This window comes from Comamonas sp. 14P8.1.4, assembly GCF_057799285.1.
Genome location: NZ_JBYOKN010000012.1, coordinates 1 through 56634, shown reverse-complemented (window position 1 = coordinate 56634; position 56634 = coordinate 1). Strand labels below are relative to the sequence as shown.

The 56634-nt window shown below is 59.2% G+C and carries 54 protein-coding genes and 2 tRNA genes (1 of these 56 only partly in view); 41 read left to right on the top strand and 15 right to left on the bottom strand.

Features of this window, described 5'->3' with window-relative positions:
• The 7 genes from rpmI to AC27VO_RS14490 form a co-directional block, all read left to right on the top strand.
• Positions 1-59 carry the 3' end of a 50S ribosomal protein L35 gene (gene rpmI / locus AC27VO_RS14520; protein WP_488667428.1) on the top strand. 145 nt of this gene lie to the left of the window's left edge, so 59 of the gene's 204 nt are visible here — the last part of the coding sequence; its start codon lies beyond the left edge, outside the window; its stop codon occupies positions 57-59.
• Positions 60-85: 26 nt separating this feature from the next.
• Positions 86-445, top strand: coding sequence for a 50S ribosomal protein L20 (gene rplT, locus AC27VO_RS14515; RefSeq protein WP_003053572.1), 360 nt, complete (start codon positions 86-88; stop codon positions 443-445).
• Positions 446-557: 112 nt separating this feature from the next.
• The gene (pheS, locus tag AC27VO_RS14510; protein WP_488667427.1) at positions 558-1610 is read left to right on the top strand and encodes a phenylalanine--tRNA ligase subunit alpha; all 1053 of its coding nucleotides are present in this window, start codon (positions 558-560) and stop codon (positions 1608-1610) included.
• 175 nt (positions 1611-1785) lie between these two features.
• Positions 1786-4242 carry a phenylalanine--tRNA ligase subunit beta gene (pheT, locus tag AC27VO_RS14505; RefSeq protein ID WP_488667426.1) on the top strand — a complete coding sequence of 819 codons (2457 nt, stop codon included), beginning with the start codon at positions 1786-1788 and terminating at the stop codon, positions 4240-4242.
• Positions 4243-4250: 8 nt separating this feature from the next.
• Complete coding sequence (locus tag AC27VO_RS14500) at positions 4251-4580, top strand: integration host factor subunit alpha (protein WP_488667425.1); 330 nt, start codon at positions 4251-4253, stop codon at positions 4578-4580.
• Positions 4581-4683: 103 nt separating this feature from the next.
• A tRNA-Pro gene (locus AC27VO_RS14495) sits at positions 4684-4760 on the top strand.
• A gap of 102 nt (positions 4761-4862) precedes the next feature.
• A tRNA-Pro gene (locus AC27VO_RS14490) sits at positions 4863-4939 on the top strand.
• A 598-nt stretch (positions 4940-5537) separates the two neighbouring features.
• Here the strand turns inward: AC27VO_RS14490 and AC27VO_RS14485 are convergent.
• The gene (locus AC27VO_RS14485; protein ID WP_488667424.1) at positions 5538-5843 is read right to left on the bottom strand and encodes an H-NS histone family protein; all 306 of its coding nucleotides are present in this window, start codon (positions 5841-5843) and stop codon (positions 5538-5540) included.
• A gap of 238 nt (positions 5844-6081) precedes the next feature.
• Here AC27VO_RS14485 and AC27VO_RS14480 point away from each other — a divergent pair, with 238 nt between their 5' ends.
• Complete coding sequence (locus tag AC27VO_RS14480; RefSeq protein WP_488667423.1) at positions 6082-7986, top strand: propionate--CoA ligase; 1905 nt, start codon at positions 6082-6084, stop codon at positions 7984-7986.
• 87 nt (positions 7987-8073) lie between these two features.
• On the opposite strand, the gene AC27VO_RS14475 is transcribed toward AC27VO_RS14480, so the two are convergent.
• From AC27VO_RS14475 to AC27VO_RS14465, 3 genes are read right to left on the bottom strand one after another with little or no spacing between them, the layout of a single operon-like run.
• Positions 8074-8943, bottom strand: coding sequence for a putative bifunctional diguanylate cyclase/phosphodiesterase (locus AC27VO_RS14475; protein WP_488667422.1), 870 nt, complete (start codon positions 8941-8943; stop codon positions 8074-8076).
• Between the two features lie 45 nt (positions 8944-8988).
• A complete protein-coding gene (locus AC27VO_RS14470) occupies positions 8989-10077 on the bottom strand; it encodes a diguanylate cyclase domain-containing protein (RefSeq protein ID WP_488667421.1) in 1089 nt (362 codons plus the stop codon).
• Positions 10032-10799: a PAS domain S-box protein gene (locus AC27VO_RS14465; RefSeq protein ID WP_488667420.1), complete on the bottom strand. Its 768-nt coding sequence runs from the start codon at positions 10797-10799 to the stop codon at positions 10032-10034. Before AC27VO_RS14465 ends, AC27VO_RS14470 begins: the two co-directional genes overlap by 46 nt.
• A 213-nt stretch (positions 10800-11012) precedes the next feature.
• On the opposite strand from AC27VO_RS14465, the gene AC27VO_RS14460 reads away from it, so the two are divergent.
• The 6 genes from AC27VO_RS14460 (at position 11013) to AC27VO_RS14435 (ending at position 20072) form a co-directional block, all read left to right on the top strand.
• The gene (locus AC27VO_RS14460; protein WP_488667419.1) at positions 11013-12401 is read left to right on the top strand and encodes a phosphomannomutase/phosphoglucomutase; all 1389 of its coding nucleotides are present in this window, start codon (positions 11013-11015) and stop codon (positions 12399-12401) included.
• 29 nt (positions 12402-12430) lie between these two features.
• Positions 12431-13735: a 3-deoxy-D-manno-octulosonic acid transferase gene (locus tag AC27VO_RS14455; RefSeq protein WP_488667418.1), complete on the top strand. Its 1305-nt coding sequence runs from the start codon at positions 12431-12433 to the stop codon at positions 13733-13735.
• A gap of 78 nt (positions 13736-13813) precedes the next feature.
• Positions 13814-14728, top strand: a complete 915-nt coding sequence (locus tag AC27VO_RS14450) for a pseudouridine synthase (protein WP_488667417.1) — start codon at positions 13814-13816, stop codon at positions 14726-14728.
• Positions 14729-14885: 157 nt separating this feature from the next.
• On the top strand, positions 14886-17510 hold the full coding sequence (gene alaS / locus AC27VO_RS14445; RefSeq protein WP_488667416.1) for an alanine--tRNA ligase: 2625 nt from the start codon (positions 14886-14888) through the stop codon (positions 17508-17510).
• A 144-nt stretch (positions 17511-17654) separates the two neighbouring features.
• Complete coding sequence (locus AC27VO_RS14440; RefSeq protein WP_488667415.1) at positions 17655-18806, top strand: ABC transporter substrate-binding protein; 1152 nt, start codon at positions 17655-17657, stop codon at positions 18804-18806.
• Between the two features lie 12 nt (positions 18807-18818).
• Positions 18819-20072: a GGDEF domain-containing protein gene (locus tag AC27VO_RS14435; RefSeq protein WP_488667414.1), complete on the top strand. Its 1254-nt coding sequence runs from the start codon at positions 18819-18821 to the stop codon at positions 20070-20072.
• 43 nt (positions 20073-20115) lie between these two features.
• Here the strand turns inward: AC27VO_RS14435 and AC27VO_RS14430 are convergent, their stop codons facing one another.
• From AC27VO_RS14430 to AC27VO_RS14415, 4 genes are read right to left on the bottom strand one after another with little or no spacing between them, the layout of a single operon-like run.
• The gene (locus tag AC27VO_RS14430; RefSeq protein WP_488667413.1) at positions 20116-21111 is read right to left on the bottom strand and encodes a GGDEF domain-containing protein; all 996 of its coding nucleotides are present in this window, start codon (positions 21109-21111) and stop codon (positions 20116-20118) included.
• A 33-nt stretch (positions 21112-21144) separates the two neighbouring features.
• Complete coding sequence (gene trmB, locus AC27VO_RS14425; RefSeq protein ID WP_488667449.1) at positions 21145-21873, bottom strand: tRNA (guanosine(46)-N7)-methyltransferase TrmB; 729 nt, start codon at positions 21871-21873, stop codon at positions 21145-21147.
• Between the two features lie 16 nt (positions 21874-21889).
• Positions 21890-22849, bottom strand: a complete 960-nt coding sequence (gene gluQRS, locus AC27VO_RS14420; RefSeq protein ID WP_488667412.1) for a tRNA glutamyl-Q(34) synthetase GluQRS — start codon at positions 22847-22849, stop codon at positions 21890-21892.
• A 9-nt stretch (positions 22850-22858) separates the two neighbouring features.
• Positions 22859-23815: a LysR family transcriptional regulator gene (locus AC27VO_RS14415; protein ID WP_488667411.1), complete on the bottom strand. Its 957-nt coding sequence runs from the start codon at positions 23813-23815 to the stop codon at positions 22859-22861.
• A gap of 124 nt (positions 23816-23939) precedes the next feature.
• Between AC27VO_RS14415 and AC27VO_RS14410 the strand changes: the two genes are divergently transcribed.
• Positions 23940-24653, top strand: coding sequence for a pirin family protein (locus AC27VO_RS14410; protein WP_488667410.1), 714 nt, complete (start codon positions 23940-23942; stop codon positions 24651-24653).
• 59 nt (positions 24654-24712) lie between these two features.
• Positions 24713-25138: a DoxX family protein gene (locus AC27VO_RS14405; protein ID WP_488667409.1), complete on the top strand. Its 426-nt coding sequence runs from the start codon at positions 24713-24715 to the stop codon at positions 25136-25138.
• 101 nt (positions 25139-25239) lie between these two features.
• Here the strand turns inward: AC27VO_RS14405 and AC27VO_RS14400 are convergent, their stop codons facing one another.
• From AC27VO_RS14400 to AC27VO_RS14390, 3 genes are all read right to left on the bottom strand, one after another.
• Complete coding sequence (locus AC27VO_RS14400) at positions 25240-26094, bottom strand: MinD/ParA family protein (protein ID WP_488667408.1); 855 nt, start codon at positions 26092-26094, stop codon at positions 25240-25242.
• A gap of 14 nt (positions 26095-26108) precedes the next feature.
• Positions 26109-26873 (bottom strand): GGDEF domain-containing protein, encoded by a 765-nt coding sequence (locus AC27VO_RS14395; RefSeq protein ID WP_488667448.1) that lies wholly within the window; start codon positions 26871-26873, stop codon positions 26109-26111.
• Positions 26874-26970: 97 nt separating this feature from the next.
• The gene (locus tag AC27VO_RS14390) at positions 26971-28638 is read right to left on the bottom strand and encodes a SulP family inorganic anion transporter (protein ID WP_488667407.1); all 1668 of its coding nucleotides are present in this window, start codon (positions 28636-28638) and stop codon (positions 26971-26973) included.
• Positions 28639-28816: 178 nt separating this feature from the next.
• On the opposite strand from AC27VO_RS14390, the gene AC27VO_RS14385 reads away from it, so the two are divergent.
• The 4 genes from AC27VO_RS14385 (at position 28817) to AC27VO_RS14370 (ending at position 31968) form a co-directional block, all read left to right on the top strand.
• A complete protein-coding gene (locus AC27VO_RS14385) occupies positions 28817-29272 on the top strand; it encodes a BON domain-containing protein (RefSeq protein ID WP_488667406.1) in 456 nt (151 codons plus the stop codon).
• 87 nt (positions 29273-29359) lie between these two features.
• A complete protein-coding gene (locus AC27VO_RS14380) occupies positions 29360-30601 on the top strand; it encodes a PLP-dependent transferase (RefSeq protein ID WP_488667405.1) in 1242 nt (413 codons plus the stop codon).
• A gap of 327 nt (positions 30602-30928) precedes the next feature.
• Positions 30929-31750, top strand: a complete 822-nt coding sequence (locus AC27VO_RS14375; protein ID WP_488667404.1) for a DUF2189 domain-containing protein — start codon at positions 30929-30931, stop codon at positions 31748-31750.
• A gap of 38 nt (positions 31751-31788) precedes the next feature.
• On the top strand, positions 31789-31968 hold the full coding sequence (locus AC27VO_RS14370; protein ID WP_488667403.1) for a hypothetical protein: 180 nt from the start codon (positions 31789-31791) through the stop codon (positions 31966-31968).
• Positions 31969-32004: 36 nt separating this feature from the next.
• On the opposite strand, the gene AC27VO_RS14365 is transcribed toward AC27VO_RS14370, so the two are convergent.
• The gene (locus tag AC27VO_RS14365) at positions 32005-32658 is read right to left on the bottom strand and encodes an arylesterase (protein WP_488667402.1); all 654 of its coding nucleotides are present in this window, start codon (positions 32656-32658) and stop codon (positions 32005-32007) included.
• 19 nt (positions 32659-32677) lie between these two features.
• Between AC27VO_RS14365 and AC27VO_RS14360 the strand changes: the two genes are divergently transcribed.
• The 4 genes from AC27VO_RS14360 (at position 32678) to AC27VO_RS14345 (ending at position 36209) form a co-directional block, all read left to right on the top strand.
• Positions 32678-33361, top strand: a complete 684-nt coding sequence (locus AC27VO_RS14360; protein WP_488667401.1) for an ABC transporter ATP-binding protein — start codon at positions 32678-32680, stop codon at positions 33359-33361.
• Positions 33362-33439: 78 nt separating this feature from the next.
• The gene (locus AC27VO_RS14355) at positions 33440-33691 is read left to right on the top strand and encodes a DUF3297 family protein (RefSeq protein ID WP_488667400.1); all 252 of its coding nucleotides are present in this window, start codon (positions 33440-33442) and stop codon (positions 33689-33691) included.
• 453 nt (positions 33692-34144) lie between these two features.
• Entirely contained in the window at positions 34145-35209 is a 1065-nt protein-coding gene (locus tag AC27VO_RS14350) for a porin (protein ID WP_488667399.1), read from the top strand.
• A gap of 37 nt (positions 35210-35246) precedes the next feature.
• Positions 35247-36209 carry a Bug family tripartite tricarboxylate transporter substrate binding protein gene (locus AC27VO_RS14345; RefSeq protein ID WP_488667398.1) on the top strand — a complete coding sequence of 321 codons (963 nt, stop codon included), beginning with the start codon at positions 35247-35249 and terminating at the stop codon, positions 36207-36209.
• Between the two features lie 84 nt (positions 36210-36293).
• Here AC27VO_RS14345 and AC27VO_RS14340 read toward each other — a convergent pair whose 3' ends face one another.
• The 3 genes from AC27VO_RS14340 to AC27VO_RS14330 are packed head-to-tail and all read right to left on the bottom strand — an operon-like array spanning position 36294 to position 39647.
• A complete protein-coding gene (locus AC27VO_RS14340) occupies positions 36294-37226 on the bottom strand; it encodes a LysR substrate-binding domain-containing protein (RefSeq protein WP_488667397.1) in 933 nt (310 codons plus the stop codon).
• A gap of 43 nt (positions 37227-37269) precedes the next feature.
• Positions 37270-38238: a Bug family tripartite tricarboxylate transporter substrate binding protein gene (locus AC27VO_RS14335; RefSeq protein WP_488667396.1), complete on the bottom strand. Its 969-nt coding sequence runs from the start codon at positions 38236-38238 to the stop codon at positions 37270-37272.
• A gap of 50 nt (positions 38239-38288) precedes the next feature.
• Complete coding sequence (locus AC27VO_RS14330; RefSeq protein ID WP_488667395.1) at positions 38289-39647, bottom strand: MmgE/PrpD family protein; 1359 nt, start codon at positions 39645-39647, stop codon at positions 38289-38291.
• 822 nt (positions 39648-40469) lie between these two features.
• Here AC27VO_RS14330 and AC27VO_RS14325 point away from each other — a divergent pair.
• The 17 genes from AC27VO_RS14325 to AC27VO_RS14245 form a co-directional block, all read left to right on the top strand.
• Entirely contained in the window at positions 40470-41717 is a 1248-nt protein-coding gene (locus AC27VO_RS14325) for a CaiB/BaiF CoA transferase family protein (protein WP_488667394.1), read from the top strand.
• 37 nt (positions 41718-41754) lie between these two features.
• The gene (locus AC27VO_RS14320; protein WP_488667393.1) at positions 41755-42960 is read left to right on the top strand and encodes an acyl-CoA dehydrogenase family protein; all 1206 of its coding nucleotides are present in this window, start codon (positions 41755-41757) and stop codon (positions 42958-42960) included.
• Positions 42961-42992: 32 nt separating this feature from the next.
• Positions 42993-43463, top strand: coding sequence for a MaoC/PaaZ C-terminal domain-containing protein (locus AC27VO_RS14315; RefSeq protein WP_488667392.1), 471 nt, complete (start codon positions 42993-42995; stop codon positions 43461-43463).
• 36 nt (positions 43464-43499) lie between these two features.
• The gene (locus AC27VO_RS14310) at positions 43500-43910 is read left to right on the top strand and encodes a Zn-ribbon domain-containing OB-fold protein (protein WP_488667391.1); all 411 of its coding nucleotides are present in this window, start codon (positions 43500-43502) and stop codon (positions 43908-43910) included.
• A 10-nt stretch (positions 43911-43920) separates the two neighbouring features.
• Positions 43921-45099: a thiolase C-terminal domain-containing protein gene (locus AC27VO_RS14305; RefSeq protein ID WP_488667390.1), complete on the top strand. Its 1179-nt coding sequence runs from the start codon at positions 43921-43923 to the stop codon at positions 45097-45099.
• Between the two features lie 82 nt (positions 45100-45181).
• The gene (locus AC27VO_RS14300) at positions 45182-45652 is read left to right on the top strand and encodes a MaoC/PaaZ C-terminal domain-containing protein (RefSeq protein ID WP_488667389.1); all 471 of its coding nucleotides are present in this window, start codon (positions 45182-45184) and stop codon (positions 45650-45652) included.
• Between the two features lie 181 nt (positions 45653-45833).
• Entirely contained in the window at positions 45834-47051 is a 1218-nt protein-coding gene (locus AC27VO_RS14295) for a CaiB/BaiF CoA transferase family protein (protein WP_488667388.1), read from the top strand.
• Between the two features lie 10 nt (positions 47052-47061).
• A complete protein-coding gene (locus AC27VO_RS14290) occupies positions 47062-47844 on the top strand; it encodes an enoyl-CoA hydratase-related protein (RefSeq protein ID WP_488667387.1) in 783 nt (260 codons plus the stop codon).
• Positions 47845-47878: 34 nt separating this feature from the next.
• Positions 47879-49561 (top strand): class I adenylate-forming enzyme family protein, encoded by a 1683-nt coding sequence (locus tag AC27VO_RS14285; protein ID WP_488667386.1) that lies wholly within the window; start codon positions 47879-47881, stop codon positions 49559-49561.
• The gene (locus AC27VO_RS14280; RefSeq protein ID WP_488667385.1) at positions 49558-50322 is read left to right on the top strand and encodes an enoyl-CoA hydratase/isomerase family protein; all 765 of its coding nucleotides are present in this window, start codon (positions 49558-49560) and stop codon (positions 50320-50322) included. Before AC27VO_RS14285 ends, AC27VO_RS14280 begins: the two co-directional genes overlap by 4 nt.
• Positions 50323-50345: 23 nt before the next feature.
• On the top strand, positions 50346-51092 hold the full coding sequence (locus AC27VO_RS14275) for an SDR family NAD(P)-dependent oxidoreductase (RefSeq protein WP_488667384.1): 747 nt from the start codon (positions 50346-50348) through the stop codon (positions 51090-51092).
• Positions 51093-51104: 12 nt separating this feature from the next.
• Positions 51105-52271 (top strand): acyl-CoA dehydrogenase family protein, encoded by a 1167-nt coding sequence (locus AC27VO_RS14270; protein ID WP_488667383.1) that lies wholly within the window; start codon positions 51105-51107, stop codon positions 52269-52271.
• Between the two features lie 25 nt (positions 52272-52296).
• Complete coding sequence (locus tag AC27VO_RS14265) at positions 52297-53172, top strand: 3-hydroxyacyl-CoA dehydrogenase family protein (RefSeq protein ID WP_488667382.1); 876 nt, start codon at positions 52297-52299, stop codon at positions 53170-53172.
• A 4-nt stretch (positions 53173-53176) separates the two neighbouring features.
• On the top strand, positions 53177-53857 hold the full coding sequence (locus tag AC27VO_RS14260) for a 3-hydroxyacyl-CoA dehydrogenase family protein (protein WP_488667381.1): 681 nt from the start codon (positions 53177-53179) through the stop codon (positions 53855-53857).
• Between the two features lie 90 nt (positions 53858-53947).
• Positions 53948-54697, top strand: coding sequence for an electron transfer flavoprotein subunit beta/FixA family protein (locus AC27VO_RS14255; protein WP_488667380.1), 750 nt, complete (start codon positions 53948-53950; stop codon positions 54695-54697).
• Positions 54698-54813: 116 nt separating this feature from the next.
• A complete protein-coding gene (locus tag AC27VO_RS14250; RefSeq protein WP_488667379.1) occupies positions 54814-55746 on the top strand; it encodes an electron transfer flavoprotein subunit alpha/FixB family protein in 933 nt (310 codons plus the stop codon).
• Positions 55747-55748: 2 nt separating this feature from the next.
• Positions 55749-56634, top strand: an 886-nt coding sequence (locus AC27VO_RS14245) for an enoyl-CoA hydratase-related protein (protein WP_488667378.1), incomplete at its 3' end; no start/stop codon positions are given.

Sequence of the window (56634 nt, the reverse complement as noted above, 5' to 3'; positions counted from 1 at the left end):
CCGTGCATGAAGGCGATATGGGCTCCATCGCAAAGATGTTGCCTGGCGCTGGTCTGTAATTCACTGACGAACAAGGAGAAAACACATGCCTCGCGTCAAACGTGGTGTAACGGCCCGTGCCCGTCACAAAAAAGTTCTGAATCTTGCTAAGGGTTTCCGCGGTCGCCGCGGTAACGTCTTCCGCGTCGCCAAGCAGGCGGTGATGAAGGCCGGTCAATACGCCTACCGTGACCGTCGTACCAAGAAGCGTGTATTCCGTCAGCTGTGGATCGCTCGTATCAACGCTGCTGCACGTGAACTGGGCCTGACATACAGCCAATTCGCCAACGGCCTGAAGAAGGCTGCCATCGAAATCGACCGCAAGATGCTGGCCGATATCGCTGTGCACGACAAGGCTGCATTTGCAGCTATCGTTGACCAAGTGAAGGCCAAGCTGGCTGCTTAAGTTAACGGTGTGTAGCTATTCATTGAGTAGCTGCTAGCGCACAAACTGCAAGGGCTAGAGCTTGAAAAGGCACTAGCCCTTGTTTATTTTTACAAGTCGATAAAGAGTCGGTATGAACGAGTTGGATTCTCTGGTCGAAAGCGCGCAACAGCTGTTTGCGCAGGCCCAAACTCCCGCAGATCTGGAAAATGCCAAGGCGCAGTTTCTGGGTAAGTCGGGCAAGATGACCGAGCTCATGAAGGGCATGGCGCAGCTTTCCATCGAAGAGAAAAAATCGCGCGGCGCAGCCATTAACGTGGCCAAGCAAGCGATTGAAGCAGCATTGACCGCACGTCGTACTGCCTTGGCCGATGCAGAGCTGCAGGCGCACCTGAAGGCCGAGGTGCTGGATGTGACCTTGCCTGGCCGTCGCCGTGGCACCGGTGGTTTGCACCCCGTGTCCATCACGCTGGAGCGCATTGAGGGCATTTTTGGCTCCATGGGCTTTGATGTGGCCGAAGGCCCCGAGATCGAATCCGACTGGTTCAACTTCACGGCGCTGAACACGCCCGAAGACCACCCCGCGCGTTCCATGCACGACACCTTCTATGTGGAAGGCGGCACCGAACACGCGCCCAACTTGCTGCGCACGCACACCAGCCCCATGCAGGTGCGCCACGCCGTGCAGCACGTGAAAAAATACCGCAATGCGATCGATGCCGGCCAAGGTATGCCTGAGATTCGCGTCATTGCCCCCGGCCGCACTTACCGTGTGGACTCGGACGCTACGCACTCGCCCATGTTCCACCAGTGCGAAGGCCTGTGGATTGGCGAGAATGTGAGCTTCAAGGACTTGAAGGTCGTGTTTACCGACTTCTGCAAGACCTTCTTCGAGCAGGATGACCTGGTGCTGCGTTTCCGCCCCAGCTTCTTCCCGTTCACCGAGCCTTCGGCCGAAATCGACATCCAGTTCCAAAGCGGCCCGCTGGCGGGCAAGTGGCTGGAAGTGGCGGGTTCCGGCCAAGTGCACCCCAACGTGGTGCGCAACATGGGTCTGGACCCCGAAAAATACATTGGCTTTGCCTTCGGCATGGGGCCTGACCGCCTGACCATGCTGCGTTATGGCGTGAATGACTTGCGCCTGTTCTTTGATGGCGACATTCGTTTCTTGTCGCAGTTTCAGTAAGCAATAAAGAGAGCGGCTAGCGCACGCGAATGAAGGTTTTCAGATGGTTTTGATGCTGAAATCAAGGATTTAAAAGCGCAAGCAGCTCATCTTTTGAAAGTACGAATGCCCAGTCAGCGACTGCCTCTGAAGGAAAAGTAGAGGGCGCTGGCAAGAACGCCAAAGAGTTTGAACCATGCAATTTCCTGAATCTTGGTTGCGCCAATATTGCAACCCCAATCTGACCACCCAGCAGCTGGCCGACACTTTGACCATGGCCGGCCTGGAAGTGGAAGAGCTGGACCCCGTCGCGCCTGCTTTCTCGGGCATCGTGGTTGGTGAAATCAAAGAAGCCGTGCAGCACCCTGATGCTGACCGCCTGCGCGTGTGCCAGGTGGACGTGGGTGGCCCTGAGCTGCTGAACATTGTTTGCGGCGCGCCGAACGCGCGCGTGGGCATCCGCATTCCTTGCGCCACCGTGGGCGCCGAGCTGCCCCCCGGTCCTGATGGCAAGCCTTTCAAGATCAAGATCGGCAAGCTGCGCGGCGTGCCCAGCTACGGCATGCTGTGCTCGGCCAAAGAACTGGGCATTGACGACGATGCCAGTGGCCTGCTGGAGTTGCCTCTGGATGCACCTTTGGGCCAGAACATCCGCGAATACCTGAATCTGGATGACACGCTGTTCACGCTGAAGCTCACGCCCAATTTGGCGCACTGCCTGAGCGTGTACGGCATTGCCCGTGAAGTGTCGGCCCTGACGGGTGCGCCTTTGCAAGCCATCGACTATCCGCAAGCCGCTGTCGCTTCGCAAGACAAGCTGGCGGTGAAGGTGGAAGACACCGATCTGTGCGGTCGTTTCACTGGCCGCATGGTGCGCAATGTGAATACGCAAGTGCAAACGCCCAAGTGGATGGTGGACCGCTTGGCACGCTGTGGCCAGCGCGCCGTGTCGCCGCTGGTGGACATCTCCAACTATGTGATGTTTGAGCTGGGTCGCCCCAGCCACATCTTTGATCTGGATAAGATTCACGGCGGCTTGAACGTGCGCTGGGGCAAAGAGGGCGAAACGCTCAAGCTGCTCAACGGCAACACCATCAAGATCGACGACTTCATCAAGGTCGGCGTGATTGCCGACGACAAGGAAGTCGAGTCCTTGGCCGGCATCATGGGTGGCGATGCGACGGCAGTGTCGGATGCCACGAAGAACATCTACATTGAAGCCGCCTTCTGGTTCCCCAAGGCGGTGGCTGGCCGCTCGCGCCACTTCAATTTCTCGACCGATGCGGGTCACCGCTTCGAGCGCGGCGTTGACCCCGAATTCACCGTCGAGCACATCGAGCGCATCACCCAGCTGGTGCTGGAGATCTGCGGCACGGCCGACACGCAAGTGTGTGCCATGGACGACCACCAGCCCAATATGCCTGCGCCCAAGCCCGTGCAATTGCGCGTGGCCCGTGCGGCCAAGGTGATTGGCATGCCCGTGACGCAGCAGCAATGCCTGGATGCACTCAATGGCCTGGGCTTGCCCGCTGTGGTGGCACAAGAGGGTGTGATCAGCGTGACTGCGCCCACCTTCCGCTTCGACATCAATTTGGAAGAAGACCTGATTGAAGAAGTGGCGCGCATGATTGGTTACGAGAACTTGCCCACCAGCAAGCCGCTCGCGCCCATCAGCCCCAAGTTGCGTGCAGAAAACAAGCGCAGTCCGTTTGCCGTGCGCCATGCGCTGGCCGCTCTGGGTTACCAGGAAACCATCAACTTCTCGTTCGTGGAAGAAAAGTGGGAAGCAGAGCTGGCGGGGAACACCAATCCCATCAAGCTGCTGAACCCGATTGCCAGCCAGTTGAGCGTGATGCGCTCCAGTCTGATTGGCTCGCTGATGCAAGTGCTCAAGTTCAACGTGGACCGCAAGGCCCAGCGCGTGCGCGTGTTTGAACTGGGCCGCGTGTTCTTCAAGGATGACTCCGTGGTCGAGTCCGACACCACCGTCAAGGGCTTCTACCAGCCCATGCGCGTGGCCGGTCTGGCCTATGGCGCCGCAGCCCAGCTGCAATGGGGTGAGGCCGACGCCAAGGTGGACTTCTACGACGTCAAGGGTGATGTGGAAGCCCTGCTGGCACCACTGCAACCAGTGTTTGAAGCTGCTGAGCACCCTGCCATGCACCCCGGCCGTTGTGCGCGTGTGCTGGTGAATGGCAAGGCCGTGGGTTTTGTGGGTGAGTTGCATCCCAAGTGGCGCCAAGGCTGGGATCTGGCACAAGCCCCTGTGCTGTTTGAGTTGGAGCTGGATGCGGTGCTGGCACGTGAAGTGCCCAAGTTCCAAACGGTCTCCAAGCACCAGGCGGTGGAACGCGATATTGCCGTGGTCGTTAAAGAAGCGGTAACACATGCCCAGGTCATGGCAGCCGTGGCTGCGGGTGTGCCAGGCGGTGTTTTGCGCGATGCCGTGCTGTTTGACGTGTTCCGTCCCAAGAAGCTCAAGGCGGGCGAAGAAGCTGCGCCCGGCAGCCTGGCTCAGGACGAAAAGAGCTTGGCAGTGCGCTTGACGCTGGGGCGTGACGATGCGGCACTGACCGATGTGGAAATCGACTCGGCCATGCAGGGCGCTATTGCGGTCTTGCAGGCCCAGGTTCAAGCCCGCTTGCGCGGTTAAGGAGCATCATGGAAGCGAGCAAAGTTTTGAATGCTGAGCTGGAGATGGACGCATCCGGCGCTTTGACCAAGGCGCAGCTGGCGGACCTGCTGTTTGACCAGCTGGGCGTCAGCAAGCGCGAAGCCAAGGACATGGTGGATGCCTACTTTGACCTGATTGCCGGCAGCCTGGTGCAGGGTGAGGAAGTGAAGCTCTCGGGCTTCGGTAACTTCCAGATTCGCACCAAGGCACCACGACCTGGGCGCAACCCCCGCACCGGTGAGCTGATCCCGATCGAAGCGCGCCGTGTGGTAACTTTCCACGCCAGCACCAAGCTCAAGGAGCAAATCCAGGGCTAAGGCGGATGCAGGTGCTTGATTTCAAAGCATCTGCACAAAATCTGGGTTTTGCGGCGTCTGATTTACGTCAGTTGCTACAAAAAATGGATTACAATCATGGCTTCGGCGTGTAGCGCAGCCTGGTAGCGCACTTGCATGGGGTGCAAGGGGTCGCGAGTTCGAATCCCGCCACGCCGACCAATTTATTGCCAAAGCGTCAGATGCAAGTCTGGCGCTTTTGTCTTTCAAGACTTCCTCAGAGTTTTGAAAGTGGTGTGAAAACCGCGATATAATCTGAGGCTTCGGCGTGTAGCGCAGCCTGGTAGCGCACTTGCATGGGGTGCAAGGGGTCGCGAGTTCGAATCCCGCCACGCCGACCAATTTGAAAAGCCACTTGATTGAGAAATCAAGTGGCTTTTTCTTTGCTGCATCTGCACGGTGCAAGGTGATCGCAAACTTCAGTTATTTGCGTGGTTGCTATGCAAGAGCTATGCACTGGTACAGACCAGGGCCTTGCAGCAGGGTTAAGCGCAATCTTGCTGGCATCTGGCCGTGCTGGAAACTGTTCCAGAAATGAGGTGGGGGCACGTTGTTCGCAAGCGATAGGGGCTCTGGCACCAAGCAGTGTGCAAGCTGCGGCATTTGATCTCCAATTCCAATGCGCAGATAGCACAACGCGTGGAAGGCATGCAGGGGGGGCTACATCCTGGGCGTGGCATATGTTAGCCACTGGGTGCGTGCATGAGTGATGCAGTGCGTAATCAGGTCTGCGGGATTGGTCGGAGTCGTGTGGCTCGAGGTGGTCTGGTCACGCGACGCTGGAGAAGGCGTGCAAAGGCGGTTTGGGATGAGCACTAACGCGCAGGACTTGGCAAGACGCGGAAAGTCTTTCGCATGCCGTGGTGCGCTTCGCTCATAAAAAAGCCCAAGGCAAATGGCCTTGGGCTTTTTGGTGCGCGTTACGCCAAAAGTGGGCGTTTAAGCAGCTTGACCGTCGATCAGGAAGTTCAGGCGATCCTTGCCAGCAATCCACAGTGGTGGCTTGCCGCGGCCAGTCCAGGTGGCGCCAGTTTCGGGGTCGCGGTACTTGGGGGCAACAGTCTTGTGGCCAGTGGAGGTGGTGCGTGCGGCTTTCTTGGAGAAGACGTCTTCTTCGGTCAGTTCATATTCGGCAACGATGGCACGAACTTGGGCAATGGCCGAAGCCAGCGCATCTTTGCGAGCGGCTTCAATTTGCTTTTCGAGTTCTGCGCGCTGCGCCAAGAGTTCTTTATAAGTAGTCATTGAAAAGTATTTCTGAGAAAAATGGGGCAATGCATGGATGCATTACCTGAATGCGTGGTTTATTTTATATCGATGTATTCAAGCAATGTGCATTTCATGGAAATGTTCGAATGATTTTTTCGGATTTTTGTGGTCATGGCGCTGCATTGGGTGCTGGCTTTGTCTGCATGCGTGTCAGCTTATCGAAAGTGCGCCATGAATAATTGCCTGCATATAGAACGATAAGGAGACAAGCGCCATGACCGGATTTTCAGAGTTTTATCAGCGCTCGATTGGGCCTACAACCCGCGATGCATTTTGGAAAGAGCAAGCGCAGGGGGTCGATTGGCACAAGCAACCCGAGCAGGTTTGTGATTACAGCGATCCCCCTTTTGCACGCTGGTTTGCGGATGGTGAGTTAAACCTGTGCCATAACGCCGTGGATCGGCATTTGCAGGATCGCCCAGAGCAAGCTGCATTAATTGCAGTTTCTACAGAGACCAATACCGAAAAAACCTATACCTACCGTGAGCTGCATGCCGAAGTGCAGCGCATGGCTGCGGTTTTGCAGATGTTTGGGGTGGGTAAAGGCGATCGGGTGCAGATTTACATGCCGATGATGGCGGAGGCCGCATTTGCCATGCTGGCTTGCGCGCGCCTGGGGGCCATTCACAGCGTGGTGTTCGGCGGGTTTGCCGCCGTGTCCCTGGCATCGCGTATCGATGATGCACAGCCCAAGGTCATCATCAGTGCAGATGCTGGCTCGCGCGGTGGGCGTGTGGTGGCTTACAAGCCCTTGCTGGATGAAGCGCTCAAGCTGAGCGTGCACAAGCCCCTGGCGGTGATTTTGGCCAATAGAGGGTTGGCTGCGATGGACTTGCGTGCGGGGCGCGATCACCTGTGGGCCGATTTGCGTGCCAAGTTTATGGATGCCAAAGTGCCATGTACGTGGCTTCAGTCAACAGATCCTAGCTACATTCTTTACACCAGTGGCACCACAGGAAAACCCAAGGGCGTGCAGCGCGATACCGGGGGCTATACCGTGGCGCTGGCGGCCAGCATGCCGCATATCTTCAATGCCAAAGCCGGGCAGACGTTCTTTTGCACCAGCGATATTGGCTGGGTGGTCGGGCACAGTTACATTATTTACGCTCCTTTGATTGCCGGTATGGCAACGATTTTGTACGAAGGGCTGCCGATTCGCCCGGATCCTGGGGTGTGGTGGAGTTTGGTGGAGAAATACCGCGTCACCCACATGTTTTCTGCGCCCACCGCCGTGCGTGTTTTGAAAAAGCACGATCCCGAATATCTGCGCCAATATGATCTGTCGAGCTTGCAGGCTTTATGGCTGGCTGGTGAGCCGCTGGATGAACCGACGGCTCGCTGGATCAGTGATGCCTTGAAGGTTCCGGTGATTGACAATTACTGGCAGACAGAAACAGGTTGGCCGATTTTGACGCTGTGCAATGGGGTGGAGCGACAGCCCAGCAAGTTGGGCAGCCCAGGCAAAGCCGTATATGGCTATGACGTCCAATTAATTGATGACAAAACGGGCGATGAGTTGCAGGCATCTGGCCAAAAAGGGGTGTTGGCCATTGAAGGCCCTTTGCCTCCTGGCTGCATGCAAACGGTTTGGGGCGATGATGCGCGCTTTGTGAAAACCTATTGGCAAAGTATTGAGGGCAAGCTGATCTACAGCACGTTTGACTGGGGCATTCGCGATGCAGACGGCTATTACTTCATTTTGGGCCGCACCGATGATGTGATTAACGTTGCCGGACATCGCTTGGGTACCCGTGAGATTGAAGAAAGTATTTCGGCGCATGCTGAGATTGCGGAGGTGGCCGTGGTCGGGGTGGCGGATTCGCTGAAAGGGCAGGTGGCTATGGCATTTGCGGTGGTGCGCGATGCGAACCAAGTGGCTGACAAGCTGCAGCGTGCTGCGCTGGAAGCCGACGTGATGAAGCTGGTAGATCAGCAGCTGGGGGCGGTGGCCCGGCCGGCCCGCGTGGTGTTTGTGACTGCATTGCCCAAAACCCGCAGTGGCAAGCTGCTGCGCCGTGCTTTGCAGGCTGTGGCGGAGCACAGAGACCCTGGCGACCTGACCACGATGGAAGACCCAGCCGCTTTGGCGCAAGTACAAGCGTTGCTGGCAGCGCCGTAGGTCTACGGGCACTGTGTGCCGGGCACTGCATGCAAAAGGGCGCTTGAGCGCCCTTTTTTATGGGCAGCCGAGATCGCGCTTGAGAGGTTAGGCGGCAGCTGCCTGCATGGGGGCACTGTTCCAGGCCTTGAGCCATTGCGGGAAATCAGCCGCAGGCATGGGTTGGGCGAAATGAAAGCCCTGCACCTGGTCGCAACCCATGCGCTCCAGGCTGGCACATTGCTCGCTGCTCTCCACGCCTTCGGCAATCACGTTGTAGCCAAACGAGCGCGCCAGGCTAACCACCCCGTGCACGATGGCGAAATCGGCTTGGTCGCTGAGCATGTCACGCACAAAGCTGCGGTCAATTTTCAGCGAATCCAGGGGCAGGCTGCGCAGGTATGTCAGCGATGAGTACCCTGTGCCAAAGTCATCCAGTGACACGCTCAGGCCCAGCGCCCGTAATTCGTTCAATACCTTGCCGACATGGTGAATGTCGTAGAGTGCCGCGTTTTCGGTGATCTCCAAATCCAGCAGTCGGGGCGGAATGTGGGGGTGCTCGGACAGCAGCTGGGTCATCCATTGCGAAAACTCGGGCTGCTGCAGGTGGCGCGCTGAAATGTTGACGGCGACCTGCATTTCGAGCCCTTGTTCCAGAAACTGGGCCACGGTATGCAAGGCGGTGTGAATGGCCCATTCACCAAAGGGCAGCTCCAGTGCCGTACCTTCGACGTGGGGCAAAAAATGCTGGGGGCTCAGCAGTCCTTTGCCAGGATGTAGCCAACGCGCCAAGGCTTCAACGCTGACCACACGGCGCTGTTTCATGTCGACTTTGGGCTGCACGTAGAGCGTGAACTCGTTGTTCTCCAGGCCTTCTTGGATGCGCAGACTCTTGACGTGGTTTTCTCGCTGGCTGCGCTCCAGTGTGGCATCAAAGGCCTGGATGCGATTGCGCCCTGCTTGCTTGGCTTGGTACATGGCCTGGTCGGCATGGCGTACCAGGGTATCGGCATCGCTGTCATCTTAGGGGTACAAGGTGTAGCCCATGCTGGCGGTGACTTGTACATACTCGCCATCCAGGGCATAGGGGCGAGAGATGCTGGCCATGATGCGTTGCAATAAAACGGCGCACTCTGCGCGTGAGTTCAGCTGGTTGAGCAACAGCACAAACTCATCACCCCCAAAACGGGCGACGCAGTCATGGCTTTTGAGGGCATGCTGCAAGCGCTTGGCTACCAGTACCAGCAGTCTGTCGCCGGCGTCGTGGCCCAGGCGATCGTTGATGGGTTTGAAACCATCCAGATCCAGATAGGCAACGCCCAGCAAGTGCACGGACTGGCGTGTCAGGCACAGTGCTTCGTTCAGACGGGCTGCCAGCTCCACGCGATTGGCCAGCCCTGTCAAAGCATCGAAGTGGGCCAACTGTTGCAAGTCATTTTTTTGCTCTTGCTGCGTGGTGACATCCAGGCACACACCCAGCATGCGCATGGCGCGCCCGTGCAGGTCAAAGCTCACGACTTTGCCAATGGAGCGTAACCAGCGTGAAGGGCCAATGGCGGGCTGATGACGCCAGGTGATGTCGAAAGGGCCATCGTCCGGGGAGGCCATATGGCGCATCAGTTCTGCGTTGCAGCGTGGTACGTCATGGCTGCCCATGATTTCCGTCCAGTGCCAGGTCTCTTGGGCATGTCCCAGGCTGGATGGTCCTTCAAACACTTGCAGGCTGTTGAGCGTGCACCAGAACAGATCGCCGGTGATGGTGCCGGTCTGCAGGTTCCAGTCCCAGCGGCCCAGTGCGGCGGCTTCCAGGGTGACGGACAGCAAGGCCTCTCGCTCGCGGATGGAAGCTTCTTGCTGCTTTTGTGCATCAATGTCCTGCATCACGCCGCGCATGGAGATGATCTTGCCATCATCGTCGGTGACGGCCTCGCCGCGTGAGCGCATCCAGATCTTGCGGCCATCGGCGCGAATGATTTGAATTTCCAGCTCCCAGTCCTTGCGTGCGCGCAAGCAATGCTGCAGTTGGGCACGCATGCGGTCTCTGTGCTCTGGGGCAACAAAAGTGTTCAGATAGTCTCTGGGCAAAGGGTTGTTGCGTGCCAGACCATGCATGTCATAGCAGACCTCGGACCAGACCAGTAAACCAAGCTTTCGCCACGGCGGTCTTCCCAGGCCCCCAGCTTGGCCAAGTGCCCGGCTTGCTGCAGCAAACGATTGAAGGCATGCAGCTCATAAACGGCTTTGTCATGCTCACGCATGTCGTGGAAGACGAACAGCATGCACGGCTCGCCTTTGACTTCGATCGTCACGGCGGAGATGGTGCCTGGTACCAGCTCTCCCTGAGCTTGGCACAGGATGCGCATGCGCTCCACCTGGCCGTTGACAGCCAGTTCGTCGAGCAGTTTGGTGCGCTCATTGGGGGTGGCGTACACCGCCAGTTCCGCATTGGTATGTCCAATGACATCGGCGTAGCTGAAACCCAGCAGATTGCAGAATGCGGGGTTGACATCAATAAAACGCCCATCTTTGAGTGATGTGATGCCTGCGGCATCGGGCAAGGTGCGGTATGCCGCGCTGTAGATGGCGTGTGTTTCGTGCTTGCTGTGTGCGATAGCTGCTTGGCGCAGCCAGGCAATGCTGGCCCAGCTCACCACGACAGCCACCCAGGGCAGGCTCAACCATTGCCACTGTGCGCCCCACCAGGGGGCCATGTCTTGGGGGAGCCCCAGCGCGCGCCAGGCGATGGGCAGCCCAATCGCGAGTGCAAACGCCAGGCACCAGGCAATGGCGTGGGATTGAAGTGCCTGAAGCACATATGTACGAATAGCGGCCATGCCTGTGTGATGCTTCGGAATAAAACACCTCCATGCTGCGTGTCTGCGGTGGGGGTGGCTACAAGGGAATTCCCTTGTAACAACTTGTTGAATGCGTGGGCGCTCATGCTTTGCATCTCACTTCAAAAGCAGACCAGCTTGGCACAACTAAAATACCCAGCGGCACGGCTTCGTGCCTGCTAAGTTGCGAGGAGAACTCGCGAAGGATTCACTGTGCAAATTGCGGCTTCTATCTTCAAGGCTTATGACATTCGTGGCGTGGTGCCCACAACGCTGACGGAAGCGGTGGCACGCAGCATTGGTCGCGCCTTCGGCGAAGCGGCCTTGGCGGAGGGTGAGCGCACCGTGGCCGTGGGTCGTGATGGCCGTCTGTCAGGCCCTGCGCTGAGCCAAGCCTTGATGGCCGGTCTTGTTGATGTGGGTATCGACGTCATGGATGTGGGCATGTGCACCACACCGATGCTGTACTTTGCGGCCAGTACCTTGTGCACCAGCGGCATCATGGTCACGGGCAGTCACAACCCCAAGGATTACAACGGCTTCAAGATGGTGCTGGCAGGCCGCGCCATCTATGGACCCGAGATTCAAGCGCTGTGCCAGACCATTGAGGCAGATCGCTGGCAGCTCAAGGACGGTGGCAGCGTTCGCCAGGCCGATGTGCTGGCCGCTTACAGCGCGCGTATTGTGGGCGATGTGAAGCTGTCGCGCCCGGTCAAGGTTGTGGTCGATTGCGGCAATGGCGTGGCTGGTGCCACGGCGCCCGGCATTTTCCGGGCGTTGGGGTGTGAGGTGCTGGAGCTGTTCTCCGATGTGGATGGCAATTTCCCCAACCACCACCCAGACCCCAGTAAGCCTGAAAACCTCCGTGATGTGGTGCGCGCCTTGCAGGAAACCGATGCCGAGCTGGGCCTGGCCTTTGATGGCGATGGTGACCGCCTGGGTATCGTGACCAAGGATGGCCAAACCATCTACCCCGATCGCCAAATGATGCTGTTTGCCCAGGATGTGCTCTCGCGCGTACCTGGCGGCACCATTTTGTTTGACGTGAAGTGCACCCAGCGCTTGGCGCCAGTCATTCGTGCTGCAGGTGGCGTGCCGGAGATGTACAAAACGGGCCACTCCTTGGTGAAGGCCCGTATGAAAGAGGTCGACTCTCCGCTGGGTGGCGAGATGAGTGGACACATCTTCTTCAAAGAACGTTGGTATGGCTTTGATGACGGCACTTACGCTGGCTGCCGCTTGCTGGAAATTCTGAGCAAAGAAGGGGATCCCAGTGCAGTGCTCAACGCCTTGCCAACCAGTTTTTCAACCCCAGAGTTGAACGTGGCGTGCGCAGAAGGCGAGCCCCATGCGCTCACGGCGCAGCTGCAGGCACTGGCCCCTGAAGTGTTTGCTGCACCAGCACAGATCAGCACGATTGATGGTTTGCGTGTGGACTGGGCTGATGGGTTTGGACTGATTCGCGCCAGCAACACCACGCCTGTATTGGTGCTGCGGTTTGAAGGTCATACAGAGGCCGCTTTGCACCGCATCGAAGCGCAGATGCTGGCCTTGCTTGAGCGTGTCAAGCCTGGCGCGCAAGTCGGCAGCGCGGCACACTGATTCATGACTTTCTTGCAAGAACGTACCGCATGAACTGGAGTCTGGCCGCTTATTCCGCCTTGGCATGGGCGGCACAACCCTTGTTGCGGCGCAAACTGCGCCGGCGTGCCCAGGCCGAGCCCGGCTACGGCCAAGCTGTGGCAGAGCGCTTTGGCCGCTACAGCCCTCGGGATCTGGGGCGTGAGGCTGCAGGGCAATGGGTGTGGGTGCATGCCGTCTCCCTGGGCGAGACGCGTGCTGCTGCGCTGCTGATCAAAGAGTTGCGTGCCGCCATCCCGGGGATGCGGTTGCTGCTGACCAACGGTACCGCCACAGGGCGTGCGGAAGGGCGCAAGCTGCTGCAGCCGGAGGATGTACAAGTGTGGCAGCCGTGGGACAGCCGCAAAGCGGTTCAACGCTTTTTGCGCCAGTTTCAGCCTGCTGTTGGCGTGCTGATGGAAACCGAGGTTTGGCCTAACTTGGTGCTGGGTTGTCAGCAGGCCGGTGTGCCGCTGGTGCTGGCCAACGCGCGACTCAATACCAAGTCTCAGGCGGGGGCTCAGCGCTGGCCGTCCTTGTTTGTGCCGGTCTATCGCGCCTTGCATGCCGTGTGGGCACAAACCGAAGAAGATGCGCAGCGCTTGCGCAGCCTGCAGGCGCCTGTGCGTGCTGTGTTGGGTAACCTGAAATTTGACGTGCAGCCCGATTCCGCGCTGATGGCGCAGGGCACGGCCTGGCGCGCAGCCAGCAGCAAGCCGGTGGTGATTGTGGCCAGCTCGCGCGAAGGGGAAGAGGCGCAGTGGATTGCCCAATGGGATGGCCGCAAATTCCATGGGGTGGCTGGCCAGTGCCAATGGCTGATCGTGCCCCGGCACCCGCAGCGCTTTGATGAGGTGTATGCCATGCTGTGCAGCGCCGGTTTGCGCGTGGCACGCCGCAGCCATTGGGGCGATGGTTTGCCACCGACGGACGTGGACGTGTGGCTGGGCGACAGTGTGGGCGAGATGCCGCTGTATTACGCCGCCGCGCACATTGGGTTGCTAGGCGGGAGTTTCGAGCCTCTGGGTGGGCAGAACCTGATTGAGGCGGCGGCCTGTGGTTGCCCCATGGTGCTGGGGCCTCACACGTTCAATTTTACGCAGGCCTCGCAGAACGCCTGTGAAGTGGGTGCGGCTTTCCGCGTGCTGGATATGGAGCAGGGCGTGCAGCTGGCTACCGCGCTGGCCCGCGATGCCGAGGGTCTGGATCGTGCGCGCCAGGCGGCTTTGCAGTTTGCGCAGTCACAGCGTGGCGCTGCCCGGGCCACAGCGCAGGCGATTGCCGAGGTCGTGCAGACGGCGCGCAAAAAAGTTTAATAGATGAGCTAAAAGCGCTTGGTACGCCTGGGTTTGAGGCTGATTTGGCTTTGAAAGGGCGCGCCAGAAAAATTGCCGATGCACAACACCCATGATCCCCAGGTTCTGCCCATCCGCGATGGGGTAAAGCCCAGCTGCGTGGTACTGCCCACTATGGGGCAGGGCAGCTGTTTGGATTATTTGCTGCAGCGCTTGCCCGCCGTGTCGCGCGAAGACTGGCTGGCCCGCATGGCGCGCGCAGAGGTGGTCGATGAGCGGGGTCACGCTGTAACGGAACACACACCGCTGTTGTGTGGGCTGCGCATTTACTACTACCGCCAGGTGCCGCAAGAGCCGCACATTCCTTTTGAGGCACAGGTGCTCTACCGCGATGACCATATCGTGGTCGCAGACAAACCCCACTTTTTGCCTGTGGTGCCTGGGGGGCACTATCTGCAAAACACCTTGTTGATCCGGCTGAAAAATCAGCTGGGGCTGCCAGATCTGTCACCGGTGCACCGGATCGACCGTGACACCGCGGGGCTGGTGCTGTTTTCGATCCACAAGCACGAGCGCGGTGCCTATCAGGCGTTGTTTCGTGAACGCACGGTGCACAAGGCCTATGAGGCGATTGCACCTTGGAATCCTGCCATTACCTTTCCCCGTGAACACGCCAGCCGCATGGCCGAGAGCAGCAACTTCATCCGCATGCAGGAGGTGGAGGGTGTGCCCAACAGCTTCACGCAGATGCAGCTGCTGGAGCACAACGAGCATTGGGCGCGCTACCTGCTGCAACCTGTCAGCGGCAAGCGCCACCAGCTGCGCGTGCACATGGCAGCGCTGGGGTTGGGGCTCAAGGGTGACGGCTTTTACCCCGTGGTGGACGATGCCCCGGACGGGGATTTTTCCCGGCCTCTGCTGCTGCTGGCGCAAAGTTTGGCGTTCCAAGACCCCATCACCGGCCAGCAGCGCCAGTTCACAACGCAGCGCAGCCTGGGTGATTTGCCCGCGTAAATGCAGGGGCGCGCTGCCTTTTGCGTGGCGTTTTGGCACAAGTCCACGCACCACACGCGGCGTGATTGCAGATGTCCGGCGGCAGGCAGTGCATGAAACCTATAATCAAAGGTTATTCCGTGCCGCAGCGTTTGCGCACCCAGACAACGATTCATCCATGAGCACTCCCAAATTCTCCGTTGCGGACATCCGCAAGACGTTCCTGGACTTTTTTGCATCCAAGGGCCACACCATTGTGGAATCGAGCCCTCTGGTGCCCGGGAACGACCCCACTTTGATGTTCACCAACTCGGGCATGGTCCAGTTCAAGGACGTGTTCCTGGGTACCGACAAGCGCCCCTACACCCGTGCTACCAGCGTGCAGACCTGCTTGCGCGCCGGCGGCAAGCACAACGACCTGGAAAACGTGGGCTACACCGCCCGCCACCACACTTTCTTTGAAATGCTGGGCAACTGGTCGTTTGGCGACTACTTCAAGCGCGAATCGCTGAAGTGGGCGTGGGAGCTGCTGACCGAGGTCTACAAGCTGCCCAAGGACAAGCTGCTGGCCACCGTGTACGCCGAAGACGACGAGGCGTATGACATCTGGACCAAGGAAATCGGTCTGCCGCCCGAGCGCGTGATCCGCATCGGCGACAACAAGGGCGGCCGCTACAAGTCCGACAACTTCTGGATGATGGCCGACACCGGCCCCTGCGGCCCTTGCTCGGAAATCTTCTACGACCACGGCGACCACATTGCCGGTGGCCCCCCCGGCTCGCCCGATGAAGACGGCGACCGTTTCATCGAAATCTGGAATAACGTGTTCATGCAGTTCGACATGGACGAGCAGGGCAACGTCAAGCCGCTGCCCGCACCCTGCGTGGACACCGGCATGGGCCTGGAGCGCCTGGCTGCCATCTTGCAGCATGTGCACAGCAACTACGAGATCGACCTGTTCCAGGCCCTGATCAAGGCTGCGGGCCGCGAGACGAACACCGCCGATCTGGAAACCCCGTCGCTGAAGGTGATTGCCGACCACATTCGCGCTACCGCCTTCCTGGTGGCCGATGGCGTGATTCCTTCGAACGAAGGCCGCGGCTATGTGCAGCGCCGCATCGTGCGCCGCGCCATCCGCCACGGCTACAAGCTGGGCCAGAAGACCCCGTTCTTCCACAAGCTGGTCAAGGACCTGGTCGCCACCATGGGCGATGCCTATCCCAAGATCCGCGAACAAGAAGCGCGCATCACCGAAGTGCTGAAGGTGGAAGAAGAGCGCTTCTTCGAGACGCTGGCCCACGGCATGGAAATTCTGGACAGCGCGCTGTCCGGTGATGTGAAGGTGCTGCCCGGCGACGTGGCTTTCAAGCTGCACGACACCTATGGTTTCCCGCTGGACCTGTCCAACGACGTGGCCCGCGAGCGCGGTCTGACCGTGGACGAGGCCGGCTTTGCCGCCGCCATGGAAGAGCAAAAGAGCAAGGCCCGTGCGGCCGGCAAGTTCAAGATGGACCGCGCGCTGGAATACACCGGCTCCGGCAACACCTTCACCGGCTACGACAAGCTGGCCGAATCTGCAAAAATCGTAGCGCTCTATGCCGATGGTTCTAGCGTGAACGAGCTGAAAGCCGGTCAATCTGGTGTGGTCGTTCTGGACACCACGCCGTTCTATGCAGAGTCCGGTGGCCAGGTGGGCGACCAGGGCGTGATCGCCGCAGGTGCAAACCGCTTTGCCGTGGAAGACACGCAAAAGATCAAGGCCGATGTGTTTGGTCACCACGGCGTGCTGGAATCCGGCAGGCTGAAGGTGGGCGACGCCGTGCAGGCCGAAGTGAACACCCAGCTGCGCGCTGCCACCATGCGCAACCACTCGGTGACCCACATCATGCACAAGGCCCTGCGCGAAGTGCTGGGCGCCCACGTGCAGCAAAAGGGCTCGCTGGTGAATGCCGAGCGCACCCGTTTTGACTTTGCGCACAACGCCCCGGTCACGGCCGAGCAAGTGCGTGACATTGAGCAGCGCGTGAACGCTGAAATTCTGGCCAACACCGCCACCGATGCCCGCGTGATGGACATCGAAAGCGCCCAGAAGACCGGCGCCATGATGCTGTTCGGCGAAAAATATGGTGAGACGGTGCGCGTGCTGGACATCGGCACCAGCCGCGAGCTGTGCGGCGGCACCCACGTGCATCGCACCGGTGACATCGGTTTGTTCAAGGTGGTGGGTGAATCTGGCGTGGCCGCAGGCGTGCGCCGTATCGAAGCCATCACCGGCGAGAACGCGCTGGCCTATCTGCAGTCGCTCGAATCCACCGTGGGTGAAGCCGCAGCCGCTTTCAAGGCGCCTACGGCCGAGCTGAACCACCGCATCGGTGGTGCGCTGGACCAGATCAAGGCGCTGGAAAAGGAAATCGCAGCCCTGAAGGGCAAGCTGGCTTCCAGCCAGGGCGACGAGCTGGCCACGACTGCGGTGGAAGTCAATGGAGTGAAGGTGCTGGCTGCCAAGCTGGACGGCGCCGATGCCAAGACCCTGCGTGACACCATGGACAAGCTCAAGGACAAGCTGGGCGCTGCCGTGATCGTGCTGGCGGCCGTGGACGGCGACAAGGTGCAGCTGGCAGCCGGCGTGACCAAGGCGGAAACCGCCAAGGTTAAGGCGGGTGAGCTGGTGAACTTTGTGGCCCAGCAAGTGGGCGGCAAGGGCGGCGGCAAGCCCGATATGGCGATGGCTGGCGGTACCGATGCAGCAGCGGTGCCAGCTGCGTTGACCTCGGTGCAAGCTTGGGTGGCTGAGCGCCTGTAAAGCGCAGGGCAGAGCCTTTTTCTCCCAAAAGCCAGAAGGCATGCCTTCTGGCTTTTTTTATGCCCTGTCGCGTAGGCTTAGCAATGTGTGGGAAAAAGACGCGACGTATTCGAGGCGCGCATTTTCTCGGTTACGCTCATACATATGGAAACATTCAAGCGGGCGACTGCAGCAGCACAGCCAGGGTCTTTGGTGCGCGCCGTACGCTGGTGCTTGGCTGCGGCATGGTGCATCACCAGCCCCTGGGTTGCCGCGCAATCGGTGGTGTTCATCAATCCCGGGAAGTCGGACGAAGCCTACTGGCTGGCTGCCGCAGATGCCATGCACCAGGCCGCCCGCAGCCTTGGCATGCAGCTGAATGTGATCTACGCCGAGCGCGACCGTTTGCAGCCCATAGAGATTGCCAAAAACATCGCGCAATTGCCTGTTGCGAAGCGGCCTGACTATCTCGTCTTTACCAACGATTACAGCGTAGCCCCCAGCATCTTGAGAGCGCTGGACGGCGCAGGCATTCAGGTTTTCATGGCGTTCAGCGGTATTCAAGAAGAGCTGCGCCCCCAAGTGGGGCAGCCCCGAGAGCGCTTTCCCTTCTGGCTGGGAAGCCTAGAGCCCAGGGCTGAAGACGCGGGCTACCTGACGGCCAAGGCCTTGATACAAGCGGCCACATCGCAAACGCAGTGGCGCAACGAACAAGGCAAGCTGCAGATGCTGGCGATTGCAGGGGATCGCTCTACCCCCACCTCGGTGGCACGCAATCGCGGCATGCGCAATGCGGTGCGCGAAGCGGGTGCGTCCGTCGAATTGATGCAAGAAGTCTACGGTGAGTGGCGCGAGGACAAGGCACAGCAGCAGGCCGAGGTGCTCTTCCAGCGCTATCCGCATGCCCGGCTGGTCTGGAGCGGTAGCGATTTGATGGCGTTTGGGGCCATGCTGGCCTGGCAAGCCCAAGGGGGGACGCCCGGTCGGGATGCCTTGTTCAGCGGTGTGAACACATCCAGCGCAGCATTCGAAAAACTGCGCAGCGGTCAACTGACCGCACTGGCTGGCGGGCATTTTCTGGCAGGGGCCTGGTCTTTGGTGATGCTCTATGACTACCACCATGGCGTGGATTTTGCGAGTGAGGGCCTGGAGCTGGAGCGCCCCATGTTCAAGCTGTTTGACAAGGCCAGCAGTGTGCAGTTTGAAAAACGCTTGGGGCCACACAATACGGCCAAGCTGGACTTTCGGCCATTTAGCAAGTACTTGCGCACGCAGGTGCAGCGCTATGATTTTGATCTTGAAAAACTGTTGCGATAAGAAGCTGCGTGTATGCGTCGCCTAGACATTCCATTTCGCTCAATTTCCACGCTGATGCTGCAGCGCATCGTCGCACTGTCTTTGGTGTGTTTGATCGGCATTGGGGGCGTACAGGTCTGGCTGGATCGGCAGCAGCAGGAAAAGCAGTTTTTCAACACCATGGCACTGATTGTGGAAGTCAGCAGCCGTGCCATTGCCCATGCGCTGTGGGACATTGACCGCGAAGTGCTGCAGCACCATGTGCAGCGCCTGACAGAAATGGACGCGGTGGGCTTTGTGCGCATCCATGTGGCGGCCACCGGTGAAGTAATCACAGCGGGGCGCAGTGGGATGGGCCAAGATGTGCCGTCATACCAGGCGATACTCTATGCGCCGGACTATAAAAATCAGTCGCTGGGCACGATTGAGGTGTGGGCCGATCGTGCCTACCACCGGAATTTGCTGTGGGCATCGCAGCTCCATGTGATTCCGGGTTATCTCATCTTTACGGTGCTGGTGTGCATGACCGTGGCTTGGGTAATCCGGCGTGACCTGGGTATGCCGCTGCGGCAGATCGCCGATTTTGCCCGCAACCTCAAGCCGGAATCTTTGAGTCAGCCACTGGACATTCAGCGCCCGGAGCGGGTGCGTGCTGATGAGATTGATATGGTCATACAGGGCTTTCACCACCTGCAAGAAGCTTTGGGGCGGCATATCCAGGACCTGGATGGCCTCGTCAAGGAGCGCACGCAAGAGCTGTCTTCTTTGGTGGATGAAGTCAAACGCATGTCCCAGCTGGATGTGCTGACCGGCGCCTACAACCGCCGTGCGATGGAGCTACGCCTGCCTCAGGAGCTGGAGCGCAGTGCACGCTACGCGCGGCCTTTTTCGGTGATTTTTGCTGATATTGACCATTTCAAGCGCATCAATGACCAGCACGGTCATGCCGTGGGTGACTGGGTGTTGCGCGATGTGGCCAAACGCTTGCAAGATGGTCTGCGCTTCAATGCAGACTGGCTGGTGCGCTTCGGTGCCGAGGAGTTTGTGATCTTTATGCCAGAGACGGATCTGGAGCACGCTACAGCCGTGGCCTACCGTCTGGCAGAGGTGATGCGCAGTGTGCCCTGGGAAAAGAATGGCCTGGTTCTGCCGCTGACCTGCAGCTTTGGCGTGACACAACTGCGCGATGGCGACACCGTGGGCAGCTTGCTGCAGCGCGCTGACAGCGTGCTGTACCAGGCCAAGGACGAAGGGCGTGACCGGGTGTGTGTGTCTGTGCAGGTTTAGCCTCTGCACACATTGTCAAGGCAAGTTCGGCCGGGATGGTTGGCTAAAACAGCTCGATATCGTCGTGCGAGATCTGTGTGTGCAGCAGGCCTTGGTCTTGCAGGCGCTCAAAGTGGCAGACTTGGTTGCGGCCATTTTCCTTGGCGTAATACAGCGCCTGGTCTGCCTGCCCCAGGATTTCCACCGCTGAGCACAGCTTGGCCCCGGCAAAGCCGACGCTGACGGTCACATTCCCCACCTGGGGGAACGCATGGCTGGCCACCATGCGGCGAAAGGCTTCCAGGGAAGCTTGCGCTGCCTCTTTGCTCGCTGGTGGCATCAGCACCACGAACTCTTCTCCGCCGAAGCGGAAAATACGGTGCTGCGCGCTGAACGCATTGCGCAGCAGGTTGGCCACCAGAATCAATACCTCATCACCGAACAAATGGCCAAAGCGGTCATTGACCAGCTTGAAATGGTCAATATCGATCACGGCCAGCCAGGGCAGGTCGTCCGTGTGGCTGTGGTGTGCCGCAGTGGCAAAGCGCAGCAGGTGTTCGTCAAAGGTCTTGCGGTTGAGCAGGCCAGTCAGCGCATCGCGCTCGCTGTAGTCCAGCAGACTTTGGTAGTTCTGGTAGACATGGAAGATGCCGGTGATGACATCCAGACTGTGTGGGGTAAAGGGCTCCGACTGGGTGACTTCCAGGCAGACGCGCACTTGGTCGTGCATCCACACAGGCAGCCAGATGACGTGCTGCTGCGGTGTGACGCTGTGCTGGGCCTGCAGGGCATGCTGGGTCACGCAGTGGTGCAGGTGTTCCAGCGTGTGCAAAGGCGCACGCTGTGCATCGTGTTGGAAATCCTGCGTGGCAGAGACCAGCTGCCCATCTTGCAGCCAGGTGCGGGGGCGCACCACGTAACTGCCATCCAGCTGCATCAGCTCCAACGCCCGCACATCGGTGATGGCTGGCAGCTGCATGAACGTCGATAGCACGGACAGCTCCAAGCGCAGGTGATCGCGCTGGCCGGTCATCTGAACCAAGTTTTGCAGAATGTGCATGTCGTTCGGTGTGTTGCAGCTGCGCAGCGCGCGCTAACGCTTGGTGAAGACCAGATCCCAGACGCCGTGGCCCAGTCGCAAGCCGCGGTTTTCAAACTTGGTCAAAGGGCGGTACTCAGGCTTGGTGGCGTAACCAGAGGCGGTGTTGGCCAGCTGAGGTTCGGCGGACAGCACTTCCAGCATCTGGACGGCGTAGGGCTCCCAGTCGGTGGCGCAGTGGAAATAGCCGCCGGTTTTGAGGCGGCTGACCAGCTTGGCAACCAGTGGGCTTTGAATCAGGCGGCGCTTGTTGTGCTTTTTCTTGTGCCAGGGGTCTGGGAAGAAAATGTGCACGCCGTCAATGCTGCCTTCGGCCAGCATGTTGTCGATCACTTCCACGGCATCGTGTTGCAGGATGCGGATGTTGTGAATGTCCTGCTCGCCAATGCGCTTGAGGAGCGCACCAACGCCGGGTTCGTGCACTTCGCAGCACAGAAAGTTGTCTTCGGGGCGCACACGGGCGATGTGGGCGGTGGCCTCTCCCATGCCAAAGCCTATTTCCAAAATCAGCTTGCCTTCGCGGCCAAATGCGGCCTGCGCATCCAGCGGCGCGCTGGTGTAGGGCAGCAGGTACTGTGGACCCACGTCTTCAAACGCTTTGGCCTGGCCGGTGGTGACGCGGCCAGTACGGCGCACGTAGCTGCGAATGGTCTTGGGGAAGGCAACATCGGCAGGGGCTTGGCCTGCGGTGGATGTCGTTGGGGCTGCGTCGGTGTCAGCCATGGGGTGGTTTTGTTGCTCAGTCACGTCGCACATTGTAAGTGGCCTGCCATTGTTTTACCCATTGAGCTAGCGCATCAGCCACCGCAGTTTCTGGGGGGAATGTGGGTAAATGCAAACTTTGGGCGGCAGTGTTGAGGGTGGACATGGGCTGGCTCACATTAAGTGCCGGTGCGCCATGTTGTTTGGAGAGCTTCTCGCCATCGGGCATGCGTACCAGCGGGGTGTGCAGGTAGGCAGGATGCGGCACACCCAGTGCATGCTGCAAGAGCAATTGGCGGGCTGTGTTGTCGGTCAAATCCTCGCCGCGCACGACGTGGGTGACGCCCTGGCAGGCGTCATCGACCACCACGGCCAGCTGGTAGGCATACAGGCCATCGGCACGCTGGAGCACAAAGTCCCCCGCCACCTGGGCGGGCATTTGCTGTTGCGGCCCCAGCCGCCGGTCGTGCCAGGTGAGCAGACCATGCTCTAAAGAAAAAGGAGCTGTATGCGTAGGCGCAGTAAGGGCTATAGTCCAATTTGATACATATTGCTCCAGGGCAAAGCGCCAGCTGCGGGCGGGCTTGCCGTGCAAACCACTGCGGCAGGTGCCGGGGTAGGGGCGCTCAATGTGGCGCTCATGGGGCAGGCCCATGTCTTGCAGGGCAGCTTCGATGTCCTTGCGGGTGCAGCCGCAAGGGTAGGCCAGTGCCCGGGTCAGCAATTGCTGCAACGCCTGGGCGTAATGGGCGTGGCGCTGGGATTGCCAGACCACGGGCGCATCTGCGTGCAAGCCGCATTGCGCCAGCTGCGTCAGGATCAGGGTGTCGGCCCCCGCTGGGCAGCGGGGCGGGTCGATATCTTCAATGCGCACCAGCCAGGTGCCGCCGTGGGCGCGGGCATCCAGCCAGCTGGCCAGGGCAGCCACGAGTGAGCCGGCGTGCAAAGGGCCGGTGGGTGAGGGGGCAAAGCGCCCGCAATAGGCAGAGGAAGTCATGGCCGGCAGTCAGCGCAGCTGTGGTGCGTGCGGTGGGCGGTGGTTTTCCAGCAAGGCTTGCTGGGTGACGGGGCTGGCCAGCTGGGTCAGCCACCAGTGCAGTGCCTTGCCCAGGTCGCCGTTGCTGGGCTTTTTCCAGGCGTAGCGCATGCGCAGCTGGCGTGTGGGGCGGGTGACGGCTTTGACCACCAGCAAGCCCGCTTGCACATAGGGGCGGGCCATGGCCTCGGGCAGAAAGCCGCAGCCCAGGCCACGGACCTGGGCATCAATCTTGGCCTGCACGCTGTCGACTGTGAAAATGTCCTGCCCATTGAGCAGGCCGATGGAGGTGCGCTCTCGCTGTGCAGAATCTGCCACCACCACCAGGCGGTGTTCCAGCAGGATGTCGTCGCTCAGTGGCTCGGTAATGGCTGCCAGCGGATGAAAGGGCGCCACGGTAAAGGCAAAGGTGATGTCACCCAGATCGTGCAGCTGCAAGCCCGCCGTGCTGGTGTTGTTGGCTGCGACGCCCAAGGCCAGGTCGGCGCGGCCCGTGGTCACGCATTCGATGGGGCCGCTGAGCGTGCCCATGCCAAGCTTGATTTTGGTGGGGGAGCCCAGGGCGTAGAACGCCTCCACCAGGTCAAACAAGGTGTCTTGGGCAATCACCCCGTCGGCCATGAGGGTCAACTCCGGCTCCCAGCCAGTAGCAACGCGGCGCACGCGGTGGGCCACGGCCTCCATGTCCTGCAGCAGGCGGGCACCTTCGGTGAGCAGGGCTTGTCCGGCTTCGGTGGGGTGTGCTTGGCGCGCGCTGCGGTCAAACAGCAGCACATCCAGGGCTTCTTCCATCTGGCGCACCCGGTAAGTCAGGGCGCTGGGGACCAGCCGCAACTGCCGTGCGGCGGCGGCAAAACTGCCGGTGTCGGCAATCACCTGCAGCATGGCAAGGCTGTCCGGGGTTAAAACGTCACGAGGGCTGGGCATGCATGGTCGCGTTCATTCAAAGAGTTTGAATGATGCCATCAAACCGGTGCGTACTCCGGCAAGGCACCGCGTTCTACAGTGCAAGCATTGCAGCCAAGGTGCTGCCGGAAACAAGGAGCCGATCATGATTGCTGTACGCCCATCCCACGAACGCGGCTTTGCCGACCATGGCTGGTTGAAGTCGTTCCACAGCTTTTCTTTCGCCGGGTATTACGACCCCAACCACATGGGCTGGGGCAATTTGCGCGTGATCAACGAAGACCGTATTGCATCGGGTACGGGGTTTGGCGCACACCCGCACCGGGACATGGAAATTGTCAGCTACGTCATGCAGGGCGAACTGTCCCACCAAGACAGCATGGGCAATGTGCAGACCATCCAGCCCGGGGAGGTGCAGCGCATGACGGCGGGCACGGGGGTGGTGCACAGCGAGCACAACCACGCGCACGGACAGACCACGCACTTTTTGCAAATTTGGTTGCTGCCCAGCCGCAACGGCCTGGAGCCCGGCTATGAACAAAAGCGCTTTGGCGATGCACAAAAGACCAATGTGTTGCGCCTGGTGGCGTCGCCCGATGGCGCGCAAGATTCAGTGCATTTGAATGCCGATGCACGCATCTATGCCAGCTTGCTGCGCCCCGCGCCCGGGGAGGTGGTCGAGCTGGAGCACACCATAGTGCCGGGCCGCAAAGCCTATGTCTTTGTGATTCAAGGCACAGTCGAGATAGCGGGCAAAAAGCTGACAAGCGGGGACGCGCTGCTTGCAGAAAATGAGCACAGCCTGCAATTGCACGGCGCACATGCGGCGGAATTGCTGGTATTTGATTTGGCAGCCTGAACGCACAGCATGAAGGTGCATTCATCACATCACAGGGCATGGCCCAGAAAGATAACGCTATGAATACCGCAACGAGCAACACGGTGGCTTTGGTGGGCCGCATTTTGCTGGCTTGGCTGTTTATTCCGGCAGGGCTGGGCAAGCTCACCGGTTTTGCCGGGCAGGTGGCATACGCCCAGTCCGTGGGCATGCCCATGCCCGAAGTGGGGGTGGCCGTTGGCCTGGTGATTGAGCTGCTGGGCGGTATCTTGCTGCTGGTGGGCTTCAAAACCCGCTGCGCCGCTGCGGTGCTGACCCTGTTTACGCTGGCGGCTGCGGTGCTGTTTCATGCGTACTGGTCGGTGCCTGCCGATCAGGTGATGATCACCAAGATCTTGTTTGACAAGAACGTGGCGATTGCCGGTGGTTTGCTGGCTTTTGTGGCCTTTGGGGCCGGAGGCTTGAGCATGGATGCCAAGCGCCTGCGCATGGCTGATTACAAATAAATAGAGAGCTGCTGGCGCTTGACTGGTCAGCGTTAGCAGCGGTTTTTATACATAAAAAAGAGCTGCCATGGGGCAGCTCTTTGCTTGGGTGTCAGCGCCGCTCAGGCCGCTTGTGCCGGGGCCACCATGGTTTTGATGCGATTGGCCAGCTGGGCCATGGCCAGCGATGCTGCGCAGCCGGGGGATGCCTGAATCAGCAGTTGGCGCCGCATGACTGCCTCGCGCACGGCCTTGTCGGCGGGAATATCGCCCATGTGAATCAGGCGCATGGGCAGGCCCGATTCAGAGTTGACAAAGCGGTTGAGCACTTGCTGCAGCTGTCCGGTGATGGCACGGCCATCGCCCGGGCGTGCGGCCTGGTTGATGACCAGGCGCATGTTGTGGCGCTTTTGCTGGGTAGCCAGCACCTTGATGGCGGCGTAGGCATCGGTCAAGGAGGTGGGCTCTGGCGTGGCCACGATCAGCACCTCATGGGCCAGTGATACAGAGAACAGCACCACATCCGAGATGCCAGCGCCGGTGTCCAGCAAGATGATGTCGTAGTGGGGTGCCAGCGTGTCGATCACATGGATCAGCTGGTTGCGCACTTCGGGTGTCAGGCGCGAGTACTCCACCATGCCCGAGCCGGCCAGCAGCACATGGAAGCCGCCGGGCGCTGTCACAACGGCTTCTTGCAGCGTCGCGCGGCCCATGAACACATCGTGCAGGGTGACTTTGGGGTAGAGGTTGAGCACCACATCCAGGTTGGCCAGGCCCAGGTCTGCGTCCAGCACCAGCACACGCAGTCCGTGGCGGGTGAGTGCAGCAGCCAAGTTGGCCGAGACAAAGGTCTTGCCAACACCGCCCTTGCCGCTGGTGACAGCAATGATGTGGGCCCCTGCGGCAGAGCGGGGGCGCACCTCGCTGGCCTGGGTGGCCGAGGGGGTAGAAGAAGAGGGGGACAGCACGTCGTTCATTTCAATGCATGCCTTCAGTAGAGGCCATCGGTGGTATCCACGGGAGCGCCCAGCACTTCAATCCAGTCACCAGACCACGCCGAAGCGTCAGCAGTCAGTGCGGGAATGAAGAGCAAGTTTTTTTCCTCGGCAGTCACGGTGCTGTCGGGTTGTTGTTCAATGCCAATGCGGTTGCGACCCTCGGCTTTGGCGTGGTAGAGCTGCTGGTCGGCACGCTCAATCCAGAGCTTGCGCGTGCTGCGAATCCATTGCAGCGCATAAGCGCCGCCAATGCTGACGGTCACCCCGATGTCCTGGCCGGGATTGATGCGAATGCGCAAGGCTTCGACGGCGTGGCGCACCCGGTCGGCCACGTTTTGGCCATAGGCGGGCTGGCAGGCGGGCAAGACGATGGCGAACTCTTCGCCGCCATAGCGTGCCAGTGTGTCCATGGGGCGCACGCAGTGCCCCAGGGCGGTGGCCACTTGTTGCAGCACGCAGTCGCCAATGTGGTGGCCGTAGGTATCGTTCACTTGCTTGAAGTGGTCGATATCAATCATCAGCAGCAGTGCCACGTCGCCAGAGCGGGCCACGCGGTCAAGCTCGCGGTCCAAGATGCTGTCGAAGTGGCGGCGGTTGGCGGTACCCGTGAGCGGGTCACGCAAGGACAGCTCGCACAAGCCGTCGATGATGGCTTGCAGGCGCTGTGCCGCATCGGTCTGGGCTGCTGGAAGTGCGGCTACTTCCGTCTCACCGAGCAAGGCCAGCGCACCGTCGAGGCGGAGCTGTTGCAAAGCGATAGAGGGAGGAGTGTGGGAGCCAGTCACGAAGAAATTTCCAGCGCAGGTAATGTAATGAAGTGTAGCAGTACGCGCAGTCAGGGTGCGGCTGTTCGGCTTATTTGGTTGCGTCGGGCACACGCATTGCAAGCAAAGCTTGTGCGCTGGTGCGGGAAAGCTGCAAATCAGGGCCTGGAACGAGTGCTCCCGCTTTTTTCAGTATGGCTTCCACGGGCAGCTTCAATCCCCCAATATGCAGGCCAAGTCCTTGCTTTTGCAGGCTTTGGCGCAGGCGCAAGAAGCTCTCAACCCCGGTGACATCAATCCGGTTGATGGGCTGGGCATCCAAAAACACGGTGCGGACCTCCGGGCGTTGCTGCAGGGCCTGCGTGACATAGCGCTCCAGCGCGGAGGCTGAGGCAAAGTCCCACTCGGCATCCATGCGCAGTGCCAGCACGTGCGGGGCAATGGGCGGCAGGTTCCAGATGTCGCGCGAACGCAGACTGCCGTCGGCGTGCTCGCCAATTTCCAGAATGCGCGGGTGCAGGCGCTGGTAGAGGAAGTGACACAGGCTCAGCAGGACCCCAGCCAGCACGCCCCAGTACAGGCGCGGGGCAGTCAGCAGCGTCAGTGCCAGCGTGGTCACGGCAATCGAGCCTTCAACCCGCGAAATGCGAAACAGCGCCAGCAGCGTGCGCGGCTGAATCAGGTTGATGACGGCCGACACCACCACGGCGGCCAGCGCAGCCTGGGGCACGTGGTAGAGCACGGGGGTGAGCCACAGCACGGTAATCAGCACCATGCCAATGGCAAAAATGGTGGCCCAGCCTGTTTTGGCGCCACAGTGCAAGGTGACTGCAGAGCGCGAAAACGAGGCGCTGATGGCAAAGCTGCCGCTCAAGCCTGCCGCCACCTTGGCCATGCCTTGCGCGACCAGGTCCTGGTTTTCATTCCAGCGTGTGCCGGCCTGGCGGTGCTCCACCTGCGCGCTGGAGGCCATCTCCAGAAAACTCACGAGACTGATCATCAGCACCGGCAGCAGCAGGCGCGTGACTTCATCCAGGCTGATGCTGGCAGGCAGTGAGAGGCCGGGAATGCCTGCAGGCAAGTGGCCCACGACCTGGTCATCGTGATCGGCAAAACCCAGGGCAGCGCTGAGCATGCCGCAAGCCGCAATCACCAAGACGGCGGCAGGCAGTTTGGGCGCCAGCCGTTTGAGCAGCAACAAGCCGCCGAGGCCGCCGACCCCAAACAGCAGGGCCCAGGCGTCGAAGTGGTGCAAGCTGGGATCGTGCAGCAAGGCGCCCCAGGAACTGCGCAGGCCCAGCAGGTCGGGCAATTGGGACAGCAAAATCAGAATGCCTGCAGCCTGGGTGAAACCGTTGAGTACGGGTGAAGTCACCAAATTGACCAGCCAGCCGCTGCGCAGCGCCCCCAGCAGCCACTGCACCACACCGGCCATGATGGCCATCCAGGCGGCAAGCGCCACCCACTGTGCGCTGCCGGGCTCTGCCATGCCCGCCAAGGATGCACCGATGAGCAAGCTGGTGAGGGCGGTGGGCCCCACCCCCAGGCGCGGTGAAGCGCCCCACAGCACGGCTACCAAGGAGGGCAGCAGTGCAGCGTAAATCCCTGTGATCAATGGCATGCCTGCCAAAGCGGCGTATGCCACACCCTGGGGCAGCAGCATCAACCCGATGGTGACCCCGGCCAACAACTCATTGCGTGCCAGCGCCGGAGTGAGCTGGGGCCAGGCCAGAAAAGGGAGCCACTGTTTCAATTGCATAGAGGCGCTATTGTCGATGCATTCGGTGGTGGAATGTGTGATGGGCTTGTCCTACAGGTGCTTCGGTACTCGCCCCACCCAGCGGAAAAAGGCTGGAATTTACATTGCGTCTATGTGGTCACGACGAAAGGGTTTTGGCCTTTTTTCATTACGACAACCGAAGAGGAGCGTTCGCACCATGTCTATTTCTCACCAACGATTGCTACAAGTTCTGGCGGTTTCTGCTTTGGCGCTGGGCCTGGCGGCTTGCGGCCCCAACGATGGTCAAACTGCCGGTCAAAAACTGGACAACGCGATCGAAAAGACGGAACAAGGCGCTGAGAACGCCAAGGCGGAGGCTGATCGTGCGGTCGAAGCTGCGGGCCAGAAGCTCGACAACGCTGCAGAAGCCACCAAGGATGCAGCCGCCAATGTGGTGGAGGCCGCAGGTGATGCCGGCATCACAGGCAAGGTCAACGCCGCACTGGTCGGTGACGCCGAGCTGAGCGCGCTGAAGATCAATGTGGACACCAAGGACGGTGCCGTGACCCTGAATGGCGAAGCGCCCAACCAAGCCGCCAAGGACCGTGCCGAGCAACTGGCCAAGGTGGTGGAAGGGGTGCACTCCGTCAACAACCTGCTGACGGTGAAGTAATCCGCGCACTCATCTCCAACGCATAAGGCCGCCTTCGGGCGGCCTTTGTTTATGGGGCCGTGCATGGCTGGCGCGTAATATGTCGCCATGACGGAAAACGCACGCCACATCACCACCGACTTGGTACACCACAGCTACCAAGCCCCGCAAGCATTCACCGCGCCACAGCCTGCGGTGCACAAGGCCTCTACGGTCATTTTTGACAATGTGCAGGACATGCGCACGCGCCGTTGGCTCGACAAAAGCGGCTTCACTTACGGCCTGCACGGCACACCCACGACGTACCAGCTGGAAGAGCGCCTGTGCAGCCTGGAAGGCGGCAAGCAGTGCCTGCTGGTGCCCAGTGGCCTGTGCGCCATCAGCACGGTGGCGCTGGGCCTGCTGTCTGCGGGCGATGAGGTGCTGATTCCCGATAACGCTTACGGGCCCAACAAGGATTTTGCAGAGCATGAGCTGGCCCGCTGGGGCATTCGCCACGCCTGGTACAACCCCATGGATGTGGCCGATTTGCAGGCCAAGATCACCTCTGCGACCAAGCTGGTGTGGCTGGAAGCGCCTGGCAGCGTGAGCATGGAGTTCCCCGACCTGATCGCTCTGGTGCAAGCCTGCCGCGCGCGCGGTGTGACGACGGTGCTGGACAACACCTGGGGCGCTGGCCTGGCGTTTCAACCATTTGACTTGCTGGCCGACGGTGGCAGCGTGGCGGTAGATGTCTCGGCGCATGCCTTGACCAAGTACCCCAGTGGCGGGGGCGATGTGCTGATGGGCAGCATCGTCACCGTAGACCAAGCGCTGCACATGCGCATCAAGCTCACACACATGCGCCTGGGCATTGGCATTGGTGCCAATGATGCTGAGATGGTGCTGCGTTCGCTGTCCAGCGTGGCACTGCGTTATCACGCACATGACCAGTCGGCCCGCACACTGGCAGCGGCCCTGCAGCGCCAAAGTGCGGTAGTGCAGCTGCTGCACCCCGCGTTCGATGGGGCTCCGGGTCATGCCCACTGGCAGCAGCTGTGTGGCGCTGCCCAGCAGGGGCAGGGCGCGGCGGCGGGCTTGTTCAGCGTGGTCATTGATCCGCAGTGGGAACAAGCGGCCATCGACCGTTTCTGCGACAGCTTGCAGCTGTTCAAGCTGGGCTACAGCTGGGGCGGCCCGATGAGCCTGGTGATGCCCTATGACATCGACAGCATGCGCGCCTGCGGGCGTGGCCCCCTGCGTGCCGGCACGGTGGTGCGCTTTTGTGTGGGGCTGGAAGCCACGCAAGATCTGTTGCGCGATCTGGCCCAAGCTTGGGAACAAGCGTTTGGCCAAGCCTGGGTGAGCTAAGGGACACGTTGATGTGCTCCTGTCAGCCGCAGCAAAGTTTGGTCGCACGCGCCACACCTGCCGTAAGGCCTGCGGCTTCGCATAACGCCTGACAGCGCGCCATCACGGCGAGGCAGAAGGCGTGAGTGCGTGCCTTGTGCTTCAGTTGTACTTGGCGCTTCAAAAAACAAAGCTGCCAGCGCTTGTTATTGCTTTATTTTGGAGTGAAAACTATCTGAAATCATTGTTTGACAAGCGCTGGCAGCTTCTGTTTTGATATGCGCGTTTCACGGGTTGACGCTGTTGCACCGCTATGTTCTGCTGTTTTGACAGAAGGAGGACATGGTCATGGCTGCACCCGATGCCCCAGCAACCACCCCTGACGCAGGGGGCACACCCATTGTGCTGCGCCCCATGGGGGCACTTGCACCTTTTCACTGGCTGCTGGCTGGCTGGCGCGATATCCGGCGGGACTGGGGTGTGGCACTGTTTTACGGCCTGTGCTTTTGGGGCATGGCGCTGGTGCTGGTCTGGGTGTTCAAAGCCAGCCCGGAGTACACCATGTCCATGGCCAGCGGATGCTTGCTGGTTGGCCCCTTTCTGGCGATGGGGCTGTATGACACCAGCCGCAGGCTAGAGCAGGGCTTGCCTGCCGATCTGGGGCAGTCCATTACCTGCTGGGATCAACAACTGGGCAGCATGGGCATGCTGGTCTTTGTGCTGATCGTGTTGGAGCTGCTGTGGGGGCGGGCGTCGCTGGTGGTGTTTGCCGTCTTCTTCAATACCGGCATGCCATCAACCACAGGGGTGCTGCAAGCGGTTTTTAACGCTGAGAACTGGCAGTTTCTGTTGGCATATGCCGTGGTGGGCGGGGTTTTCGCAGCCGTGGTGTTTGGCAGCATGGTGGTGGCCTTGCCCTTGATGCTGGATCGCGGCACAGATGCGCTGACGGCGGCTATCACCAGCTTTCGCGTCGTCATGCAGCAGCCTGGCGTGCTGCTGCTGTGGGCCTTGCTGATCGTGGCGCTGGTGGCCGGTGCATTGCTGGTGCCGTGGCAATGGCCGCTGGTGCTGGTGGGCCCGTGGCTGGGTTGCGCCACATGGCATGCCTACCGTGCGAGTGTGCAGCCAGTGGTGGCTTTGCCAGCAGTCGTGCAAGAGGGGTGTTAAAGTGCCCCTTACTGCAAGCACATCAACGAAAGCACACATTGGCCACACCCAACTACGGATACGAAAAACGTCAACGCGAACTGGCTAAGAAAAACAAAAAAGCAGAAAAGCTGCGTGAGAAGTCAGAACGCAAGAACAACCCGGAGCCTGCTGCCGAGGGTGATGCCGCAGCGCAACCCGATATGGCCCCTGTGCCCACGGATCCCGCTGCGCAATAATCCGGATCCCTCCCAACCAGCTTCGTGCTGGTTTTTTTATGGCTTCAACAGGCGAGACAGTGCAGGCCACACGTTGCCCAGCATGATGGGTTGGGCCTGAGCCGTGGGGTGAATCCGGTCTGCCTGAAACAGTGCCGTCGGGTTGGGGGCATCGGCCACCCCTTTGAGCAATGCAGGGACCAGTGCCGTTTTCAGCGTTTGCGCCAGGTGCACATACAGCTGCTCAAAATCTTGGGCATATTGCTGCCCGTAGTTGGGCGGCATCTGCATGCCCAGCAGCAAGACCTTGGCCCCTGTGGCCTGCGCCGCCTGCACCATGGCGCGCAGATTGTCCTGTGTGCCGTTCAGCGGCAAACCACGCAAGGCATCATTGCCGCCCAACTCAATGATGACCACGTTGGGGCGGTGTTGTTTCAGCAAAGCGGGTAGGCGCATGCGCCCGCCAGAGGTGGTGTCTCCGCTGATGCTGGCATTGGTCAGGGCGGCTCCAGGGTGCTCGGCGCTGAGCTTTTGCTGCAGCAAGGCGACCCAGCCGGTGCCGCGTGCAAGGCCATATTCCGCACTCAAAGAGTCTCCCAGTACCAGCACATGCGGGCTGGCTTGCGCCGCTGATGTGGTCTGGCTGATGCCCAGTGCAGCCGCAGACACGATAAAGTGGCGGCGATTGAACCATGTGTGTGCGTTTTGCATGCTTGTTACAAGGCCTTCCATGTCCCAGAGTGTTGTTTCCGTGCCCGTGATCGAAGTGGATCACCTCTCCAAAGCTGTGACTGACTCCACCGGCACGTTGGAGATTCTGCGCGACATTCAGTTCCATCTGCAGCCCCAGCAGACGGCGGCCATTGTGGGGGCATCAGGCTCGGGCAAGAGTACCTTGCTGTCCCTGCTGGCAGGTTTGGATACCCCCAGCCATGGCACGGTGCGTTGGCAGGGGCAAGATATTTTTGCGCTGAATGAAGACGAGCGCGCCGCATTGCGCGGGAAGAAGCTGGGTTTTGTGTTTCAGAACTTTCAGCTGCTGCCGCATCTGACGGCACTGGAAAACGTCATGCTGCCGCTGGAGCTGGCCGGTGTGCGTGGCGCACGCCAGCAGGCGCAGCAGATGCTGCAGCGTGTTGGCCTGGGCCAGCGCCTGGGGCATTACCCCAAGCTGCTCTCTGGCGGTGAGCAACAGCGTGTGGCCCTGGCGCGTGCCTTTGTGGTGCAGCCCACCGTGTTGCTGGCCGATGAGCCCACAGGCAGTCTGGACCATGCAACGGGAGCTGCCGTCATGGCGCTGATGCTGCAGCTGAACCGCGAGCAGGGCACCACCTTGGTGCTGGTCACGCACGACCGGGACATTGCGGCCCAGTGTGAGCGCACATTGACCATGGAAGCCGGGCGCCTGGTGTGACTGCCAGGGCATTGCCAAATGCGGGACAATCGCCGCATTCGTGAATTTGGGGCCTGGCCCCGTTGACTTGGAAACACTATGACTGACGCTACCGCAGCACGCCCAGAATTGCCTGATCACCTGTCGATTGATCCCTCCAGCAAGTTTTTTGTCCGTGAAGTGTTTGATCACGACATCGGCATCCGCTTCAATGGCAAAGATCGTAACGATGTGGAAGAGTACTGTGTGAGCGAAGGCTGGGTGAAGGTGCCAGCTGGCAAGACGCTGGATCGCAAGGGCCGTCCGTTGCTGATCAAGCTCAAGGGCGTGGTTGAGGCGTTCTACCGCTAAGCAAGCCTGCGCAGCATTTCTTGCGCGTCGCGCCAAGCAGCCCATGTGGCTGCTTTTTTTATGGGCGATGGAAAGCGACCAGAGTCATCTGGCTGCTGGGCAGGCGCCTTGTGCGGCGGATGCACGGAGCAGTGCTTGCCCACAAGCAGTCAATATCCATCGTTTCAGAAATTGAATTTTTATTGATTTGAAAATCTATTGGTGTTTATATTTAAACGTTATTACTGAGGTGTGTTTACTTTTGTTTTCCATTTGCCGGTAATTTTTTGTTTAGCTCTGGTTGATTAAATATTACTTGGCTTCATCCTGTGTCTTTATAGAATAAAAAAGTATTTGTGGATTGAATGAATTTTAATATTTAGTTTCATAATGAAATAAATAAATTATTCGATTAATTCACAGGTGCTAAAAACGAAAATTTAAATGAAGCCGTACATTCACAGGTGGAGACAAATGAAATCTTTAATAAAATATGGTTTGAGTATATCGAGCACATTGGTCATGATGAATGTGCATGCTTCCTCCAGCGTTACGCTGTATGGCATTATGGATGCGGCGATTACCCATGTTAGTGATAAAAAAGGTGCCAGTTCCACGGAACTCAATAGCGGCAACCTGAATACTTCGCGCATTGGTTTGCGCGGCAAGGAGGATTTGGGTGGCGGTTTGAGCGCGGTATTCAATCTGGAGGCTGGTACCGCGATCGATGTGGGCACGATCGGTTCAGCTGACAAGTTCTGGAATCGCCAGTCCTGGTTGGGGCTGGAGTCGCAGCACTGGGGCGATGTCAAACTGGGGTTTCAGCGTCCCGTCATGTATGACTTGCTGGGGCCCATGAGCCACACGCCGCCTTTTGGCTCACCCGCTGCGCGCATTGACGGTGCAGGTGTTAGTGGTTCGACCTTGGCCAAGTTCAACAACACCATTGGCACGACTCGTTATGCCAACTCCTTGAAGTACAGCTCCCCCGATTTCTCGGGTTTCAAGCTGCACGCATTCACCGCCTTTGGCGAGGTGGCAGGCTCAGCCAAAGCAGGGCGCGCATGGAACCTGGGGGCTGGTTATAAAAACAAGAGCCTGACGCTGGGTTTGAGCTATTTGGAGACCGAATGCAATGGCGCGGCAGGTTGCCTGCCCGGTCAGCAGCGCGACAAAGTTTGGGGGGCGGGTGCCGCTTATAGTTTTGATAAGCTGCGTGTGACAGGCATTTATACCCAACAGAAAAATGCCCGCAATGTCAGCAATCAAAATGCAGACACTTGGTCATTGGCAGTGATGTATCCCGTGCAAAATTTTAATTTCGCGCTGGGTTATCAAATGCTCAACGATAAAACGTCGCTGGATCAAGACGTCAAACAAATCAATTTCTCAGGTGTTTACAACCTGAGCAAGCGAACAGCGCTCTATACCATTCTGGCCCACCAGAAAGTAGATAACAACGGTATTGCAGGCATTTCTTTCCTGTCGTCCAAAGACAAGCAGTTTCAAGCCAGTTTTGGCTTGCGCCATCGCTTCTAAGGTCTTTGGGTATTCATATTAATTTCAGGAGAAATGCATGAAAAATATTGCATCCAAGTGCGTAGTTCTTGCTGCGACAGTGCTGGCCAGCTCCATGGCTTTTGCGTATCCGGATAAACCCATCAAGGTAATTATTCCGAGTGTGCCTGGGGGCGTTTCGGATGCCGTAGGGCGTTTGTATGCCGAAGAGATTTCCAAAGAGTTGAAGAATCCCGTGGTGCCCGAGAATGTGCCGGGCGTGGGCACCATCATGGCGATCAAACGCACGATGAATTCTCCTGCGGACGGGTATACAGTGCCGATCTTTGCGAACACCATCGTGACCATGCCTTACGTCGATAAAAAAGCGGGTTTCAATACCTCGGACTTTGTCGGTGTGAGCTATATCTCCAAGATGCCGCTGGCACTGGTGGTGAGCAGCGACTCCAAGTTCAAAACACTCAAGGAGCTGGTGGATTACGCCAAAAGCAATCCTGAGCACGTGAGCTATTCATCCGTCGGTGTGGGCACCACTTCGCATTTGCCTGCAGAGCTGTTTGCGCAGAATGCGGGGGTGAAGTTCCAGATGATTTCGTACAAAGGCAGCGCGCAAGCCATTCCGGATGTGGTGAGCGGCCGTGTCGATTTCATGATGAGCAACGCAGCCACGGCTGGTGAGCTGATGAGAGCCGGCAAGGTGCGGGCATTGGCCACCACCAGCAAAGAGCGCAATGGTCACTTTCCGGGTGTGCCCACGTTCCGTGAATCGGGCTACGAAGACGTTGTCTATGAACTGATCTTGGGGTTGATGGTCAAGAAGGGGACGAGCCCGGAGGTGATCAGCAAGTTGTCGGCCGCCTCTGAGAAAGTCAAAGGCTACGAGAACGTGCAAAAGCGCCTGAAGGAACTGGGTCAGGATTTGCCGGAAGAAAACACGCCGGAAAAATTCAATGCGTTCTTGGCCAATGAAGAAAAGATCATGAAGCAGGTGGTGCAGAAAGCCAATATCCGCATCGAGTGATGCAAGCATGAAAAAAAGGCTGCTATGGACATAGCAGCCTTTTTTGATCGGCGAGAAAGTGCAGGCTCTAGGCCTTCACGCTCGTCATTTGTAGCGTTTGACGACGTCAATAAAGCGTGCCAGCGTCGGCTCCATGCGACCGCGCACCCAGCACAAGGCAAAAGTCGAAGGGTAGGACACGTCTTCGATAGCCAGTACCGACAAATTGCTGGGGAATACGAAGCCCTTGCCGGTGACCACCAGGCCGCTTCCCACCCCCACGGACACGAGGTTGAGCATGGTGGTGATGGAGTTGACCTCCTGAACAATGCGCGGCTCAAAACCTGCTTGCTGGCAGATGGTGTAGAGCGGGCCATAGCCGGGGCTGACGGTGGAGTGTGGGATCACCACCCATTTTTCGGAAACCAGCTCCGCCAGCGACACGGATTTGCGGTGGGCATAAGGGTGGTCTTTGGAAACCACAAACCCCAAGCCTTCGCTTTGAATTTTCAGGTTATCCAGCACCGTGCTGTCCTGGTCGGTGGCATCTTCCTTGAAACGGCGTTTTTTCGTCTGCTCCGGTGCATTGCTGAAGTGCATGAAGCTGGCGTGAATGCGGCCTTCCGACAAAGCGCGCACCTGCTGGGAGCTGGGAATCTCCAGCAGGGATAGCTTCACGTCCGGCAATTCCTCATTGAACGCTTTGACCACGGCGCGGAACAAGGGGTGCAGCAGGGTCAGCGAGCCGTATCCGATGTTCAGCATGCCGGTGCGGCCTGCGCCTACGTCACGGGTGAGTGTGACGGCTTGGCTCAGTCCATTCATGAGGCTTTGCAGCTGCGTCAGAAAAACACGCCCAGCGGCGGTCAGCTTTACGCGGTGGGCTTGGCGCTCAAACAGCGGGGTGCCCAGCTCACTTTCTAGGTCGGCGATGATTTGCGAGATGGCGGGTCGTGTGACGTACATGCGCTCTGCCGCACGGCCAAAGTGCTCCTCTTCAGCCGCAGCGATGAAGTAGCGTAAATGCCTTAATTCCATGGGCGATTGATCTCAGCTTGAGTGGGTGAAAAGCGCGCAGAACTTATTTTCTGTAGTCGCTCAGCAAAGCGCGCATGCGTTGCTCGTCGTGTTGCAGAAATTGGGTGAACTGCTCGGGCGAGTTGGCTGGGGGGATATGCTGATCGAGCTGCGCCAGGCGTTTGGTCACTGCCGGGTCCGCCTTGATTTCTTCAAAAACCTGCGACAAGGTCTGCACCACCTCTTTGGGTGTGTTGGCAGGCGCCATGAGCCCCAGATACAGCACATATTGCACGTCAGGGAAGCCCTTCTCGGCAAATGTGGGTGTATCAGGCATGGAGGCAATGCGCTGAGGTGAAGTCGCTGCAAGGGCGCGCAGCTTGCCATCCTTGAGCAGCATGCTGGTGGAGGGCACGGTGCCAATCATCATGTCCACGCGGCCGGCAATCACGTCCGGAATCGCGGTGGTGATGCCTTTGTAGGGCACAGCGGTGAGCTCGATCTTGGCCGCTTGTGCAAACATCTCCACCGGGACATGGGAAGAAGTGCCTTTGCCCACGGTGGCATAGCTGAGTGTTCCGGGCGCTTTGCGTGCTGCAGCCACCACATCTTCCAAGGTGCGATAGGGCGAGTCGGCCGCAACCACCAGGAACATGTCGGAGCGGGCCAGATAACTCACACCCTTGAGCTGATTGGTTTGATAGCGCGCATTGTTGTCTGCATGCGGCATGGCGGTGAAAGAGTTCGCCATGACACTCAAGGTGTAGCCATCGGGTTTGGCGGCCACGGCCTGGCGCACGCCAATCAGGGTGGCCGCGCCTGGAATGTTCTCCACCACAATAGGCTGGTTCAGGCGATGTCCAGCTTGCTCGGCAAAAAGGCGTGCCACAGCATCGGTGGCGCCGCCCGGGGAGGTGGGCACGATGATGCGGATCGCTTTTTGCGGATAGTCCGCCTTGGCGAACGCGGGGATTGACAGCAAACCTGACGCGAAAGCGGCAGACAGTTGCTGGATGAAAATTCGACGCTGCATGTTTTTGTCTCCTTGGTTTTTTTAAGATCTGTCTAAGCAGCTGCCTGGGTTCAGGCAATCAATTGAAGCAATTGGGAAACAGGGGCTCCTTGTTTGAGGTCGTGCACTGCGGTGATCAGTGCATCGGGGTCTACGGTGGATTTGCCGTACTGCAGACAGTCCACCACCTTGGCGCGCAGCTGTTGCGAGGTCAGGCGCTTTTCCGGTGCACCGGAGACCACCTGCGTGCTGAGCTCCACGCGCTCGCCGTTGTGCAGCAGTGCTTCAAAGAAGACGGGTGTCATGCCGAGGAAAGGCAACTGCTCATCGGCTTCGATGTGAATCTGGTTGCGCGCGAAAGCACCAATGTCGGCATTGCGAATGGCGGTGTCGGTGAAATCACGAATGAGCACGGCACCATTGGCGATGGCAACGGCGCTGGTGTAGGCGATGCTAAACTGTGCATCCACCACGCCCGCTGTTTGCGGGTCGTATTTGCGGCCCACCATGTTCACAGCCTGGCCACTGACCTTGATGTTCAGCTGGCGAATATCTGCCAAGCGCAGGCCGCGCGCATGCAGCTCCAGTGCCAGATCGATGGGGGCGTGGGTGAAGCGGCAGGCGGGGTAGGGCTTGAGGCTCAGGTCTTCCACCAGCGCACAGGTTTCCATGCCCTTGAGCACGTTCTCCAGGTCGAACTTGCCATCTTGGTAGAGGTTGATGAAACCAGCCTTGCCCTCAAAGACATTGCGTGGGCCATCAATACCAAATTCGGCCAATGCGGTGGCGAACATGACGTTCTTCACCATCTGTGCAGGCTGAAAGCGCTTGGCCATACTGCCGTCAATGATGGATTGCAAGCTGCCCGCAGTCTGTGTGAGCTGGTGGCCCAAGGCACTGACGGTGGTGGATGCATCCCAGCGCTTTTGGCGGGCAATGGCCAGCACCGCACCCACGGAGCCACTGATGACGCTGTAATTCCAGCCGCGTGAACCCTTGGGCCCACCGGCGCGACCAATGCGCATGGCCCCATCTACACCCACGGCAATTGCGGTCAAGAAATCGCGCCCATCGCATTCGGGATGGTCTTGCTCAATGGTGGCCATCAGGCCGGGCAGCACCAGACCGTTGGCATGCAAAGGCACTTTGTCATCGGTGTCGTCATAGTCCAGTGCATGCATGGACACTGCGTTCAAAAAGGCCGCAAAAGGAGCGGGTGCCTGCCCATGCCCCCCCCAGACCGCACAACCGCTGTTGCCCCAGCGACCCAGCGCCTGTCGGGCTTCTTTAAGTCCATGCGACTGCGTGCCAGCCAATGCACAGGCCAGACTGTCAATCAAACCGTCGACGGTGGCATCAATCGTGGCCGGTGCCAGATCTTCGTAGGTGCGGCTGACCGCGTTGGCTGCCAAATGTTGCGCGAGATCCATAAACAGAATTTCCATCTTTGTAGTGATTTCGCGCTTAAGTCTGTGCACCGAAAAGCTGTGAGTCCAGTTGCTTATCTTGCATGCTTGGTAAGTTGTTCTTACCTAGGTTTTTTGCTTAGTGAGCATGTAAAAGGTTGTTAAGAAAAACTTTCGCACAGGGTAAAAAAAACGTCGGTTTCTTCGCGTTTTTACTAATCTGTCTGAAGTATGAATTGACAGGTTTTTGGAGAAGCGGTCGGTTTTTCTGACGTGGTATTCCTGCGGATAAAGCCTATGCAGGGGTTGAGGCATTGGAATATCGATATCGCGGTATATGCCCATGAACACTCCCCCCCTAGGGTATAGGCCAGCGCAGCTGGCATGCGCTAAGTTAGAGCGTCGTATTTCCTACGTTATTAATGTTGATGCTCCTTGTTTGGTAGCTTTGTGCGCTTTTTTTATAAGGCTTTTAGATAATTTTTGTTTGAATTAAATTGATGCCGACGAGAAGTTGTGTGTGACGTGCCTGTGTGCCCAACCGCATTGGGAATGCGTGACCTAGGGTAATTGCTGATTTTTTGAAAACACCAAAAAAAATACTGCTGGAGTCCCGCAAGCGATAACTGAAACCTGTGAAAAGGGTGGTCGTGGATGGGTTAGATATTTTTTTCTTCAGTAAATCAAAGAGATGTTTCAGTCATTGAAAAAAACAGCGCTTTGTCGGCAGCAAAGAAGTGCTTTTTTGGGTAAGTAAAACTTTCCACAAAATCAAAAAATCCAACTCGACATTACGCAAGAGGAGTCTGAAACTATCCCTCAGATTAACCAAGACGCTTGCAAAAAATGTCTTCTTCCACTGCCACTCCATCCCCGTTGAAAGGCGTCAAAGTCATCGAGCTTTCGCATCTGATTGCAGGTCCTTACTGCGGTCAGTTGCTGGCAGAAGAGGGCGCCACGGTCATCAAAGTTGAGCCACCAGAAGGTGAGCTGACACGCCATCGCGAGCCCATGCGCCAAAACGATGGCAAAGAAATTTCGGGCTACTTCGGGGCCTTGAATCGGGGCAAGCAAAGTGTTTGCCTGGATCTGAAAAACACACAGGGTATTGAGACGCTGCACCAGCTGCTGGCTGGCGCCGATGTGCTGTTGACCAATATGCGTGGCGGTGCTTTGAAGCGTCTGGGCTTGTATCCAGATGACCTCGTCAAGCGCTATCCCCGCCTGGTGGTGGCTTGCATCTCCGGTTTTGGCTTGCACAACGCAGGCAAATACACCGAGGTGGCTGGCCTGGCCATGGTGGCTGAAGCCATGTCGGGAACCACCAGCCTGACACGGGACCACGAAGGCAATCCGGTGTGGTGCGGTTTTGCCATGGGCGACATCCTGGCAGGCATGACGGCGCACTCGGCCATCTTGCTGGCGCTGCGTAACCAGGCACAACATGGTATTGGCCGTGTGCTGGACTTGAGCATGGTGGAGTGCTCGCTGCCCATGGTCAGCGTGGCGCTGGCCCGCGAGCAATCGGCCAGTGCCGAGTTGCGTGCCTTCGCCGGCTCCAACAACTTCCACGGTGTGCCTTACGGGGCGTTCCCCGCCTCGGATGGCTTTGTGAACATCGGCGTGAACCGCGATGACTTCTGGGCCCGCCTGTGCAACGCCATGCAGCGCCCCGAATTGGGTATCGATGAGCGCTATGCCAAATATGTAGAGCGCGCCAAGCGTCAGCACGAAGTGCACGGCATCACCGAAGCCTTCACCAAGCAGTTCACCCGCGAGGAAATCGTGGCCAAGCTCAATGCGGTCGATGTGCCGGTGGCCAGCATTTTGAATATGAACGAGCTGACCGAGCACGACTACATGCAGTTGCGCGGTTCCTTCCGCACGGTGCGCGATGGCATTGGCGGAACCATGCAACTGCCCGTAGATGCCACGCGTTTTGATCCGGCACCTGGCAGCGACTTGGTGCCTTTGCTGGGCGAGCACCGCAACGCCGTGCTGTCCAAAGAACTGAATTTGTCGGCTGAAGACATTGAGCGCTTGGAAGAAGCAGGCGCATTCGGCAAAACCCAGGCACTGGTTTCAGTCGCTTGAATTTCATCCACTCCTGATAACACCTCGAAAGCAACGTATGAGCACAGAAACCTTAGAGCGCCCCGCATCCATTCAAGGTGGCGTACATGCCTCCGGTATTACCCGTGAAGACGTGTTGCAAGCGACCCAGGCCGTGACCAGCCGCTTTGGCGATGAGTACTTTGCCAAGCTGGACAAGGAAGAGGCCTTCCCGCATGACTACATCAAGGCTTTGATGGATGCCAAGCTGCACACCGTCATGATTCCTGAGCAATACGGCGGTATGGGTCTGGGCCTGCAGCACGCTTGCACGATCGTGGAAGAAATGCACCGCTCCGGTGGCGTGGGCTCCATGATCCACGGCCAGATGTTCATGATGGGTATCTTGGCGCGCCACGGCACCGACGAACAAAAGCGCAAGATTCTGGAAGAAGTGTGTGCCGGCAAGGTACGCCTGCAATCGTTCTCGCTGACCGAGCCCAATGCCGGCACCGACACCTCCAAGCTGCAGACCAAGGCGCACAAAGAAGGCAATGAGTGGGTGATCACCGGCCAGAAGCTGTGGACTTCGCGCTTTGACTACACCGACGCATTCATGGTGTTTGCCCGTACCAGCCCACCCAAGGACCCTGCCAAGGCGTACCAAGGCATCTCGGCTTTCCTGGTGGACAAGCGCAATGTGGATCCCAAGCAGTACTCCAGCCGCAAGATTGACGTGATGTTCAACCACCACACGTTTGAAGTCTTCTACGACAACATGCGTGTGCCAGAGACTTCGCTGATCGGCGAAGAAGGCAAGGGCTTCAAGTACCTGCTGGATGGTCTGAATGCTGAGCGCATCATCATCGCGTCCGAAGCCATTGGTGATGGCCGCTGGTTCGTCGAAAAAGCCGTGAACTACGCCAAGGAGCGCGTGTTGTTTGGCAAGCCCATTGGTGCCAATCAAGGCGTGCAATTCCCCATCGCCAAGGGCTATGCCCACCTGGAGGCGGCAGACGCATTGCGCTGGAAGGCCGCAGAGAAGTTTGACCGCAACGAACACTGCGGTGGCGATGCGAATATCGCCAAGATGCTGGCGTCCGACGCATCGTGGGAGCTGGCCAATGTCTGTATGCAAACGCACGGTGGTTTTGGCCTGGCCAAGGAATACCACATTGAGCGCCGTTTCCGCGACACCCGTGTGTTCCAGATCGCACCGGTCTCGCCCAACATGGTTCTGAACTACGTCAGCCAGCACGTGCTGGGCCTGCCACGTTCTTACTAAAACCATAGCGACAGACAGACAAGGGGACAACTATGGACGCACCGTACTTTGAAGATTACTCCGAAGAGTGGTCGTATGAGACTGAATCGACGCTGGTCACTGATGCCGACATCAGCACCTTCGTGGAATTGCACAAGTTTCATACGCCAACGTTCACTGACATGAACTACGTGAAGTCTTCGGCCGATTACGGTGCGCGCATGGCCCCGGGTCTGTTTGGTTTGTGCGCGGCAGAGGGTCTGGTGTTGCGTGCTGGACTGACGCGCAAGCGCGGCATCTTCTTGATGGAGTTGTCGCCCAAATTTCTCAAGCCCGTGTTTGCGGGCGATACCTTGAAGAACCGGGTGCGTATGCACTCCAAGAAGATGACCAGCAAACCCGATCGCGGGGTGGTGGTGACTCAGCATGAGGTGGTCAATCAGAAGGGGGACGTGGTGATCAGTTACCTCTCCACCCGCATGATCCGCACCCGTGCCTACGTGGAAGCACCTGCTGCAGCCTAAGACCCGAAAACCAACAACAGAGAATCAGGAGATCACGTGGACAGCACGCTTCCCAAACCTATTTCGAATGCGGACTCGCAGCCCTACTGGCAGGGAGCCCGTGAAAGCAAACTGCTGCTGCGAAAGTGCAACGCCTGTGGGCAAGTGCACTTCATGCCTCGTCACCTGTGTCCCCACTGCTGGTCTGATGACATGCAGTGGGTGGAAGCCAGTGGCAAGGGTGCGGTACACAGCTACACCATCATCCGCCGTGCTTCTGATCCACGCTTTGCGCATCTGGTGCCCTATGTGGTGGCGCTGGTGGATCTGGCAGAAGGCCCTCGCATGATGGCCAATGTTCTGGGTAAAGACGCTTTGGAGACCCAGATCGGTGATGCCTTGACCCTGGTGTTTGAAGACCGTGGTGATGGGGATCAACTCCCTCAGTTCCAACGCGTATCGGTCTGAGGAGGCAACCATGAAACAACCAACTTCTCTGAAAAACAAGATCGCCATTGTCGGCGTGGGTGAGTCCGAGATCGGCCGCGTGCCGCATATGACGGGGCTGGGTCTGAATGCCCAGGCGTGCAAGCGGGCACTGGACGATGCGGGCCTGAAGGTCTCGGACATCGACGGCTTGCTGACGGCTTACTCTTTCACAGAACCCTACTTCATGCTGGGTTCGGTGATGTGTGAATACCTGGGCATCCAGCCGCGCTTCAATGCTTCGATGGTGGTGGGGGGGGGCTCTCCCGCCATCATGCTCAAGCACGCAGCAGAAGCGATTGCCTCGGGCCAGGCAGAGGTGATTTTGGTCTGTGCCGGTGAAAACCGTGCCACGGGTCAGTCCCGCGATGCGGCCATTTCGACGCTGTTGGCTGTGGGGCACCCGTACTACGAGCAGCCCTATGGCGGCTCCATCCCCGGCTACTACGCCATGATCGCGCAGCGCCATATGCACAAATACGGCACCACGCGTGAGCAAATGGCCAGCGTGGCGGTGAACACCCGTGCCAACGCCTTGCTGCACCCCAACGCACACATGAAAAAAGCCATCACCATGGACGATGTGCTGTCGGCCAAGCCGATTGCTGATCCATTGGGCATGCTGGACTGCTGCTTGCTGTCGGATGCGGGTGGCGCCTTCATCGTGACTTCGGCCGAACGTGCCAAGGACCTGAAGTGCAAGCCGGTGTACCTGCAGGGCATTGGTGAGTTCCACACCCATGAACACTTGATGTGCGCCCCCAGCCTGACCGAGTTTGGCGCTACCGAATCGGGCCGTGTGGCCTACGAAATGGCTGGCTTGGGCCCCAAGGACATCGATGTGGCGCAGCTGTATGACTGCTTCTCCATCGTGCCCATCATCGAGCTGGAAGAGCTGGGCTTTGTGAAGCCAGGTGAGGGCGGTGCTTTCTTTGCCGAAGGCCGTGGCCGCGTCGGTGGCGATCTACCCATCAACACCCACGGCGGCATGTTGAGCCATGCCCACGCCGGTGCAGCTGGCGGTTTGTTCGGCATCGTGGAAGCGGTGCGACAGCTGCGCGGCGGCCTGGGTGAGCGCCAGGTCAACGGCGCGGAAGTGGCTTTGGTGCACAACGAAGGTGGCATTTTGTCATCGCACTGCACCGTCATTTTGGCCAACGACAAGGGCTAACCCCTCAAAAGACATGCTGGCTGCGAAGAACTGTTGCAGCCAGTGGTGAAACACAAGCAACAACAAGACAGAGACATTCATCATGAGCAAAGCAGCAACGCCCCGTGGTCGTTATTTCGAAGACTTCACCGTTGGTGAAGAGATTCAGACCCCTGCACGCACCATTACCAATACGGACATCGTGAACTTCGCCTGCCTGTCAGGTGACTTCAACGAGGTGCACACCAACCACGAGTACCTGAAGACCACCTCGTTTGGTCAGCCCATCGCTCACGGCCCGCTGATCTATGCAGTCGCTGCTGGTCTGCAGTACGCCAGCGGCGTGAACGACGGCACGCTGATCGCCCTGCTGCAGGTGGACAACTGGCGCATGCTCAACCCCGTGTTCCACGGCGACACCATCCACATGGTCTCCAAGGTGTTGGACACCAAGCTGTCGTCCAAGGGCGACCGCGGCGTGGTGAAGTTCGAGCGCTCGGTCATCAACCAGCGCGGTGAGATCGTCCAGCAAATGGAATCCAAGTACCTCTACAAGTGCCGCCCTGCGGCCTGAACTGCGGCGTTTCGCGCCGATAACGCACCACCCAGACCGGTGATGCACCCCGTCCTCAGGGCGCGGTGCAGTCAATGGAGATCACAAACCTGAACGCACAGGCCGTGAGGGTGGGGTATGCCTAGAACAGAACAACGCCAGGGGAACGTTTGCCATGTCACAGAGCCATTTCGAATCACCTTTGAACGATTTGCCGTTGCGCAATGCGCCAAGTCTGAATTTTTTGACCGGCGTGAAAGTACTGGACCTGACCACTTCGATCGCAGGCCCTTACGCCGGGCAGTTGCTGGCGGACATGGGGGCGACGGTGCTGAAGGTGGAAAAGCCCAAGGGCGGAGACGATGCCCGCGCTTGGGGCCCTCCGTTCCTACATGGCGAGTCGCTGTGGTTCATGGCCGTCAACCGTGGCAAGCAAAGCATGACGCTGGACTTCAGCCAGCCCGAAGGCAAGGCCGTGCTGGCGCAATTGGTGGCCCAGTGCGATGTCATCTTGCTGAACCTGGTGGCCCGTGGCCAGCGCAAGCTGGGTGTGGATGCCGACACGTTGCGTGCCATCAATCCCAAACTCATTCACTTGTCGCTGACCGGCTTTGGCTTGCAGGGCGAGCGTGCCGATATGCCTTGTTATGACCTGATTGCCGAGGGCTACTCCGGCGTCATGGATTTGACGGGCGAGCTGGAGAACGGTCCGCAAAAAGTGGGCACGCCTGCGGCCGATTTGCTCTCGGGCCACGACGCTGCCATGGCGGTGTTGGCTGCACTGTATCGCCGTCAGCGCGATGGCGAGGGTTGCAGCATTGACATCTCCATGGTCGAGTCCATGTCGCGCTTTATCTCGCCGCGCTTGATGCCCCACTTGGGATCGGGCGAAATGTATCGCCGCTCGGGTGGCCGCGACAGCGTGATTGCCATCTACCAAGTGTTTGAAACGGCCAACGACCCCATGACGCTGGGCCTGGGTAATGACGCCATCTGGAAGCGTTTTTGGGAAGCCGTGGGGCAGCCTGAAGTGGCACTGAACCTTGCCTACGCCAGCAATGCACAACGCCGTGAAGCCCGCCCCGAGCTGGTCGAGATGATTGCCAAGGTGCTCATCACCCAGCCTCGCGAATACTGGCTCAAGCTGTTTACCAAGGCCCGTGTGCCTGCAGGCCCCATCCAACGCTTGGATCAATTGGCCCGCGACAAGGTGCTGCACGACTCCGGCTTTATCTACCGCACGCAAGGCCCAGACGGCGACATCCCGCAAGTGGGATTGGGCATTCGCTTCGATGGCCGCACTGAAGGCACGCAAGTGCCACCACCCAAGCTGGGGGCTGATACCCAGACCATCTTGACAGACTGGCTCTCCTTGGACGAGTCAGCCATTGAACAACTTCGCGCACAAAGCATTATTTAAGGAGACAGTCATGCAGCAATTCGAAGAAATCATCTACAGCGAAGACGGCCCCATTGCGACCATCACCTTGAACCGCCCGAACGACGGCAATATGTTCACGGCCAAGATGTGCCACGAAATCCGTGACTGCATCAACGAAATCCGCCGCGAAACCCGCACCCGCGTGGTGGTGCTGACCGGCGCTGGCGACAAGTTTTTCTGTATCGGTGGCCGCAAGGAAGGCATGGAAGACACGCTGCTGTACGCAGGTGTGCTGCCTACGCTGGAAATGTATGAATCCATCGACAAGCTGCAAAAGCCGGTGATTGCCTGCGTCAATGGCTTTGCCGTGGGTGGCGGCAACGTGCTGCAGATGGTGTGTGACGTGACCATCGCCAAGGAAAGCGCGGTTTTCCGCCAGGTCGGCCCCATGATGGGCAGCTTTGATGCAGGTTACGGCACCTGGTACCTGGAAGACTTGGTTGGCAAGAAAAAAGCCAAGGAGATGTGGTACGCCAACCCCAAGCTGTCGGCCAAGGATGCCAAGGAGTGGGGCCTGATCAACCGCGTGGTGCCTGACGACCAGTTGGCGGCCGAGACCAAGAAGTTCGCGCTGGAAATTGCAGACCGTGGCGCCTTCGCACTGGCTTCGATCAAGGGCGCGTTCAATGCACGCCATGGCGGTGTGTCGGGTCTGTCGCGCATGGCGCATGACTTGCTGCTGCGCGGTTACCTGGAGACCGATGAGCACCACGAGCTGGCGGCTGCCTTTGCAGAGCGCCGCAGCCCTGATGCCAGCAAGTTCGGCCAATAAGCCCTTCGATACCTAGAGAACGAGGAGGCCTGTGATGTCCCATTTACTGACATTGCATAACCCTGCGCTGGCCAAGGCGCACTATGCGCAGGGTGTATGGCAAGACGACACCCTGTACGGTTTGGCCCGCAAGCATGCGGACAGCCGCGGCAATGCCTTTGCCGTGCGGGACAGCCAGCGCCGCCTGACGTGGCTGGAGCTGGTGCAGTGGGTTGATACCGTGGCGGCTGCCTTGCATGCCAGCGGATTGCGCGCCGGTGATCGTGTGGCCGTCTGGCTGCCCAATCGCTTGGAGAACGTGGTGATTCAGCTGGCCTGCTCGCGCAACGGCTATGTGTGCAACCCGTCGCTGCACCAGAACTACACCGTCGCAGAAATTTTGACGCTGCTGCAGCGCATTGACTGCAAAGCACTGTTTGCACAGATCGGCTGGGGTGCAGATGCCAAGCAGCAAGATGTGTTTACGCAGGCGCAGACGCTGGGCCATGTGAAGCGTTTGTTTGCATTGCCTGCACTCAATGCTGGCAATGACACCTTGCCCGCAGGTACGGTGGCCATGCCACAACCCGGTCAGGTATCACTGGCCGATCTGCCTGCGGCCAGCAGCAATCCAGATCAGGTGGTGTATCTGGCCTTCACCAGCGGAACGACAGGTGCGCCTAAGGGCGTCATGCACAGTGATAACACCTTGCTGGCCAATGGCCGCTCGCTGTCCAAGGACTGGAACCAGGACACGAACACGGTACTGCTCACGCTCAGTCCCATGAGCCACCACATTGGTACGGTGGCTTTGGAGCAGGTACTGGTCACCGGCTGCGAGCTGGTGATGTTTGATGGCTCTGCAGGCATGAATGCACTGGACTGGCTGCTGCAAACCGGTGCGACCTATGTGATGGGCGTGCCCACACATACCATGGACTTGATTCAGGAAGTGGACAAGCGCCAACTGGATCGCTTGGGGCAGGTGCGTGTGTTCTATATGGCGGGCGCGCCCATTCCCACAGAAACAGCGGGTCGCTTGCTGGCGCTCGGTGCCATACCGCAAAACGTGTACGGCATGACCGAATGCGGCTCGCACCAGTACACCTTGCCCCGTGATGCGGTGGAAGTGATCACCAGCACTTGCGGCAAGCATTGCCATGGGTATGAGGTGCGCTTGTTTGATCAAGAAAACCCTGATCAAGAGGTGCCGCAAGGCCAAGTGGGCGAGATCGGTGGCCGTGGTGGCTTGCTGATGCTGGGCTACTTCAACAACCAGACTGCTACCGAAGGCTCCTTCAATGCAGGCGGCTGGTTCATGAGCGGTGACTTGGGGTGCTTTGATGTCAACGGCAATCTGGCGATTGTGGGGCGCAAGAAGGATTTGATCATCCGCGGAGGCCACAACATCCACCCGGCCCACATCGAGGAGTACGCCCACCGCCATGCAGCGGTGAAAAAAGCGGCGGCATTTGGTGTGCCCGATGAACGCCTGGGCGAGAAAGTCTGTCTGGCGCTGATTGCCCCGGATAACGCGCCGCAGGCACAAGACATGTTGCAGCACTTGGCGGTGGAAGGCTTGTCCAAGTTTGACATGCCTGAGTTCTACATCGTGTTGCCCGAGTTTCCACTCACACCGAGCGGAAAGATTCTCAAACGTGAACTGATTGAATGGGTCAAATCTGGCCGCATTCAGCCCCAACCTGTGCGCTACCGCGCTCCCGAGGTGGTCGCATGATTGAACTGAAATACGACGAAGAATTTGCGGTGCTGACGATTTGTCGCCCGCAGGCCCTGAATGCTTTGAGCTTTTCGCTGATCGAAGACATTGGCAAAGCCATCACCGAAGCAGGCCGCTCTAAGGCCCGGGCGTTGATCATCACCGGCGAAGGCGAAAAATCGTTTTGCGCAGGCGCTGACATCAAAGAGCTGCAGCAGCGCAGCCTCAAAGACCAGCGTGAAGGTGCGGCGCTGGGCCAGGCAGTGTTCGCACAGCTGGACCGTCTGAGCATTCCTTCGATTGCGGTGGTCAACGGTTTTGCGTTTGGTGGTGGCTGTGAGCTGGCACTGGCGTGCACGCTGCGCCTGGCATTGCCGAACGCCAAGTTTGGCCTGCCTGAAGTGAAGCTGGGTCTGATTCCCGGTTATGGCGGAACCCAGCGCCTGCCACGCCTGGTGGGGACAGGGCGGGCGCTGGAGTTGGTCATGACGGGGCGCGTGGTCAAAGCCGATGAGGCGCTGTCCATCGGTCTGGTCAACCGCATCGCGGAAGGTCCAGCTGTCGAGGCGGGCAAAGCCTATGCCCGTGAATTCACCGGCCACAGCCTGCGTGCGCTGCAGTTTGCCCGTGAAGCGGTACTGCGCGCAGCGGATCTGCCGCTGTACGAAGGGCTGCGTCTGGAGGCCGATTTGTCCACGCTGGCCTATCGCACAGCCGATGCGGAAGAGGGCATGCAGGCGTTTGTTGACAAACGCCCCGCTGCATTCCAAGACCAATAAGCACAGAACAGGGAGACAACACAATGAGCAAAACTTGTATTGTGGTGACGGGCGCCAGCAAAGGCATTGGTGCTTCCATTGCGGTAGCGCTGGCCGAACAAGGGCACTACGTAGCATGCCTGTCACGCTCGGGCACGGTACCCAAGATCGAGGGGATCGGTCCCGAAGTGGATGCCCGCTTGCTGGCAGGCCGCGCGGATGTGTCCCAGCCAGAGACCATGGCGCAAGCCTTGAAGCAACTCAAGGACGATGGCTGGGCCATTAAGGGCTTGGTCAACAACGCAGGCCTGCACGTGGATGCACCTTCGGCCACATTGCCGCTGGATCAGTGGCAGCTGATGATGGACATGAATGCCACTTCGGTACTGACGGCCTGCCAGGCTGCCTACCCCTACTTGCTGGAAAACCAGGGCGGGATGATTGTCAACATTGGCTCCTTCTTTGAAAAGCTGGGTGTCAAACGCAATGTGGCGTATTGCGCTAGCAAGGCGGCGGTCGGCGCGATCACCCGCTGTCTGGCCGCCGAGTGGGGCAACAAGGGCATTCGTGTGATGAACGTGGCCCCCGGCTACATCGAAACCGATCTGAATGCGGACGCCATGGGCGAAGACAGCCCCCTGCGCCAGTACCTGGCCAAGCGCATTCCCGGTGGCATGCCCGGCAAGTCCAAGGATGTGGGCGCACTGGTGGCCAGCATGTTTGGCCCGGCAGGTGCCTTCCTCAGCGGCGAGACTATCTATATCGATGGCGGTCAAAGCATTGCGCACTAAGGGGTTGCAGCTATGAATATCTTGCAATGCATGGACGAGCGCATTGCGCTCAACGACGAAGAACGCATGCTGCTCTACAGTGTCAAAGCGCTGTGCCAAAACCAGATTGCGCCCAAAGCCGAGCACTATGACCGTACGGCAGAGTTTCCATGGGAGAACGTCAAGGCTATCAATGAGCTGGGCCTGAACGCCATGTTCATTCCCGAAGAATATGGTGGCGCGCAGATGTCGTACACGGCCTATCTGGCCTGCGCCCGTGAAATCAGCAAGGCCTGCGCGGCCACCGGCATTGTGTGGGCCACCAACTACCACGGCATGAAACCGCTGATTGACTGGGGCAATGAAGAGCAAAAGCAGCGCCTGTTGCCGCGCATTGCCGAAGGCGGTTTGGGTGCGCTGGCGATCACCGAACCCGGCGCCGGTTCGGACGCCACAGGCATGCGCACGACCTTCCGTGAAGAGGGTGATGAGATCGTCATCAACGGCAGCAAGACCTTCATCACCAACGGTGATGTGGCCGATCTGTACCTGTTGTTTGGCAAGTGGGAAGGTATTGCTAACGCCAAGGATGCGATCTCGGTACTGATTCTGGAGAAGGGCACGCCCGGCCTGTCCGTGGTGCGTCTGGAAGACAAGATGGGCCACCGCGCATCCAGCACCGCCACGCTGGCTTTCGACAACTGCCGCGTGCCACGCGCCAACTTGCTGGGTAACCCCGGTGATGGCTTGAAGATTTTGTTTGCATCGCTCAACAAATCGCGCCCCAGCGTGGCAGCCCATGCACTGGGCATCGCCCGCGCTGCGTTTGAAGATGCGACCGCGTACATCAACGAACGCCGCCAGTCTGGCAAGCGCATTTTGGAGTTCCAGGGCATCCAGTTCATGCTGGCGGATTTGGCTTCCGAGATGGCGCTGGTGGAAAGCTATCTGTGGCAGTTGGCAGACCGCATTGATAACGGTGCCAAGGACTTTGGCATTGATGCCTCGCTGCTCAAGATGCGCGCCACCGATTTGGCCATGCGCGTGACCACCGACGGCGTGCAACTGCTGGGCGGCTATGGCTATTGCAAAGACTTCCGCATGGAGCGCCTGATGCGTGACGCCAAGATCACCCAGATCTGGGAGGGCACGAACCAGGTGCACCGCCAGCTCATCGGCCGCAGCTTCTTGCAGCGCTAAGACCCAAGACATTAGGAGACATCACATGAGTGAGATCAAAACCATTGGCATCGCCGGTGCCGGAACCATGGGTGCAGGCATTGCCATCGTCTGCGCACGCGCAGGCTTTCGCACCAAAGTGTTTGACCTGAACCCTGCCTCGGTGGAACGTGCCCGCCAGCAGACCGAAGGCTTTTTGCGCAAAAGCGTGGAGCGCGGCAAGCTGGCTGCTGAGAAGCTGCCCGAGATCATGAACGCCTGGCAAGGCACCAGCGATTTGAACGACATGGCCGATTGCGACTTGGTCATTGAGGCCATCTTCGAGAGCCTGCCTGTCAAGCACGATCTGTTCAGCAAGCTCAATGCCGTGTGCCCTGAGCACACCATTTTTGCCAGCAACACCTCCACCATCAGCATCACCGAAATCGCCGGTGGCTGTGGCCGCCCCGATCGCTTTGTGGGCATGCACTTTTGCCTGCCTGCGCAGCTGATGAAGCTGGTGGAAATGTCCCAAGGCCTGACCACCAGCGACGAGACCTTTGCCAAGGCATGGGCGGTGTGTGAAGCCATGGGCCAAAAGCCGGTGCGCACGCAAGACACCCCCGGCTTCATCCTGAATTACTTCCTGATCCCGTTCAACAACGATGCGATCCGCTTGGTAGAACAAGGCGTGGCCGACGCTGCAGACATCGACCTGGCCATCAAAACCGGCATGGGCTATGCCATGGGCCCGCTGGAGCTGCTGGACTTGGTGGGTATGGACACACAAAAGCTGCTGTGCGAAGCCATGCATGGCATCACCAACGAACCCCGTGCTACGTGCCCACCGCTGGTGCGCCGCATGATCGCCGCAGGCTGGTTGGGCAAGAAAACGGGCAAGGGCTTTCACACCTATGCCGACAACAAGATGTACGGAGCGTAAAACCATGAGCAGCTACGAAATCGTTCGCGCTGGCAACAGCAACTCTTTCCCGGTCGATCACGCTTTCACGCAGTCATCGGTCGCCAAAAGCCAAGGTCTGGTGTTCATCGGTGCCGATGCCGGTCAAGCATTCAATGCCGCTGGCGATGTGCAAGCGCGCAGCTTTGTGGCCATTGAACTGGGCAACGAATGCCTGGGCGTACATACCGGCGAAGGCCGTGGACTGGAAGGCTCCAACGTGGTGGGCTTTGCACGCTTTCGCATGGGCAAGGCCGATCCTTCCAACCTGATTGAACTGGTCAAACAGCCACAGACATCCGAAGCAGCGCTGGCCGCTGCCAAGGCCGCGTTTGAAGCGGCAGGCTTCAAGGTGGCGGTGTGCAATGACTTCACCGGCCGCATCGTCAACCGCCTGGTGCGCCCGTACCTGAACGCTGCGCTGCGCCGTCTGGACGAGAAGCTGGCATCCGCAGACGACATGGACAAGACCCTGTGCCTGGGCCTGGGCTACCCCGAAGGCCCCATCTCCTTGCTGGAGCGCACGGGTCTGGCCGAGCACTTTGATGTGACGTCTGATCTGCATGTGGCGCTGGGCCAGGAGGCTTATACACCGGCTCGCCGTGCGCAAGTCGCCAAGCAGCGCGCCGATCAGGCAGCGCCTGCCGCCCTCAAGCGTGTGGTTTAACACCTAACCCCAAGGCCACCACAGTGGCCTTTTGATTGTGGATCGCAGGTTGCGGCTTTCGGTCTGGCCTGCACAGTGAGAAAGATTGCTATGAAAGTTCTGGTACCCGTCAAACGTGTGGTGGACTACAACGTCAAAGTCCGCGTGAAGTCCGATGGCACAGGCGTCGACATCGCCAACGTCAAGATGAGCATGAACCCCTTCGACGAAATCGCCGTGGAAGAAGCCGTGCGCCTGAAAGAGCAGGGCGTAGCCACCGAAGTGATCGTCGTTTCTTGCGGCGTGGCACAAAGCCAGGAAGTGCTGCGAACGGCCATGGCCATTGGCGCAGACCGTGGCATCTTGGTGGAAACCGATGCGGATTTGCAGCCCCTGGCCATTGCCAAGCTGCTCAATGCACTGGTAGCCAAAGAGCAGCCCGGTCTGGTGATTTTGGGCAAGCAAGCGATTGACGGCGACAACAACCAAACCGGCCAGATGCTGGCTGCGCTGGCAGACCTGCCGCAAGCCACCTTCGCCTCCAAGGTGGCAGTGGCGGGTGACAAGGTGAACGTCACGCGTGAAGTCGACGGCGGCTTGGAAACTCTGAGCCTGAACCTGCCCGCCATCGTGACGACCGACCTGCGCCTGAATGAGCCCCGCTACGTGACCTTGCCCAACATCATGAAGGCCAAGAAAAAGCAGCTGGATGTGGTCAAGCCCGAAGAACTCGGTGTGGATGTCGCTCCCCGTATCAAGACCTTGAAAGTGGCCGAACCCGCCAAGCGCGGCGCTGGCATCAAGGTGCCGGACGTGGCCACGCTGCTGGACAAGCTCAAAAACGAGGCAAAGGTTATTTAAGCCTGTTACCTTGTTTTAAGTGAAATTGGCCTCTAGCCCTGATAGATAAAGCGCTACTAGCTATCTATTTTGCTGATGCAGCGGGCAGGCCACCGCAAAGAATTTTTGGAGTGGAAATGACTTCTCTCGTAATCGCTGAACACGACAACGCCTCCATCAAGAGCGCAACCCTGAACACCGTGACTGCTGCAAAGGCTTGCGGCGGTGATGTACACGTGCTGGTCGCTGGCGAAGGTGCGCAGGCTGCTGCAGCAGCGGCAGCACAAATCGCAGGCGTCACCAAGGTGATCCACGCCGATGGCGCCTCGCTCAAAGATGGCCTGGTCGAAAACGTCGCGGCGCAAGTGCTGGCCATTGCCGGCAACTACAGCCACATCCTGTTCCCCGCCACCGCTTCCGGCAAGAACGCTGCCCCCCGCGTGGCTGCCAAGCTGGACGTGGGCCAGATCAGCGACATCACTGCCGTGGTGTCGGTAGATACCTTTGAGCGCCCCATCTATGCTGGTAACGCGATGGCCACTGTGCAGTCCACCGACGGCACCAAGGTCATTACCGTGCGTGGCACGGGCTTTGACGCGGCTGCGGCAACCGGCGGCTCTGCGGTGGTGGAAACCGTGGCAGCTGTGGCTGACTCCGGCAAGAGCGCCTTTGTGGCCCGTGAAGTGACCAAGAGCGACCGCCCCGAGCTGACCGCTGCCAAGATCATCGTCTCCGGCGGCCGTGCGCTGGGTTCTGCCGAGAAGTTCAACGAAGTCATCACCCCCTTGGCCGACAAGCTGGGCGCCGCCATTGGCGCATCCCGCGCTGCAGTCGATGCAGGCTACGCACCGAACGATCTGCAAGTGGGCCAGACCGGCAAGATCGTCGCACCTCAGTTGTACATCGCCGCGGGTATCTCGGGCGCGATCCAGCATTTGGCAGGCATGAAGGACTCCAAGGTCATCGTGGCGATCAATAAAGACCCTGAAGCGCCGATCTTCTCGGTGGCCGACTATGGGCTGGAAGCCGACCTGTTCCAGGCGGTGCCTGAAATTGCCGGAGCGGTCTAAGCATGGAAGCCTTGGCACAACAGCTACGTACAGACGCGGTGCTGCGCATTCCGCTGGCTTCGGCCCGCGACATGCTGCAAGCACTGCAGTCCCTGCAAGACGATGCGGCGCTGACCGCAGCGGTGTTGCTGGGCGACAGCGCTTTCCAGTGGAAAGAGCAAGACGCCACGGCGCTGGCAGACGTGATCGCTGCCATGGAGAGCAGCCGCAAACCAGTGGTGGCGGCGCTGCAAGGTGCCGTGCAGGGGAGCGACTGGGAGCTGGCCTTGGCCTGCGACGCCCGTGTGGCGGCATCTGGTGCACGTCTGGGCTTGCCTGCAGTGAGCCAAGGCTTGATCCCCGGCGCAGGGGCGACGCAGCGTCTTCCGCGCCGTGTGGGCATGCTCAAAGCCGTTGAACTGATTGGCCAGAGTGAGCAGCTGTCGGCGGCTGCCGCCTTGGAGCTGTGCTTGATCGATGCGGTCACCAGCGGCGATGTGGTGGAGGCCGCCGTGGCCTGTGCGCAAAGCCTGCAAGGCCAGCGCCGTCGCATGCGGGATGAAGCCGTGGTCCCGGTAGATGAAGCGCTGCTGGCAGCGGTCGAGCAGGCCGTGCTGCGCAAAGGCAAACACCGTCCCGCCGTGGCGGCGGCGATTGCGGCGGTGCGCAATGCTGCGCGCCTGCCGTTTGATGAGGCCGTGGCCCAGGCGCAGCAAGTGGCCGCGCAGTTGCAGCAGGCGCGCGATGCCCAGGCATGGCGTTACCTGCGCACGGCGGAGCAGCGCACCACCGTGTTGCCCGCAGAACTCAATGTTCCTCCCCGTGCCATGCAGCACATCGCGGTGATTGGTGCAGGCACCATGGGCACAGGCATCGCCATCAGTGCCCTGGATGCAGGCCTGAACGTGA

Coding starts and splice junctions, on each gene's coding strand:
- rplT (WP_003053572.1), top strand. CDS start 86: ATGCCTCGCGTCAAACGTGGTGTAACGGCCCGTGCCCGTCACAAAAAA.
- pheS (WP_488667427.1), top strand. CDS start 558: ATGAACGAGTTGGATTCTCTGGTCGAAAGCGCGCAACAGCTGTTTGCG.
- pheT (WP_488667426.1), top strand. CDS start 1,786: ATGCAATTTCCTGAATCTTGGTTGCGCCAATATTGCAACCCCAATCTG.
- AC27VO_RS14500 (WP_488667425.1), top strand. CDS start 4,251: ATGGAAGCGAGCAAAGTTTTGAATGCTGAGCTGGAGATGGACGCATCC.
- AC27VO_RS14485 (WP_488667424.1), bottom strand. CDS start 5,843: ATGACTACTTATAAAGAACTCTTGGCGCAGCGCGCAGAACTCGAAAAG.
- AC27VO_RS14480 (WP_488667423.1), top strand. CDS start 6,082: ATGACCGGATTTTCAGAGTTTTATCAGCGCTCGATTGGGCCTACAACC.
- AC27VO_RS14475 (WP_488667422.1), bottom strand. CDS start 8,943: ATGTACCAAGCCAAGCAAGCAGGGCGCAATCGCATCCAGGCCTTTGAT.
- AC27VO_RS14470 (WP_488667421.1), bottom strand. CDS start 10,077: ATGCATGGTCTGGCACGCAACAACCCTTTGCCCAGAGACTATCTGAAC.
- AC27VO_RS14465 (WP_488667420.1), bottom strand. CDS start 10,799: ATGGCCGCTATTCGTACATATGTGCTTCAGGCACTTCAATCCCACGCC.
- AC27VO_RS14455 (WP_488667418.1), top strand. CDS start 12,431: ATGAACTGGAGTCTGGCCGCTTATTCCGCCTTGGCATGGGCGGCACAA.
- AC27VO_RS14450 (WP_488667417.1), top strand. CDS start 13,814: ATGCACAACACCCATGATCCCCAGGTTCTGCCCATCCGCGATGGGGTA.
- alaS (WP_488667416.1), top strand. CDS start 14,886: ATGAGCACTCCCAAATTCTCCGTTGCGGACATCCGCAAGACGTTCCTG.
- AC27VO_RS14440 (WP_488667415.1), top strand. CDS start 17,655: ATGGAAACATTCAAGCGGGCGACTGCAGCAGCACAGCCAGGGTCTTTG.
- AC27VO_RS14435 (WP_488667414.1), top strand. CDS start 18,819: ATGCGTCGCCTAGACATTCCATTTCGCTCAATTTCCACGCTGATGCTG.
- AC27VO_RS14430 (WP_488667413.1), bottom strand. CDS start 21,111: ATGCACATTCTGCAAAACTTGGTTCAGATGACCGGCCAGCGCGATCAC.
- trmB (WP_488667449.1), bottom strand. CDS start 21,873: ATGGCTGACACCGACGCAGCCCCAACGACATCCACCGCAGGCCAAGCC.
- gluQRS (WP_488667412.1), bottom strand. CDS start 22,849: ATGACTTCCTCTGCCTATTGCGGGCGCTTTGCCCCCTCACCCACCGGC.
- AC27VO_RS14415 (WP_488667411.1), bottom strand. CDS start 23,815: ATGCCCAGCCCTCGTGACGTTTTAACCCCGGACAGCCTTGCCATGCTG.
- AC27VO_RS14410 (WP_488667410.1), top strand. CDS start 23,940: ATGATTGCTGTACGCCCATCCCACGAACGCGGCTTTGCCGACCATGGC.
- AC27VO_RS14405 (WP_488667409.1), top strand. CDS start 24,713: ATGAATACCGCAACGAGCAACACGGTGGCTTTGGTGGGCCGCATTTTG.
- AC27VO_RS14400 (WP_488667408.1), bottom strand. CDS start 26,094: ATGAACGACGTGCTGTCCCCCTCTTCTTCTACCCCCTCGGCCACCCAG.
- AC27VO_RS14390 (WP_488667407.1), bottom strand. CDS start 28,638: ATGCAATTGAAACAGTGGCTCCCTTTTCTGGCCTGGCCCCAGCTCACT.
- AC27VO_RS14385 (WP_488667406.1), top strand. CDS start 28,817: ATGTCTATTTCTCACCAACGATTGCTACAAGTTCTGGCGGTTTCTGCT.
- AC27VO_RS14380 (WP_488667405.1), top strand. CDS start 29,360: ATGACGGAAAACGCACGCCACATCACCACCGACTTGGTACACCACAGC.
- AC27VO_RS14375 (WP_488667404.1), top strand. CDS start 30,929: ATGGCTGCACCCGATGCCCCAGCAACCACCCCTGACGCAGGGGGCACA.
- AC27VO_RS14365 (WP_488667402.1), bottom strand. CDS start 32,658: ATGCAAAACGCACACACATGGTTCAATCGCCGCCACTTTATCGTGTCT.
- AC27VO_RS14360 (WP_488667401.1), top strand. CDS start 32,678: ATGTCCCAGAGTGTTGTTTCCGTGCCCGTGATCGAAGTGGATCACCTC.
- AC27VO_RS14355 (WP_488667400.1), top strand. CDS start 33,440: ATGACTGACGCTACCGCAGCACGCCCAGAATTGCCTGATCACCTGTCG.
- AC27VO_RS14350 (WP_488667399.1), top strand. CDS start 34,145: ATGAAATCTTTAATAAAATATGGTTTGAGTATATCGAGCACATTGGTC.
- AC27VO_RS14345 (WP_488667398.1), top strand. CDS start 35,247: ATGAAAAATATTGCATCCAAGTGCGTAGTTCTTGCTGCGACAGTGCTG.
- AC27VO_RS14340 (WP_488667397.1), bottom strand. CDS start 37,226: ATGGAATTAAGGCATTTACGCTACTTCATCGCTGCGGCTGAAGAGGAG.
- AC27VO_RS14335 (WP_488667396.1), bottom strand. CDS start 38,238: ATGCAGCGTCGAATTTTCATCCAGCAACTGTCTGCCGCTTTCGCGTCA.
- AC27VO_RS14330 (WP_488667395.1), bottom strand. CDS start 39,647: ATGGATCTCGCGCAACATTTGGCAGCCAACGCGGTCAGCCGCACCTAC.
- AC27VO_RS14325 (WP_488667394.1), top strand. CDS start 40,470: ATGTCTTCTTCCACTGCCACTCCATCCCCGTTGAAAGGCGTCAAAGTC.
- AC27VO_RS14320 (WP_488667393.1), top strand. CDS start 41,755: ATGAGCACAGAAACCTTAGAGCGCCCCGCATCCATTCAAGGTGGCGTA.
- AC27VO_RS14315 (WP_488667392.1), top strand. CDS start 42,993: ATGGACGCACCGTACTTTGAAGATTACTCCGAAGAGTGGTCGTATGAG.
- AC27VO_RS14305 (WP_488667390.1), top strand. CDS start 43,921: ATGAAACAACCAACTTCTCTGAAAAACAAGATCGCCATTGTCGGCGTG.
- AC27VO_RS14300 (WP_488667389.1), top strand. CDS start 45,182: ATGAGCAAAGCAGCAACGCCCCGTGGTCGTTATTTCGAAGACTTCACC.
- AC27VO_RS14290 (WP_488667387.1), top strand. CDS start 47,062: ATGCAGCAATTCGAAGAAATCATCTACAGCGAAGACGGCCCCATTGCG.
- AC27VO_RS14285 (WP_488667386.1), top strand. CDS start 47,879: ATGTCCCATTTACTGACATTGCATAACCCTGCGCTGGCCAAGGCGCAC.
- AC27VO_RS14280 (WP_488667385.1), top strand. CDS start 49,558: ATGATTGAACTGAAATACGACGAAGAATTTGCGGTGCTGACGATTTGT.
- AC27VO_RS14275 (WP_488667384.1), top strand. CDS start 50,346: ATGAGCAAAACTTGTATTGTGGTGACGGGCGCCAGCAAAGGCATTGGT.
- AC27VO_RS14270 (WP_488667383.1), top strand. CDS start 51,105: ATGAATATCTTGCAATGCATGGACGAGCGCATTGCGCTCAACGACGAA.
- AC27VO_RS14265 (WP_488667382.1), top strand. CDS start 52,297: ATGAGTGAGATCAAAACCATTGGCATCGCCGGTGCCGGAACCATGGGT.
- AC27VO_RS14260 (WP_488667381.1), top strand. CDS start 53,177: ATGAGCAGCTACGAAATCGTTCGCGCTGGCAACAGCAACTCTTTCCCG.
- AC27VO_RS14255 (WP_488667380.1), top strand. CDS start 53,948: ATGAAAGTTCTGGTACCCGTCAAACGTGTGGTGGACTACAACGTCAAA.
- AC27VO_RS14250 (WP_488667379.1), top strand. CDS start 54,814: ATGACTTCTCTCGTAATCGCTGAACACGACAACGCCTCCATCAAGAGC.